Raw genomic sequence first — 55,715 nt, 5'->3', positions numbered from 1 at the left:
CCCCCGCCCCGGCATTCGCCGCGGGCGATCGGCAACGCTACCGCGGCTGGCGCAACCTGGGGCACATCCGCTCCACCAGCGATCACCTGGCCCTGTTTGTGACGGTCTGAACAAGGAGAAGACAGATGGCCAACAGCCCCCTGAGCAACCTCGCCGCAGCCCTGACCGGCGATGCCGGCGCGCCGATCGTCCTCACCCGCGACTACCTGATCACCGGCCTGGCGGACGCCACGGTCAGTGTCTCCGCTACCCTGGACAGCGACCTCAAGGCCGCCTTCCAGTCGCCCGTCGCCGGGCTCACGGTCAACCTCACCGCGCAGAGCGTGCAGCCGCTGAACCCCGCCACCCAGACCTTCAAGGTCACCGGGGTCAGCGCGCGCTTCCTGCAACAGGACATCCAGCAGGGGCTGGTACTGACCTTCGGCCTCAAGGGCGCTGTCGGGGCCCAGAGCCTGAGCCTGGAAATCGTCACCACCCCGGCCAGCTGGACCTGGGCCGACCTGTCGAGCTTCGCCACCGGCATTCCCTTCAAATGGGCCGGAATCAGCAACGCGGTCTTCACCTTCAATGCCAGCAAGGGCCCGCGGCAGGGCTTCGCCGCCCGGCTGACACCGCCGGCACAGCTCAGCACCGCGGTCGCGGTGGTACAGAACCTGGGATTCCCGACCCTGGCCCTGCCCTTCACCGGCAGCATGGACTTCGCCAAGGTCGACGGGGTCGAGGTGTTCATGCCCACCACCACCTTGCAGGCGCCGTTCCTCAACGTCAGCGACGGCTTGAAGCTGCTGTACCTGAATGTCGATACCCCGGTGTTCGGCCTGATCATCGGCCCGCCGGAACTGCAGGACGGCGAAGACCCGGCCGAAGCCTTCTACGACCAGCAGGTCAGCCTGTATTTCGGCCTCAACCTGAGCCTGACCGACCAGAACGGCAAGTCCGTCGCCTACCAGATGCGCGCCCTGGCCCAGATCAACAACGGCAGCGCCTTCAATTTCTACCTCGGCCACAGCGACGACGGCAGCGCCCTGCTGACCCCGGCGACCATCATCGGCCTGCTGGACAACAACGGCAGCTTCTTCAATGGCACGCCAGCGGTGCTGCAACAGTTTCTCTCCGGGATCGGCCTGCGCAGCCTCGCCCTGAGTGGCGTTACCAACCCGAAACTGACGCTGAGCACCGCCAGCGTGACCCTGGGCGCCGACCCCACGGTGATCAATGTCGAGCATCCCTGGGTGCCACTGCAGGACCCGACCAACCAGCTGGTGTTCGGCGTCACCGATTTCGAACTGGTGTGGGGAATCAACTTCCTGCCTGACAACAAGACCCAGAGTTTTCTGTTCCAGACCCGCTTCTTGTTACTGCCCGAAGTGTTCAAGGGCAAGACCGCCGGCGAGAACGGCCTGTTCTTCGTCCAGTTCAATTCCGACCTGCAACTGCTGGCACGCTTCGACGGCACGGCCAACCTCAACGACCTGATCGCCACCCTGACCGCTCAGTTGATCCGCATCCCCAAGAGTTTCGTCGACGCCTCGCTGTCCGATGTCGGCCTGAGCCTGGATGTCGGCGCCAAGAGCTACGCCTTCAACGCCGGCTTCGAGCTCGACCTGAACCTGTTCACCTTCGGTGGCCAGCCGATTCTCTCGGTCACCGACGGCCAGCTGTACATCAAGGCCACCACACCCACCAGCGCCAGCGGCAGCAATGCCCCGGCGGTGACCACCTACCAGGCGGGGATCGGTGGCCTGGTCGGCATCGGTCCGTATTTCGCCAATGCCAGCCTCGACTACGACGGCAGCAAGACCCCGGCCACCTGGCAAGTCGCCGCGCAACTGGCGCAGCCGGTGGATGTGCAACAGCTGGTCAGCCAGTTCCTCAGCTTCGGTGGGACTTTCACCTTTCCGGATTTCCTGCCCGGCAAACTGCTGGTCAACACCCTGGAGGTAGACGCCAGCCTGAGCACCGGCAACACCCCGCTCGACAGCTACACGGTGGCCGGCAGCCTGCGCTGGACCTTCAATCTGGGCGAAGCCTTCCATGTCGACACCCTGGCCACCCTGAGCCTGAGCTACGACGCCAGCAAGCCGGCGAACCAGCAGTACAGCGGCAGCGCCACCACCCTATGGGATTTCAGCTTTCTCAACGACAGCGTGCTGCTGGGCTACAGCTTCGCCCCCGACAACCAGGGCAGCAACGCCCAACTGACCCTGTCCTGGGAAGGCCTGACGGCGATCTATCAGGTCGACAAAAAGGCCCTGACCTTCACCCTGAAGAACTGGAGCCTGGGCCGGCTGATCCAGAAACTCATGCAATCGCTGAGCGACCCGTATTTCACCCTGAGCTCGCCCTGGGACGTGCTCAACCAGATTTCCCTCGACGGCCTGTCGCTGATCATCAACCTGGAAAACAGCAGCGGTAGCAGCGTGCCGAGCATCAGCGCCAAGTACACCCTGGCGAGCAAGATCGACCTGGGGTTCATGAGCATCGACGGCCTGGTGTTCGAGCGCAAAAAGGTCAATGGCGTGGACAAGATCACCCTGGGCATCGACGGATCCTCGGTGTTCAAGGGCAACAACTCCCAGGAGCAGCAGGACTGGAGCAACCTGCTGGACCCGAACAAGGGCCAGCCGGTGGACAAGCTGCCGACGGTGCCGGGCCAGGGCACGGACTACTTCAGCCTGCCACTGCTGGTACTCGGCCAGCGGGTCGCCATCAGCGGCTACGACAGCTTCGCCAACACCAAGGCGGTGATCGACGCCCTGAAGAACGTGCCGTCGACCACCGGTTCCAGCAACCCGATGAACCCCAGCGACAGCGGCAGCAAGGGCGTGCCCTACTACAACCGCAACAGCGACTGGCTGATCGCCGGGCAACTGTTGCTGCTCAAGACCGGCAAAGACTGGACCGTCGACCTGATGCTGGTGTTCAACGACCCCAACCTCTATGGCCTGCGCCTGGCCCTGGCCGGGGAGAAAGCCAAGGCCCTGGGCAACCTGGTACTGGACATCCTGTACAAGAAGATCACCGACGATGTCGGCGTGTACCAGATCGAATGGACCTTCCCCGACAGCATCCGCAACCTCAACTTCGGCGCGGTGTCCATCGTGCTGCCGGAGATCGGGGTGAAGATCTACACCAACGGCGACTTCTTCATCGACATCGGCTTTCCCTACAACCTGGACTTCACCCGTTCGTTCTCGATTTCCGCGATCGTCTACGGCGTGCCGGTGCTCGGTGCCGGCGGTTTCTACCTGGGCAAACTGTCGTCGGTGACCGCCACCCAGGTGCCGAAAACCACCCAGGGCACCTTCGACCCGGTGATCGTCTTCGGCCTCGGCCTGCAGCTGGGCCTGGGCTACAACTTCGTCAAGGGGCCGCTCAAGGCCGGCTTCGCCCTGACCGTGTTCGGCATCCTGGAAGGCACCATCGCCGCCTTCCACGCCTATCATCCGTCCACTGCCCTGGTGCCGGCCGGCAATAGCGTGCAGGACGACTACTACTTCAAGATCCAGGGCACGGTCGGGGTCATCGGCCTGCTCTACGGTAGCATCGACTTCGCCATCATCTCGGCCGCGGTCAACGTGCGCATCCCCCTGTCGCTGTCCCTGACCTATGAGAGCTACAAGCCGATTCCGATTGCCGCCCGGGCCACGGTGGAGGTCAGCGTCAAGGTCAAGATCGACCTCGGCCTGTTCAGTTTCAGCATCAGTTTTTCCTTCCACGCCGAGGTTTCGGCGCGTTTCGAGATCAACGCGATCCAGAGCGGCCCGGCACCCTGGGCCGAACCTGGCCTGCTGCTGGCACGCCAGGCCCGCCATGTGCGCCTGGCCAATGCACGGCGGGCCGCCGCGCCGCAACCGATGACGCTGCTGCGCGCCGCCGGCAAACCGCTGCTGAACCTCTACGCCACGCCGCAATTCACCGTGCTGTGCAACGAGGGCGCCAGCCACTACACCGACCAGCAGGGGGCCTTCGTGTTCCTGCTGACCATGGATGCGCCCTCGCCGACCCGAGACTCGGCCACAACGGCTGGCAACAGCAGCTTCGAACGCCTGTGCGCCGACTACCTGCCCTGGCTGGTGGGCACCTTGGGCTCGGCCAGCAGCGACCAGGACACCCTGGCCGACATCCTCGGCAGCCTGGTGGACAAGGCCATGCTCGAGGTGGATATCGAACGCCTTGCCGACCTGGCCAATCCGCCGTTCGGCATCAGCGAGTTGCTGACCTTCCTGTCGTCCTTCGAGGTCAGCATCACCCTGCCCGACGCCGCCAACCAGACGCAGATCCAGCAGGTACTGCAAGCCGGCTCGGTGCTGTTCCCGGTTTTCGACGGCCTGTCCCTGAACGTCCCCCTGGCCAATGCCGGCAGCGCGAGCGTGGATTTCGCCCACTACGTAGGCACCAACAGCACCTACCGCAGCAATGTCGCGCAGCTGTTCAAGGAGCTGGCAGCGCTGGTAACGAGCAAGGAGCCACCACCGGCGCCCGCATTGCGGGCCGCGGCGGACGACAGCGAATCCATGGCAACGGTGATCTTCACCGATGCCTTCATGGTCATCGGCCGGCAACTGTTGCAGGTCGCATTGAATGCCTTTGACGACTACGCCTACGCCACGGCCAATGGCAACTCCATCAGCGCAATCCTGAACTGGACCAACGACGCCCGCGGCAACAGCCTGACCCTGGACGACATCGTCCGACCGAACGCCGAAGTTGCCTTGAGCGACGGCCTTACCCTGAACATCCCGCTGCCAGCCTACACCCTGCAGAGCAGCGACACCCTGGCCAAGGTCGCCGCGGCCTGGTCCGACAGCAGCGTACCGGCGCGCTGGAGCACCAGCGCCTCGGGGCTGATCCTGGCCAATGGCAACTCGTTGGTGATCGCCGCCAATCAGGTGATCAGCCTGCCGGTGGGCAAAGACATCCATCAGCACACCACCGGTCCCGGGGAAACCTTCAACAGCCTGGCCCAGGCCCTGGACGTCACGCTGGCGCAACTGGCCCAGGACAGTGCGCTCTACGCCATGCCCGGGCTGCTGCTGGCCGGGCAGCCGTTGCTGCTGCCGAACCTCGCGTACCGCACCGCCGGCGACAGCCTGAACAGTGCCGGGGCGCGCTTCGGCGTCAGTGCCATGGTCCTGTTCAGCGACCCGGCATCGGCCAACTTCGGGGTGGCGCCACTGTTCGCCAAGCCGCAGATCACCCTGACGTCGCTCAACAGCCTGTATACGCAGGACCTGTGGAACCTGCTGGTGGCCACCGACCAGCTGTCGCAACTGGCGGGCATGCTCTCGCGCTTTCTGGCCTATGGCCTGCGCCTGCCGGCCAACCCAGCGGGCATGGGCGGCCTGAGCCTGAGCCCGGCGTTTCTCTACCCCGCCCAGCAGAACGCCTATGGCCTGTACCAGTTGACCGGGCAGCAGTTCCCGACCCCGGTCGGTCTCTTGCCCGGCAGCGACTTGCCCATCAGCCTGAGCCGGGCCGCCACCAGCCATGGGGTCGATCTGTCGTTCGTGCGCATTGCCGGGGCCAGCAGTGGTTCGATGAACCTGAATCAGGCCTACAGCAACCTCTGCGGGGTACTGGCCTACGCCCAGCAAGGCAAGTTCCAGCCGGCGCCGCACATCGAGCTGCTGCCCACCGTGGCCCGCAGCCCGAAAGACTACGCGGTGAAAAGCGTGTCCCTGTGGTCGAGTGCCGACCTGCAACAATTGCGCAACCTCTGCCAGCCGGGGCTGCGGGCCAACAGCGAGGGCAGCGCCAGCGTGCAGCCCATGCTCTGGTCCCTGCCCGACGGCCTGATCCAGCTGATCAACCAACGGGTCGGCAACCTCGCCCGGCAGTTGCCGAGGCTGGCGCAGCAGATCCCCTACCTGCCGGCGTTCACCCCGTGCGAGGTGTCCACCGACCCGGCGACCCTGGAAACCACCCGCCGCGAAATCCCGGCCTACAGCTACGCGACCCGGGTCGACTTCACCATCAAGCGCCTGCCCCAGGCCGAACCTGGGGCCATCGCCGGCAGCGGCAGCAACCTGTCCTACACCTATGAGCTGCTCGGCCCGTCGGCCACCGATGCGCAGTTGCTGGAGCGTCTGCTGATCGCGGTCAGCGAGCTGGGCAGCGCGATCATCAGCGGCCAGTTCCTGCTGATGCCCCAGGGCAACGCCAAGGCCAGCAACCTGCTGAGCCAGGCCGCCAGCGACTTCCTGGCCTTCCTCACCCAGACCAACCTGTCCACCGAAACCAACCCGCCGCCGGCCCTGATGGCCATGCGCCTGGCCGAAGAAGCCGGGCCGCGGGGCATCCTCAATCCGCCCGAGGAAGTGGTCAAGCTGCTCTGGGAACTGTCCACCGTGCGCTCCGGCGGCTACTACCTGAGCTACTACGATGCGATCGCCGCCGCCGGCCTGCCCGACAGCATCTTCGACGACAGCGGCACGGCCACCCTGACCCTGGTGGTGACCTACCCCCGCGACGCGCTCGACGGCCGCCTGTGCAACTTCGTCAACGCCTTCGTCAGCACCGACACGGTGATCCAGCAAGGCAGCCACATGACCCTGCGTTCGGCCGCTACCGCCGACAGCAGCCAACCGACCAGCGCCGGCGACAGCCTCGACAGCCTCGCGGCTTTCTACGGCATCGGCACTGGACGCATCGCCGAGCTCAATGCCGCCGTCACGCTGCGCAAGGCGGCGCAGGTGCCGGTGGACGGCATCATTCACCTGGTGACCCCGGCCGAGGCCAGCGCCGGCAACGGCCAGAGCGCGAGCATTCTCGACAACCTGGCACGCTACTACTCGGTGGGCGCACTGCAACCGATCAGCGCCACGCAGATCGCCAACCTCAACCCCGGGGTCAGCGCCGCCGGCGGCGTGGCGCTGTTCATCCCAGCCCTGACCTATGTCGTTGACGCCAGCCTGGCGCCGGGCAACAGCCTGCAGTCTCTGGCCACCTACTACGGCCTTGACCTGGACGCCCTGGCGGTGGGCGCCGCGCAGGTTTCCGGGCTGTTCAGCGTCGGCAGCAGCCTGAGCATCGACACCCAGACCTTCGATCTGCAAGCGGTGTTCAAGCAGGGCAACGCGGCCTTCAGTGTGCTGCGCAGCAATCCGCCGCCGGTGGACTCTCCCAGCCTGGACCCGGACGGCTACGCCAGCGCCTACCTGTACAACCTGTACTCGGTGCTGTCCGCCGGGCTCGACGGTTCGCCCTGGTTCAGCGCCAGCGAGCTGGCCCTGCCCTTCGGCCCGCAGCGGCCGGACAGTGGCGTCGACTCGCCCGAGGCCCAAGCCCACCGGCAGGCCATGCGCGATCCGCAAAGCCGCGCCCGGGCCCTCGATGCCCTGGCCGAAGACGACCAGTACAGCTACCAGCAGACCCTCGGTCTGGCCCGGCGCGCCACCAGCAATGCCGCGCCAGTACCAGCCCGGCCCGGGCTGCCGAGCGCCGCGGATAACCCCTACCGTGGCGTGGGCAGCTTCGCCCAGGTCAACCTGACCTGGCTGGACATCTTCGGCAACATCACCGTCACTCCCTTCCAGGCACCCACGCCCGGTTATCCCGGCAGCCTCAATCACCCACCGCTGCCGCTGCGTTACTGCGACCGGCTGATCGGCTTGTCGGCCTGGCCCAATACCCGCAGTTTCTATACCTACGAAGCCGTTGCCGGTGGCGCGCAACTGGTGATCAGTCTGAGCCTCGACACCTCCAGCTATGACCCGGCCGGCGGTGGCGACGTCAAGGTCCAGGCTGCCAAGGATCTGGAGATGTTCAGCCTGATCTACTACCAGCTGAACCAGTCCTACAAGGATCTGCAGTTGCCCTGGTGCCAGGGCCGCGCGGTCAGCGTGGAACTGGTCAACAGCCTGTTCGCCCAGCCCCTGAGCCGGCTCGACGACAGCCAGGCGCAGCCGCTGCTGGACTACGTCAACGGGGTGATCCTGTACCTCGCCCAAGTGGCCCAGGGCACCCGCCCCCCCGCACCGGCCACGGTGCAGCTGAAGCTGGCGGTGGACATCGACGCCCTGGCCCCGGGCTCGATCCTGCCCCTGAGCCTGACCCTCAGCCTGCGCCGGGTGGCGGCGCTGGTGGAGCCGGATGTCGCCGGCCTGGAAGGTGGCGTGGCGGTGACCAGCACCCTGCTGCCGGTCCCCGACGCGCTGAGCGCCAGCACCAGTGGTTACAGCCAGTTCGCTCGGGCCTTCGAGGCGCTGTTCCAGCGGGCCGGGGCCTGGATGACCCGGGTCGGCAGCGGCACCGCGGACCCGGGCAGCACCCCGGACGGCCGCAGCCAGACCCTGTGGGCCGCGCGTTTTGCCTTGAGCGACGGCGCCGACGGCATCCGTTACCGCATCGATCCGGCCCCGGGCTACTTCGCCGCCCAGCCGATCGCCCGCAGCCTGACCTCGGACAGCGTGCAGATCTACCCCAACTACCAGCCGGACCAGCCATTCCCGAGCGGCGATCCTGTGACCCTGACCCTGACCGGGGTCGATCAGAACCTGTGGTTCGAAACCGCCCTCAAGGCCATCGACGGCTTCCTCGCGCCGACCTACGCACCCTCGGTGTTTCTGCTCGACACCCTGCTGGGCAGCAAGGACCCGCTCAAGGACGGCAACCTGGGGAAAATCCTCAGCGCCAAGCAGACCCTGGCCGACGCTATTGCATCGACCATCAAGCCGGTGCTCTCGGCGGGCCCGCAGGACGGCCCGGCGCGGGCCGCGGCGGGCGAGAAGCTGCGCCAGAGCCTGCTCAACCAGTTGTATTCGGCCTACAGCACCACCGCCATCGTCGGCTTCTCGGTGCAAGGCAGCGCCACCGGCGAGCCGCTGTCGCTGTACGGCCAGCCGACGGTGGGGAGCGCCGCCAACGCGGCGGGCAACAGCGAAGCGCCGGAGGCCAGCAACGACAACTATGCCTTTGGCAGCGGTCGCATCGGCCTGCCCGACGCCCCAGGGGAAAGCGCCCTGGCGTTTGTCTTCAATTCGCGCAACGAGGCGGCAAGAAGCTACGTGCCGCTGGACCTGGAGCTGCAGATCAGCCACCTGGAGCATGACGTGCGCAACGTGCCGGGCATCAGCGGCTACACCCAGTCGAACTGGATTTCGCTGATCTCCGGCCCCTTGCGGGTGCCCCTGGCCGACGGCCAGACCCTGAACCTGCCAGTGCTGCTGCGGGCCCTGCCCGAGCCGCCGACCATCCAAGGGCAGACGGCGACGGCCTGGGCCCAGGTGCCGCAGCAAGTCTCGGACCTGAGCAAATGGACCTACGCCTTCGACTCACTGGTGCGCGGCACGGCCCAGGACAGCCTGAACGTGGCCATCGCCCTCAACACGCCGACCGTCGATGCTGCGCTGCGCAGTGTCGACAAGAGCCTGGTCACCGCCCTGGCGCAATTCGTCAGCGTGTACCCGAGCATTGAAGTGGCCATGCAAGACAATCTCAGCGCGATCAACTTCGGCGAGCCGACTGCGGTGCAGATTGCCGCAGCGCAACAGGCGGTGGAGGCCTTCGTCTACATCGTCCAGCAGGTCACCGAGGCCTACGATTCCTGGGCCCGGCCGCTGTTTCGCAACGCCGCGGCGTTTGTCGCGCCCCAGGCCCTGACCTGCACCTTCAGCCAGGTACTGGCACCGGTGACGGTGGATGGCCAGGAGCGGGCCGAAACCCTGCTGCTGGATGTCAGTATCAATCAGGTGGCGGCCAGCTACGATCCGGCCAGCGGGCAGATCAGCGCCACCCTGCCCCAGCTCGGCAAGGTCAGCCTGCCGGTGCCACTGGTGCAGATCGCCGCGCAACAGTACGAGGCGGTGAGCGTGGTCGATCCGAGCAACCCGGGGCTGATCGCCTATCGCTATCGACTCAAGGGCAGCCAGCCGGCCGTCTGGCTCGACTATGCGGACGCTCTGCTGATCGACGAGCGCCGCACCAGCCTGCCGGCCCTCAACGTGTTCGACCACCAGAATGCCTGGGCCTCGCTGTCGGTGGAGCGCAACCGCATCCTGTTCCCCGCGGCGGATATCGGCACCCTGCAGACCAATGCGCTGTTCCGCTTCTCGACGCCGGTGGTGCGCTTTGTCGACAGCATCAGCCCGCACATCAGCCAAGGCGCCTTCTCCCTGGACAACTTGCCGGTGCCGAACGCCAGCCTGGACGACTACCTCGAGGTGTTTTTCGCCGCCCTGGGCGCCGGCAGCAATGGCACCACGGTGCAGGTCGGGATGGAGGGCCGCTACAGCTACGAGGTCGCCGCCCCGGGCGTGGTCGCGCGCACCGTGCTGCCGGCGGCGCTGCTGTTGCCGGTGGCGACCTCGCTGAACAGCCCGCCGGCCTTCACCAGCGCCTTCAGCCAAGCCATCGACCGCTGGCGGCTGGCCGAACAGGTCACGCTCCAGGGCAACGCCCGGGTCGACCTGACCCTGCGGGCCTTCAGCGCCGACGATCCGGCGCAACTGGCACGGGGCGCGGTGGCCTCGGACAACCAGCCGCCGCTGCTGAGCATCGAGACACTCTGGGTATCCGCAAGCAAGGTTCCACCGGAACAAGGAGGTGCATGAGGCCGACACTACTGCGCACTGTTGATGAAGATGACCGGTTTAAATCAAACATATTGGAGTACACCACATGAACGGACACGCCAATCCCTCCTTTGACGAAGCCATGCCACTGGGGGCGTCTGATGCGCAATTCATCAATGACCTGCATGAGCTACTGGAGCGCCACGGCAACCTGGATCGCTTCGGACTCTGCCTGCTGCACGATCACTTCGCGGTCGCCGAGGACGAGATTCTGCTCGAATGCAACGACCATGAAGCCCGCACCCTGCATCTGGATGTGGTCAAGCGCGGCGCGCTGCCGGAGAGCAAGTTCACCAGCTGGCGCATCGGCGGCCCCCGGGCCGAGGCCCTGACCGCCTGTGCCATGGACAAGTGCAAGGTCGAAGCCCTTACCGCTTGCGCCATGGACAAGTGCAAGGTCGAAGCCCTCACCGCCTGCGCCATGGACAAGTGCAAGGTCGAGGCCCTGACCGCTTGCGCCATGGACAAGTGCAAGGTCGAAGCCCTGACCGCCTGCGCCATGGACAAGTGCAAGGTCGAGGCCCTCACCGCTTGCGCCATGGACAAGTGCAAGTAGTTCCAAATCCTGCCGATGGCCAGTGGCGGGCACGGGAGGCCGATCGGCTGCCGTGCTCGTCCTGGCTCGCGCAGTTCTATCAACGGCGCCACGGCGCCCTGGTCGGTTCCGGCACCGCGGCGCTGGAACTGGCGCTGCGCCAACTGGGGGTCACCGGCACCTGGCGGGTCGCGGTTCCGGCCGCCACCTGTCATCAAGTGGTGGCCGCCGTCCTCAATGTCGGCGCGATACCGGTGATTATCGAAAACGCCGCCGACCTGCTGCTCAGCAGTGAGGCGCTGGCGCCCCATGTCAACGGCCTGGACGCGGTGATCGCGGTCCATCAATACGGCTTGCCCTGCGACATCCCGGCCTTGCGCCAGTTGCTCGGCGCGCATCGGCCGATCATCGAAGACAGCGCCGCGGCCTGGGGACTGCACTGTCCGGGCGCATCGCTGGTGGTCACCTCCCTGGGCCACGGCAAGGCCCTGGACATTGGCGGCGGCGGCGCGCTGTTCGGCGACCTGCCGGTGGATGGCGATATCGACGTCTGGTCGCCGGGCCAGCGTTCCCGCGTCCGCCCGGCCTTGAGCCCGGCCCTGTCGATCCATGCCCTGCCGGCGCTGATGCCCGCCGTCGCCCGGGCCCAGGCCCGTAGCCAGCGCCTGCAACAGCAGATGCCCGGGCTGCTGGCGCGCTTGCGCGATGCCGGCCTTGAGCCCTGGGCCGGAGCGGCGCTGCCCAACGGTCAATACCTTGCGATCCGCACCCGCGAGCCGCCGTTGTTCGAGCGCCTGCGCCACAGCCCCCACGCCGACGCCCTGGGTGTCTGCGCCCCGGCAGCCGGCGCGCTGCGGGAACTGCCGATGCTGCGCGGCCGTGGCGAGGTGGCCCAGGGACCGCAAGCCAGCCTGGAACTGCGCCACAACTGGGTCCTGCTGGACCCGATTGCCGCCCTCGACCACCCCGGGCGCCTGGCCGCCTGGATCGGAGACGCTCGATGAACAGCCCCGCCTGGCAAGACCTGCACGATCTGAACCGGCCTTTCGCCCCCGGCCCGCGAGTGCAACAACTGGCCGACTATGCCCAGAGCGGTCAGACGCTAAGCTCGGAGCAGTTGCTCGGGGTGGCCGGTGCGCGGGTGCTGTTCGCCAACTACCCGGCGCTGCGCGCCGACTTCGACGCCCCCTGGGAACAGGCGCCGGGGGAGCCCCTGCCGGTGGCCATCGACCGCTGGCTGCTGCGCAACGCCGCTTATATATCCACCAGCCAGGCGGCGGCCCAAGGCATCAACACCCCGATTGCCCTGGATAACCGCCGGGTAACGGGCTGGCGTCCGCCGCGCTATGGTCGCGCCGCGGTGCTGTGTGCGCCGGCCAGCGAGCAGGTGCTGTTCGACATCAAGGGCATTGGCGTGCCGCCGGACGAAGCCCCACAGTTGCCCCACTCCAACGGCCTGCTGACCCTGGCCGAGGCGGTGCACGAAGTGCTGATGGAGCACTTGGTCTACGCCGCCATGAGCCACGCCGGAGCGGCGATCACGCCATTGCCGGCCTACGCCCTGATCGACCTGGGCTTCGACGCCTTGTGGCATGACGGGCGTGCCGCGGAACCGGCGGTGCTGCTGTTGCGCCGGGCCTGCACCCGCCCGCGCTGCCAGTGGCAGCGCTACTGGCAGGGCCCCGAACTGGCCGGCGCGCTGATGCAGGCCGAACTCCTGCTGCGGCGTTATGGCTTGACCGCCAGCAGCTGTGGCGCGGTGCGCTTCCATGTGTACCGGGAGAACGGCGAACTGCAGGTCAGGCGCGATGAGCAGGAACTACCGATCAGCGCCCAGGTGGCCGGGACGCTGCAACGCCTGATGAGCGCCAACCGAGAGCAGCCGTTGCTGATCGACGGGGTCAATGTGCAACTGGCCGGGGTGCCCGGTGTGGCGCCATTGCAATTGCAGGTGATGGACTTTGGTCGCTATCGGTTTGCCGAGCGCTTCGAACATCACCTGTACGCCTGGATCGACGCCGATTACCAGAACCTCAATGGCCTGTACCTGGCACCGGACGATCCGCGCTACGTCCAGCCCGATCCGCGCCTGAGCCTGGCCCACAGTACCGAGGGCCGGTGTTTCGCCGAATTGCAGCGCCAGGTCGAGGGGTTTCGCCAGGATGGCGATCCCCAGCGCCTGTGCCAGGCGTTGCGCGCCGCCCTGGCAGAAGCCTGCCGGCCATTGCGCGGCCAGGCTTGAATCCCCTGGCCGGGCGAGGCTCAGTCCCTGGTCATGCCCGGCCCGGGCCGGATCCTGCGATCAGGGTGATCACGCTCGATGAACTGGCGCAGCCCTTCCTGGGTTTGCGGGGTGTGGATCGAACGGTTGAAGCACTGGGCCTCGATCTTCAGGCCCTCGGCCAGGGGCAGTCCGTAACCGCGGATGGCTGCTTCCTTGTCCGAGCGCATCGCCGGTTGCGGCAGCCCGGCCAACACCTGGGCCAGTTCCAGGGCTCGCTTGAGGGAGCGCCCGCTGGGCACTATTTCGTTGACCAGGCCTATGCGGTAAGCCTCCTGGGCATCGATCACCTTGCCCGTGAGGATCAGTTCCATGGCCCGGCCCATGCCGACAATCCGTGGCAGGCGCTGGGTGCCGCCGTCCGCCAGGCCGATGTTCCAGCGGCGGCAGGTGACGCCAAAGGATGCATGCTCCTCGGCGATGCGCAGGTCGGCAAAACAGGCCCACTCCAGGCCCCCGGCATAGGCCACGCCATTGACCGCGGCGATCACCGGCTTGTAGACATCGACCCAGCGACTGGGGCCAATGATGCCGGGGCGCTCGCCACGCTCATGGGCGGCCATTTCCTCGGGACTCGACGGCACCAGTTGTGCGGCGGCCTTGAGGTCGCCGCCGGCACAGAAGGCCCGATCACCGGTGCCGGTAATGATCGCCACCAGGGCCGTGTCGTCGTCGCGAAAACGGCTCCAGGCGTCGATCAATTCAAGGTGGGTCACGGGGCCGATGCAGTTGCGCTGCTCGGGGCGATTGAAGCGGATGACCACTACGGATCCATGTTGCTCGTAAGCGATTTCCTTGAAGTTCATGGCAACTCCTGTTGCTGGTCGTGGCGCGTTGAGCAAAACCCGGACTGCAGTATAGGCAGCCCTGGCTTTTCTCTCGGCGCTCACTGGACCTGACGCCCGAGTTGAGCGCGCATGCAACAAGACGGATTTCGCGCCAGCAGAACGCTTGAGTCAGCGCCCCTGCCCGCCCCAGTCTGTTAGCCTAGCCACCCGCTCGCCCCCACTGCGAAACCGCCATGACTGCTTCAACGCAATTCTGGCGCGATGCGAAGCTGCCCTACGTCGAAAGCCGGCGGGCCTGTGACAGCCGCGCCAACTACAAGGCCCACAGCCATCCGACGATCTCCATCGGCGCCGTAGACCGTGGCGTCAGCCTGTTCAGTGGCGCAGCCCAGGGCCCGACCCTGATTCAGGCAGGCAGCGTGGTGTTTGTCCCGGCCGATTGCGCCCACGCCTGCAACCCTTTACCCGACCAGGCCTGGAGCTACCAGATGCTGCACCTGGACCCGCGCTGGGTCGAAGCGGTGCGCCAGGAAACGCAGCAAAACGCGCCGTACCCGCTGAACCAGGTGCTGTTGAGCCAGGATGAGGATCTGTACCAGCGCTTCTGTCGGCTCAACCACCTGCTGTTCTCTACCTGCAGTTGGCAGGACAAGGAGGCCGCGCTGATTGAGTTCATCGGTGGCTTTGCCGCCCATGAGCAACCGGTGATCGCCCTCGCAGCGGACCCCGCCCGGGCCAGTGCCGGGGTGCGTCGGGTCATGGATTACCTGCAGCGCGACCCGGAACAGAGCAGCGCGCTGGAGCAACTGGCGGAACTGGCCGGCATCAGCCGCTATCAGTTGATCCGTACCTTCCGCAGCGCCACCGGGTTGACGCCCCACGCCTACCAGCTGAACCAGCGGATCATCCAGGCCCGCTCCTCGCTGCAGGCCGGGGAAACCTCGGCGAACCTGGCCCAGCGCCTGGGTTTTGCCGATCAGGCGCACTTCCAGCGGGTGTTCAAGGCCCACGTCGGCGTCACCCCGGGGCTTTACAAGGCCTGAGGCGGCGCAATTTTCTTCAATACCGCTGACCTTGGGGCAGCGCAGACTTCCGGGCTATCAAGTCACTGGAAGTCCTACCGATGCTGCAACAGTTCCTGCTGGTCGCCGCCGCGCACTTTCTCGCCCTGCTCTCCCCCGGTCCGGATTTCTTCCTGGTGGCGCGCATGTCCATGGCCGCCGGTTGGCGCGCGGCCACCGGCGCCTGCCTGGGCATCGCCCTGGCCAATGGCGTGTTCATCGTCCTGGCCTTCGCCGGGGTTTCGGTGTTTCGGGCCGACGGTCCGCTGTTCCTGAGCATCCAACTGGCCGGGTGCGGTTACCTGCTGTACATGGGCTGGCTGTTTATCCGCCATGCCGGGGCCAGTTCCCTGGCTGCGGTAGACAGCAACGGCGAAACCCGGGCGCTGGGCCGCGCCAGCTGGCGACGCGGCCTGGGCATGGGGTTTCTCTCCGGCATTCTCAACCCGAAGAACGCGCTGTTCTATGTCAGCCTGGCTTCCCTGGTGGGCGCGCAGACCAACGCCGGCTGGAAACTGGTCTACGGCCTGTGGATGTTCAGCGCGGTGCTGCTCTGGGACCTGCTGGTGGCCCTGGCGATCGGCAACCGCCGGGTGCGCGAGCGGTTCGCCCGCGCCTTGCCCTGGCTGGAACGAGGCACCGGGGTTGTCTTGATCCTGTTGGCGCTGCTGGTGGTTGGCGCGACGCTGTGGCGCCATTGAAATCGCGCCCGCGGGCCGTGGCCCGGAGCTGTCATTACAAATAAACAACAAAGCAATAATCTGCCGCGATGCCGCTGCCGGTAGTGTCGCAACAGTGATCGGGGCTGCCGGGGGAACTGCGGTGCCAATCCCACTTTTCGAGCGCAAGGAGAACCTGCCATGCAACAACAGCCACGCCTGGGGTGCGGTGTCGCGATTGTCCGTGACGGCCAGTTGCTGCTGGTCAAGCGCCTGGGCGATCCCGAGGCCGGTTGCTGGGGCCTGCCCGGGGGCAAGGTCGACTGGCTGGAGCCGGTGGAGCAAGCCATGCGCCGGGAAATCCACGAAGAGCTGGGGCTGACCCTGCAAGGCGTCAGCCTGCTGTGCGTGGTGGATCAGATCGACCCGCTGCGCCAGGAACACTGGGTTTCGCCGGTCTATCTGGCCTCGGCCCCGGCCATGGCGCCGCGTAATTGCGAGCCGCACAAGCACAGCGAGGTGGCCTGGTTCGAGCTCGATCGGCTGCCTCAGCCCCTGACCCAGGCCACTCGCAGTGCCGTGCGCGCGCTGGTGCAGGTAGCCGCCCTGGAAAGCTAGACGCCGCGCGGCGAGCTTTCCGGTTAGCCCTTGCCCGCCTGCGACCGATGGCCGCAGGCATCGGTCCAATTAGCCCGCCGCGGCTCTCGTCGGTTTGTTACCATGCGCGGGTTTTTGCCTGTCTGGCTGTTCAAAGGGCGTTATTTCATGAGTGTTCTGCTGACTCGCCGCACCCTGCTCACCAGCGCCGGGGTGCTCGGCCTGGGCCTGCTCACCGGTTGCGACAACAGTCCCCGACTGTCCTTCAAGTACGGCAAGGACCTGAGCAATCAGATTCTCGGCCGCACCTTCAAACTCACCGATTCCCAGGGCGAAACCAAGTCGCTGTCCAGCTACCGCGGCCTGATGCCGATGATCTTCTTCGGCTTCACCCAGTGCCCGGCCGTGTGCCCCACGACCCTGGCCCGCGCAGCGCAGGCCAAGAAGCTGATGGGCCGCGACGGCGAGCGCCTGAAGGTGGTGTTCATCACCCTGGACCCGGAGCGCGACACGCCCGAGGTGCTGGACGCCTACGTCAAGGCCTTCGACCCGAGCTTCGAGGCGCTGTACGGCAGCCTGGAAGAAACCGCGGCCACCGCCAAGGAATTCGGCGTGTTCTACGAAAAGATCCCCAGCGGCTCGACCTACACCCTGTCCCATACCGCCACCAGTTTCGTCTACGACTCCCGGGGCACCTTGCGCCTGGGGCTGTCCCAGTCCCTTACCGCCCAAGAGTGCGCGGAAGACCTGCTCACCGTCATGGAGGTTTGTTAATGAATGCCCACCAGCGCCCGTCGCGCCTTAAATCCGCCCTGCTGCTGATCTCTCTGCTGGGCCTGGCCGGCACCGCCAGCGCCGCGACCCAGGTGGACAACGCCTGGGTCCGCGCCACCGTCCCTGGCCAGCACGCCAGCGGCGCCTTCATGGACCTCACCGCCAGCAGCGACAGCAAGTTGGTCGACGTGCAGTCGCCTGTGGCCAAGAACGTGCAGATCCATCAGTCGAGCATGCACAACGACGTGATGAGCATGCAGCAAGTGGACGCCATCGCCCTGCCAGCCGGGAAGAAGGTCAGCCTGGACACCCACGGCTACCACGTGATGCTCATGGAGCTGACCGGCCAGATCAAGGTGGGTGACAAGGTGCCGCTGACCCTGATCGTGGAAAACGCCAAGGGCGAGAAGGAGTCGATCAAGGTTGAAGCCGAGGCCCGGGCACTGGATGCGCCGGACCACAGCATGATGCAGCACTGAGACACCCAGCTTGAAAACCGGCCCCAATGGGCCGGTTTTTTCATGGGTAATCCAGCGCCCGCGCCAGCCACACGGTGAAGCCGCAGCACTGTGGATCTTCACTGACGTGCTGCACCACCTCGAACCCATGGGTGTCGAGCAAGGTGCAGTACTCCCCGGGATCGAGGCTGGCGTGGTACAGCGCCTCCCCCTGGAACTGACCAATGGCTTCCCCCGCCGCCGGACCACTGGTGAATAGCAGGGCACAGCCCGGGGCCGCATGGCGCTCGAACACCGCGAACATGGCGCGCTGATCGTCCGGGCTCAGGTGGAACAGACTGTTCCACGCGAGGATGCCGGCGAAGTCCTGATCCAGGGCCAGCCCGCGCATGTCGGCGTGGAGCCACTGCTGCTCGGGAAAGCGCTGACGGCACTGGTGCAGCAGGGCCGCGGAGCTGTCGACGCCGGTGAGTGCATAGCCATGCTCGCGCAGATAGCCCGCCACCGGCTCGCCGCCGCCACAGCCCAGGTCCAGTACCTCGCGGCCTGCGCCCATGACCTGGCGAAAGCGCTCCAGCCATAGCCGCGCCTGGGCGAAGGCCCCGGTATCGGCCTGGCGCAAGCGGTCCCAGGCCAGGGCATGACGCTGGTACAGATCGACGATGTGACGGGCGGATTCGTGCATCTGGAGGTTTCCCGGTGTTGTGGCGCTGGCCGCGGATTACACCACAAGTGCAGCGCGCCAGGCGAAGGTGCCGGCGTCCTCGGCCACCAACCCATGCCCCTGTTATGCTTGCCCGGTCGCCGCGGCGATCTCCCACTTGCCCTTGGTTCAATGGTCCAGCATGTCTTTGTCGTCCTCCCCCGCCACGCACCGCACCCGCTACGCGCAACCGAGTAGCGGCTCATGATCGCCCCCGTCCTGGCGCGCCTGTTCAAGCGCGGCGCACTGATCGTCGGCGTGGCCGGCCTGACCCTGCTGGCGTGGCGGGCCTACGACAGCGAACGGGGCCCGGCGCTGCAACCCTGGCACCTGCGGGTGCCCCACGAATTGAGCAGCGAGCAGATCGATCGGGCCGACTGGGCAACCTGGCTGCAGGCCGAGGGACGGGTGTTCGCCGAAGTCGAGCGCGAGGTCAGCGACACCCTGGACCCGTCCCAGGTGCCGCCCTTCAACCGTTACCGCAAGGACAGCCGGGTCTACCCACCGCACTTCGCCACCGACTGGAACCGTTCCTACGTGCTGCGCCCGGCGGGTAAGCCGCGAGGCGTGGTGGTGCTGCTGCATGGCTTGACCGATTCACCCTACAGCCTGCGGCATGTCGCCCAGCGCTATGTCGAACACGGCTACCTGGCCATTGGCCTGCGCCTGCCGGGCCACGGTACGGTGCCAGCGGGGCTCACCGATGCAAGGTGGCAGGACTGGCTGGCGGCTACCCGGCTGGCCCTGCGTACCGCCCGGGCCGAGGTGCCGGCGCCGGCGCCACTGCATCTGGTGGGCTATTCCAACGGTGGCGCGCTGGCGGTCAAGTACGCCCTGGATGCCTTGGACGACCCGCAATTGCCCCAGGCCCAGCGCCTGGTGCTGATTTCACCGATGATCGGCGTCGCCGCGTCCGCGCGGTTTGCCGGGCTGGCCGCCCTGCCTGCGGTGCTTCCGGCCTTCAGCAAGGCGGCGTGGCTCAACCTGCGGCCCGAATACAACCCGTTCAAGTACAACTCGTTTCCGGCCAATGCCGCGCGCCAGTCATGGCTGCTGACCGATGCCCTGCAACAGCAGTTGCAGGTTCTGACAGACGATCCACGCCTGGCCCGGCTGCCACCGATCCTCGGCTTCCAGTCGCTGACCGATGCCACGGTCAGTACCCCGGCGGTGGTCAACGGCCTGTATCGGCAACTGCCGGCCAACGGTAGCGAGCTGGTGATCTTCGACCTCAACCGCGACCGCGACTTCGAAGGGCTGCTGGATACGGCCAGCGTCACCTCCCTGGCCAACCTGCTGCCACCGGCGCCACGCAACTACACAACGCGAATCCTCAGCAACGAGGGCTCGGGCAATGCCAAGCTGCAGGAGCTCAGCCAGCTCGCCCTGAGCCTGGAGAGCAGCCGGCGCCCCCTGGAGCTGGCCTACCCGCCTGGGGTGTTTTCCCTGTCCCATGTGGCGCTGCCCTTTCCGATCGACGATGGCCTGTACGGCACCCAGCCCAGCCCCCGTGAAGATTTCGGGGTGCACCTGGGCACCCTGGCGGCCCGGGGCGAACGCGGAGTGCTGGTGGTGCCCATGGACGAGTTGATGCGCCTGACCGCCAACCCGTTCTACCCTTATCTGATACAGCGCATCGAGGCGCAGATAGATAAAGCAACAGTTGAGTAATTGATCGGTCGAAAGCCCGAGTGGTACTTTCGCCGCCCCCTCCCCCCCTTGATTTCCGAGGGGGCGCAACTGCCGTTACGGCAGGGAAAGATGATGACTCTGATGTTTGAAGCCCCGCCCAGCCGCCAGTCCACGCCCAGCCGCCACGCGCTGAAGGCCCTCATAGCGGCCCTGCTGCTCGGCGCTGCCGGGAGTACCCACGCCGATCAGCAGCAGGACTTCTGGTACGTGCAGACCAGCGTCTACACCAACCACTGGCGCAATGACCCCGACCACAACAACCACCAGGACCTGATCGGCCTGGAACGCAACTACGCCGACGGTGAGCTGTGGGGCGTGAGCACCTTCCGCAACTCCTTCTCCCAGCGCTCCTACTACGCCTACGTCGGCAAGGCCTGGGAGAGCGCCGACTGGCCGGTCTACGCCAAGCTCAGCGGCGGCCTGATCCAGGGCTACAAGGGCGACTACAAGGACAAGATCCCGCTGAACCACTTCGGCGTGGCGCCGGTGCTGATTCCGGCAGTCGGCGCGCATTACGGACCGGTGGCCGCGGAACTGGTGGTGCTTGGCACCGCTGCGGTCATGGTCAACGTCGGTTATCGCCTCTGAAAGTAGTTTGCACCCATCCTTATTGGCTGGAGCTTTGATCGAGTATTGCGCTGAGTTTTAGATGTCCCTGAGAATCATTTTTGAATAAAGGCAAAATGATACTATTGCCCGTCGACAGATCCTTCGTTCTGGTCATCGAAACTTCAAGAGTTTTCTCATCAGGCAAGGCTTGGGCCCACAGTAGCAAGGGCCTGGAGTCCACAGTGCTGGTCGGGGGGAACACATGTCGGACATCAAAGATTGGGCAAAGCGCGGCCATACGCTGCGGCGTATCGAGCGTTTTGAAGCCTTTTTCAGCGGTTATGGGTTTGAGCCGCATCGCCATGATACCTACGCGGTAGGCAGGACACTGGCAGGGGTCCACAACTTCAATTACCGCAAGAGCATGCGTCACAACCTGCCGGGGGGAACAATCGTCCTGCACCCCGACGAGTTGCACGATGGTGAGGCCGGCACCGAGGAAGGCTTTCAGTACCGTATCGTCTACATCGAGCCCGCCCTACTGCAGCAGGCCCTGGGTGGCAAACCTCTGCCGTTCGTCGAGGGAGGGCTGTCTCGGGATCCCCGCCTTTATCAGGCAACCCAAGTACTCATGCAGACCATGGACACGCTCATCGACCCCTTGGAAGAGGATGACGCCCTGTATGACCTGGCTCAGGCACTGGCAGCGGTGGCCGGCATGCAGCGCGGACGCAAGGCGCTGGATTTCATTGCCGCCGAAAGAGCCCGTGAATACATCCATAGCGCTCTTGACCGGGTAGTGACCCTGGATGAGTTAGAGGAGGCCAGTGGTCGTGATCGCTGGAGCCTTTCACGGGACTTTCGCGCGTTATATGGCACCAGCCCCTACCGTTACCTGACCATGCGCCGCCTGGATCATGTCCGCGTCCTGATGTGTTCGGGTTTCTCCATCGCCGATGCCGCGATCACGGCAGGATTCAACGATCAAAGTCATATGACCCAGCACTTCACCCGAACCTATGGCCTGCCTCCGGCACGCTGGTTGCGCATGATCCGCCCTTACTGATCTTGCAACTTGCACGATCTTACAAGACGCCCCTTCCTCCCCTTCATAGACTGCGCGGCGGACGACAGCAATGCTCTTCGCGCAGTTAGCTATCAGCTCCAATACATTGATCTGTAAAGCTTTTGTATTGAATGCCCCCCCCTTTAAAGGGAAGCAAAACTGCACGCCGAACATGACCCAACTGTCGCTCATCGTACCTGTCCCACAGTGGGCGCAGGTTGCGCGGAGCGGGGTTTTTCCTGCCGCGCCTAACCATCAAGAGGAAATCAGGATGAACTCCATCATCAACGTCTCGAACGTAACAGTGGTTGGGACAGTGGGCGGAACCCTTAATAGCACTCGCGGCGTCCAGTTCAAGGCACGTCTTTCCAAGTAAGGCTGTCCAGGGAACAAGCACTACTCAGTGCTTGTTCTCTAACGTCGGTTACGTCGGTGAGGGGTAAACAGAGCATGCAGGTCATGACCGTTTTAAGAGAAGAAGCCTACGTTCTTTCCAGTGTTGTCATTCAGACGCAGGTTGGAACACGGCTTGCCGTCTATCAGCGCCATTGCACTGCCTGGTACGAGTTCGATACCGCCAACAGCGATTATCTGCGCCAGGGTTTCTGCCTGATTGACGTGCCCCCCAGGAGCAGGCGTGCCTAGAGCAGGAGTGTGGGTTTTGAGCCCTCATATCCTCATCGACCAAGCCCTCGAAGGCGTTGCCGATCCCAGCAACCAGTCCGATATCGATGTACTGGTGCAAAGCCTGATCACACGCCTCTTCAATGACGGGGCGATCACCGCCGAAGAGTTCACTCACTACTGCAAGCGCCTGATGGAAGCCTGTCACCGGCGCAAGGAGGCAGAATGACCACTTCCCCAATCAAGTCGTTCATCATCGATGATGAGCGCTGCACTCACTATGCCAGCGACATAGAGGCCGAATCCGGCAGTACTGGCTACCGCGATATCTGGGTGATTGAAATCAATCGTTGGGAAACCCGTGCCTATGGCATTACCCATGAACGAGAAGCGTTGAAGAGCTAACCAATGTTCATTAGGACGATCTGTGTCGGGCCAACGGAGGCTAAATGGAAGTCGGTCAGAAACTTGAATTGTTGGACAGTTCGCCCAGCGCCTTGCGCAGAGCCGCCCCCGCGGCGTTGGCGATCATTCCGGTGAGCATGTTGTTTGGCATGCTGGCGCAGCGGGCCGACTGGTCGCTGCTGGAGGTGGCGCTGGTGGGCTTGCTCGGGTTCACTGGCAGCGGTCAATTCGCCGCCCTGCCCCTGGCCCAGTCCGGGGCTGGGTTCTTTACGCTGTTGCTGGTCACCGCGTCGATCAATAGCCGTTACCTGCCCATTGCCTTCACATCGTCGTCGCGCTTGCCTCGGGGCTTTTTGCGCAAGGCCGGAACGGCGCACATGCTGGGTGATGAGGCGTATGCCACCGAGCACGAGCGGGACGCTCCAGGCACGGTGCTGGCGATCCGGGCCACGATCTTTTTGACCTGGGTAGTGGCTGGGGTACTGGGAGCCCTGCTGAGCAAGCTGCTGCCGGCCGAGTGGATCGGCAACGAGGTCAACCTGGGCTACCCCGCCAGCGTGGTGTTGATGTTCCTGTCACTGGTGCAATTGCGCGCCCGCTTGAACGTGATCCGTGAGCGCCAGCTGGGTGTGCTGTTGCTGAGCGCAGTTTGCGTGGTACTGGCGCTGCTGCTGATCAACGTTTTGGGATCGGTGTACTTCTGGATTCCCAGTGTCTTGATTGCCACTGCGGTATTGACCAGGGCCAAGCTATGACTCAATCGACTTGGATCACGATTGCTGCGTTGTTCGCCACCAGTTGCCTGGTGCGGATCATTCCGGCGTTCGTGACGATTCGCCTGCAACCTGCGATGCAACGTTGCCTGGAGCAGGTATTGCCGGTGGCGGTGTTTATCAATTTTGCGGTGTACATCGCCTACAGCGAGATCAGCCGCGAACCCCTGGCGGCATCGATTTCCCTGCTGCTCGTCGGGGTCATCGCCTTGACCAACAGCCTCGGTCTGATCACCTCCGCGGCGCTCGGCGCGGCGGCCTACTTTGCAGTGATGCATCTGGCCACCGGCTGAGGTCTTTGTCGTGCACAACAGCCATCGAGGCACCTGTCGCGAACACTTCCGTGGCATTGCCGAAGGATTGAACGATGGCTGACCCTGCCAACCAAACAGACGACCTCTCGAGGATGCAGGCGGCCCATTGGTGCATGCGCCTGCCGCCAAGCCAATTGCGCTGTCGAAGAGCATCAGGCAGTCAAGTGCTGGCTACAACGCGGTCCAGGCCACCCATTTGAATGCGCGAACCCGGGTTCTCACCAGGCTGCTGGTGCCCAACGTACCGGCGCCACGCTACAGGTAGAAGCGATCGATGGCCCGGCGCCGCTCATTGTCATCGCGCATGTCATAACTGGTGGCGGTCTGGATATTGGTGTGGTGCGCGAGTTTCTGTGCCAGCGACAGGTCATGTTCCTCGATCACCCGGGTGATGAATGAACGACGGAAGTCGTGGGGCATGATCTGCACACCGACCTCGACCCGCGCGGCCGGCCTTCGCCGAGTGATGGGGAGCGGCCAAGCCACCGCGTGCCTCCTGGCACAGAGGCGCCAGGCTTATGGCTGATCCTCGCAGCCCAGGCCCTGACGCTGGGCCTTTTCATCCTCCAGGGTCTTGCCGGTGCGGGCCATCACTCGTCGCTGCAAGGCCCGCAGCGGCGAACCGTCGAGGCGCTTGCAACTGTTGATTTCCCAGGTATCGCCGGTGTTCAGGCTGACCGAGAACAGGCCCCAGTACTCAGTGGCGCCGGCCTTGGGGTCGTTGTAGCCCAGGCTGAAATCGTAGTACCCCGGATGAGGCGGCTGGCCGTTCTCGTCCTGCAGGTCGCCGTCGATGAATACCCCGGGGCGCTGCAACTGATAGTCCTGATGCTTGAGGGCCACCCGCAGTACCTGTTCCGCTTGTTCGCGGGTCAGTCCGCTGGCCTTGATCTGTGCCGGCTGCAAGGCATCGCCGGCAGCGGCTGCCAGGGTGGTGCAGGCCAAGAGCAGGCCCAGCAGCCAGGTAGAAACGTTGAGTTTCAGCACGCCATGCGCCCTCTGACTGCGATGATGATGTCCGCCAGATACTGGGCGAAACCGTCCCGGCCGCCGGTCTTGGCATTGCCGGTGTTATAGCCGCTGCGCACCAGCGCCTGGGCGAATGCCATAGGTTCACGCTGGCCGCGTACCGCTGCGCCAAAGCTGGTGGCGAAGGATTGCGCGGACTTTTGAAAGGAGTCGAACCTGGCCACCTTGATACTGGCATTGCCCTGGGGCGACTCGGCGCCGATCTGCAGCGGTGCCGGTGCGTGCATGGAGAAATAGTTGTTCAGTTCCCGGGCAATCCGCCCGGTGCCGTACTGGCTCTCCTGAGCCGCCAGGCCCAGGAGGTTCTCCACCGGCAGGTCGAGCTGGTCGGCAATGGGTTGGCACACCACCTTGTACTTGCTGACAAAGGTCACGGCACTGATGTTGTTGCAGAGTTTGGCGCTCACGTTGATTCCCTCGATTGACCGTTCAATTCCATTGCTTGTGATTTTCGCGGCGCGATTATAAAGCAACCCGCAGTGCAAGCTGTCGAGCCCGTCACAGACTAAAGGTCGCCGGCTGGCCCGGCTATGCTGAAAGCCTGCGGGCATGACGGGAATTCACCATAAATTTGACGATTTTTTCTCATTTACCGCTCTACATTGCGCGCAGTTTTCATTTGCAAATGATTCCTATTGTTCGACTTGCCGCTAACCTCTACCGGCATACCGGATACCCCGGCTTGATGCATTCACAACACCACCGCAGGAGCTGCCTTGATCATGACTCTACGTATCCCATCGTGCTTTAACGTCTGCCTGCTGGTCGGCGCCTTGCTGGCCGCCGGCCATGCCTACGCGGCCGACGCCGATGGCATCCTGGTGTACAACGCCCAGCACGAAGGCCTGACCAAGGCCTGGGTCGAAGGCTTTACCCGTGACACCGGAATCAAGGTCACCCTGCGCAACGGCGACGACAGCGAGATGGGCAACCAGCTGGTGCAGGAAGGCCAGGCCTCGCCCGCAGACGTGTTCCTCACCGAGAACTCGCCGGCCATGGCCCTGGTGGACAACGCAGGGCTGTTCGCCAAGGTGGCTCCGGTAACGCTGGAGCAGGTGGCTGCCGCCTACCGTCCGACCCACGGCAACTGGGTGGGCATCGCCGCGCGCTCCACGGTATTCGTCTACAACCCGGCCCGCCTGCAACCGGCGAACCTGCCCAAATCCCTGCTGGACCTCGCCAACCCGGCGTGGAAAGGCCGCTGGGCCGCATCACCCGCTGGCGCCGACTTCCAGGCCATTGTCAGCGCGGTACTGGAACTCAAGGGGCAAGCCGCGACCCTGGAATGGCTCAAGGGCATGAAAGCCAATGCCAGCGTCTATCGCGGCAACAGCGCGGTACTCAAGGCGGTCAATGCCGGCCAGGTGGACAGTGGCGTGATCTATCACTATTACAGCTTCGTCGACCAGTCCAAGACTGGCGAGAACAGCAAGAACACCGCCCTGCACTACTTCAAGCATCAGGACCCGGGGGCCTTCGTCAGCCTGTCCGGCGGCGCGGTACTGGCATCCAGCAAGCACCAGGAGCAGGCCCAGGCCTTCCTCAAGTGGATCACCAGCGCCAAGGGCCAGGCTGTGCTGAAGAACGGCAACTCCTTCGAATACGCGGTGGGCCTGGGCGCCCAGTCCAATCCCAAGCTGGTGCCTCTGGCCGAGTTGGAAGCCCCCAAAGTCGACGCCGCCAAGCTCAACAGCAAGCAAGCCGTGGACCTGATGACCCAGGCCGGTCTCCTGTAAACCATGGCCGACAATCTGTCACGCACGCCCGCTGCGCAAATGCCCCGGGGCGCTGTCGCGACCTGCAGCGGTTATCGCCGCCAGGGCCAGGGACGGCGCTCGCCGCCCTGGCTGCTCGGCGCGGCGCTGCTGGTGTCGCTGCTGGCCCTGCTGCCCCTGGGGTTTGTCATCGGCATCTCGATCCAGACCGGCTGGGCGACCATCAGCCAGTTGCTGCTGCGGCCGCGGGTCGCGGAGTTGCTGGGCAATACCCTGTTGCTGCTGGTACTGACGTTGCCGCTGTGCGTGCTGCTGGGGGTGGCGCTGGCGTGGCTGACCGAACGCAGCGACCTGCCCGGGCGGCGGGCCTGGTCGCTGCTGGCGGTGGCACCACTGGCGGGGCCGGCGTTCGTCCACAGCTATGCCTGGGTCAGCCTGGCGCCCTCGCTGCACGGCCTGCCAGCGGCAGTGCTGGTGTCGGTGATCGCCTATTTCCCGTTTATCTACTTGCCGGTGTCAGCCACCCTGCGGCGTCTTGATCCGGCCCTGGAAGATGTCGCCGAATCCATGGGGCTCAGGCCCCGGGCGCTGTTTCTGCGGGTGGTGCTGCCGCAATTGCGCCTGGCGATTGGCGGTGGTGCATTGCTGGTGGGCCTGCACCTGCTGGCCGAGTACGGCTTGTACGCGATGATCCGCTTCGACACCTTCACCACAGCCATCTACGACCAGTTCCAGTCCACCTACAACGGCCCGGCGGCCAACATGCTGGCCAGTGTGCTGGTGCTGTGCTGCCTGGCGCTGCTGGCGACGGAGTCCGCCAGCCGTGGCCAGGCGCGCTACGCCCGGGTCGGCTCCGGCAGCCCGCGCGCGCAACGCCTGCAGACCTTGCGCGGCGCAACACGGCTCGCGGCGCTGTGCCTGCCGGCGCTGACCTGCGCCCTGGCCCTGGGAGTGCCGCTGCTGACCCTGGGCAACTGGCTGCTGGCCGGCGGCCTTGAGGTCTGGCAGGCGCCGGAGCTGCTGCCCAGCCTGCAACAGACCCTGATGCTAGCGAGCCTGGGGGCGTTGCTCACCACCTGCGCGGCGATTCCCGTGGCCTGGCTGTCGATCCGCGCTCCCGGGCGCCTGTTGCGGGTCCTGGAAAGCTGCAACTACGTCACCAGTTCCCTGCCCGGCATCGTCGTCGCCCTGGCCCTGGTAACGGTTACTGTGAAATACGCCCGGCCGATCTACCAGACCAGCATCACCGTGCTGCTGGCGTACCTGCTGATGTTCCTGCCTCGCGCCCTGGTCAGCCTGCGCGCCGGCATCGCCCAGGCGCCGGTGGAGCTGGAAAACATCGCCCGCAGCCTGGGGCGCACGCCGTTTCAGGCGCTGTGGCGCGTGACTCTGCGTCTGGCCGCGCCGGGTGCCGCGGCCGGCGCGGCCCTGGTGTTCCTGGCCATCAGCAATGAACTGACCGCCACCCTGCTGCTGGCGCCCAATGGCACCCGGACCCTGGCTACCGGTTTCTGGGCCAGAACCAGCGAGATCGACTACGCGGCGGCAGCGCCCTACGCCTTGATCATGATCCTGCTGTCCCTGCCGTTGACCGGCCTTCTCTATCACCAATCCAGACGTACGGCGGGCCGATGAACGCTCTCGAACTTCACGCAGTGCACAAATCCTTCGGCGGCGCCCCGGCGGTGCAGAACATCAGCCTCAGCGTGCCGGCGGGCAGCCGCACGGCGATTGTCGGGCCCTCGGGCTCCGGCAAGACCACCTTGCTGCGGATGATCGCCGGCTTTGAATATCCCGACCGCGGGCGCATCACCCTCAATGGCCAGGTGCTGGTGGACGACCAGGGCGCGGTGCCGGCCCATCGGCGCCTGATCGGCTATGTGCCGCAGGACGGCGCGCTGTTTCCGCACCTGAGCGTGGCGGCCAACATCGGCTTTGGCCTGACCGGGCCCCACGGGGACAAGCAGCAGCGCATTGCCGAGTTGCTCGACATGGTGGCCCTGGACCGGAGCATGGTGGCGCGCTGGCCCCATGAACTGTCCGGCGGCCAGCAGCAACGGGTGGCCTTAGCCCGGGCCCTGGCCCAACGCCCGCGGCTGATGCTGCTGGACGAGCCTTTCTCGGCCCTGGACACCGGCCTGCGGGCCTCGATGCGCAAGGCCGTGGCACGACTGCTGGCCGAGGCCGGCGTGACCACCATCCTGGTCACCCATGACCAGGCTGAAGCCCTGTCTTTCGCTGACCAGCTGGCAGTGATGCGTCAGGGCCGGCTGGTCCAGGCCGGCGCGCCGCTGGAGCTGTACCAGCACCCACGGGATGCCCAGACCGCGCTGTTTCTAGGCGATGCCGTGCTGCTGCCGGCGCGGTTGGACCAGGGCCTGGCGGAATGCGACCTGGGCCTGGTGCCGGTCCGCGATGCAACGCTCCAGGGCCCGGCGCAGATCATGCTGCGCCCCGAGCAATTGCAGGTGCTGGTCGATGACGGCGATTGCACAGACAGTTGTCAGGGCGTGGTCAGGGAGTGCGACTTCGCCGGCAACACCTGCACCCTGAGCATCGGCGTGACCAGCGCCGCGGGGCATGAACAGCTGTTGCCGGTACGCAGTTCCGGATTGCAGGCGCCGGCCCCCGGCAGCCGGGTGCGCATTCGCACCCTGGGGCATGCCCATGTCCTGGGCAGCAGCCCCGAGGCTTGAGCCAAGGATGCTGTCGTCGATCATGGTTTCGCGTCGCTATTGCCTCGATACTGGGGCCTCGCCGCTGCCACGCTGGACAAGGAATGAACGATGACTGATGCCACCCATCAAGCAGAGCACGTGCTGATGATGCAGGCCGCGCACTGGTGCGTACGCCTGCGCGAGGCCGATTGCAGCCTGGCCGAGCGCCAGGCCTTCGAGGACTGGTTGCAGAGCGACCCGAGCCATGGGCTCGAATACGCGAAGATAGTGGAAGTCTGGGACCTCTGCGGGCAACTCACGCCAAGCCTGCCCTGAACATGTCGCGCTACAGGTCGAAACGATCAATGGCCCGGCGCCGCTCGTTGTCGTCGCGCATGTCATAGCTGGCGGTGGTCTGGATATTGGTGTGATGAGCCAGCTTCTGGGCAATCGACAGGTCGTGTTCCTCGATCACTCGGGTGATGAATGAACGGCGGAAATCGTGGGGCATGATCCGCACGCCGACCTGGGCGCCGCGCTGCCGGGCGATGTAGTAGATAGCGTGCTTGGTGATGCGCTCGCGGGTGATATGACCACCACGGCGGATCCGGTTGAACAGAAAGCCGTCGTCCTCAAGACCCGCCGGCAAGTCTGCGCGACGCAGGTCCAGCCAGGCCTGGAGTTTGTCGAAGGCCCAGGTCGGCGCGTACTTGATCAACTGCTTGTTGCCCTTGGCCAGCACCTGCAGGCTGCGCTGGGCGAAGTCCACCTGGGCCAGGTCCAGGTTCACCGACTCCGACTTGCGCATGCCCGAGCCGTACAGCACGGCGATGATCGCCGCGTCGCGCACGCCCTGGGGGCGCGGGTCCGCGGCACAGACGGCCATCAGTTCCTGGATCAGCCCGCGCCTGAGGTTGCGCCCCCGGGACAGGCGCGTGCCGCCCATGGCCTTCACCGAGCGCATCTTCAACAGGTGGTCGTAGCTGATCAGGCTGGCGCGCCAGGCTTCGTTGAACACCCCGCGCAGGGCGTTGACGTAGAGCGAGGAAGTACTGGGGGCATAACCGTCGCGGCGCAAGGTCGCCACCAGGGCCGCGACCTGCTCGGGCTGCAACTGGTGCCAGGGAATGTCCTCCAGGTTGAGGTCTTCATAGCCCAGGCGGTCGGCGGCGTCCTGCAGCACGTAGCGCAGGGTCGTCTGGCTGGAGGGGGCCAGGCGGGTCAGGTACAGGTTGAGGGGATTGGCGCTGCAGGCGCCAGGTACGGATGGCATCAGGATCCTCCCCCGAAAACCGGTTGCACTGGGTAGCACCCCGACCCGCAAGAAAAAAGTCTGCGGTTACCCTCTTCAAGATCCGCCGAAAAGCGGCTAAAACAGTGGCCGGAATTCAGTTGACTGCCACCCATGCACATAAACTGAACGCTGGCTGTCTGGCTCGCAGAAAAACGGACTTTTACCTTATTTTTCATATTCGTTTCACATTTTTCCGCTTAATCTCAGCCCCCGACGGCTCGCCCTCCGAGTGCAGTCTTTTCTCAGGTTGCAAAGATAACACCTTGATCCACATTTACTTTTCACAAACATAGTCTTTACTCATGTGCTGCATGGAATGCCCCGCTGGCTCAATCACTGGATGTGCCTTGATGACTGCATGACCTCCCCGCTTTCCATGAACCGTCCGTTCACTCGCAAGACCCCGTATTTCCGGCATTAGCTAAACCCGAGGTAACCATGAACCAGGCTTTCCTTCCCTTCTCGCGTCCGAGTATTGGCGACGAAGAGATAGCTGCAGTGGAGCAGGTTCTGCGCTCCGGCTGGATCACCACCGGCCCGAAAAACCAGGAACTGGAACAACAGTTCGCCGAACGCGTCGGCGCCCGACATGCCGTGGCCCTGTCCTCGGCCACCGGCGCCATGCACATCACCCTGCTGGCACTGGGCATCGGTCCTGGCGACGAGGTGATCACCCCGTCCCAGACCTGGGTTTCCACCGCCAACATGATCTGCCTGCTGGGGGCGACCCCAGTGTTCGTCGATGTCGACCCCGACACCCTGATGAGCGACGCGGCCACCATCGAAGCGGCCATCACCCCACGGACCAAGGCGATCATTCCGGTGCATTACGCCGGCGCCGCCTTCGACCTGGATCCGCTGTACGCCCTGGCGGACAGGCACGGCATCCCGGTGATCGAAGACGCCGCCCATGCCGCCGGCACCACCTACCGCGGCCGGGTCATCGGCGCCCGGGGCACGGCGATCTTCTCCTTCCACGCCATCAAGAACATGACCTGCGCCGAGGGCGCGATGTTCGTCAGCGATGACCAAGCCCTGGCCAACCGGGTGCGCATGCTCAAGTTCCATGGCCTGGGTGTCGACGCCTACGACCGCCTGACCCACGGGCGCAAGCCCCAGGCCCAGGTGATCGAGCCCGGCTTCAAGTACAACCTGGCGGACATGAACGCCGCCATTGCCCTGGTACAGCTGCAGCGCCTGGACGAGATCAACGCCAAGCGCGAAGTCCTGGCCAAGGCTTACCTGGAGCGCCTCCAAGGCCTGCCGGTGCAGCCTCTGCACCTGCCCCAGTACCCACAACAGCACGCCTGGCACCTGTTCATCCTGCGCATCGACGCCGAACGCTGCGGCCTGGACCGCGACGCCTTCATGAAGGGCTTGCAGGAGCAGAACATCGGCACCGGCATCCATTTCATCGCGACGCACCTGCATACCTACTACCGACAGCGCTTCCCCGAAGTGCACCTGCCCCATACCGAATGGAACTCGGCGCGGCTATGCTCGATTCCACTGTTTCCGGACATGACCCTCGACGATGTCGAACGGGTTGCCGGTGCCATTGAAAACCTCCTGGACTGAAGCCTTTGAAACCTTACCCAATTCAGTTCGTGTCGATCGTCATTCCGGTCTACAACGAAGAACAGAGCCTGCCCGAGCTGCTGCGCCGCACCGAAGCGGCCTGCCGCCAGCTCAAGCACGAGTTTGAAATCGTCCTGGTGGACGACGGCAGTCGCGACCAGTCGGCGAATATCCTGCAAGAAGCCGCCGAACGCGAAGGCAGCCCGGTGGTGGCGGTGATTCTCAACCGCAACTACGGCCAGCACGCGGCGATCATGGCCGGCTTCGAGCAATGCCGCGGCGACGTGGTGATCACCCTCGACGCCGACCTGCAGAACCCGCCGGAAGAAATTCCGCGCCTGGTGGCCCAGGCCGAGCTCGGCTACGACGTGGTCGGCACCGTGCGCAACAACCGCCAGGATTCGGCCTTCCGCCGCTGGCCGTCGAAACTGATCAACCTCGCCGTGCAGCGCTCCACCGGTGTGGCCATGAGCGACTACGGCTGCATGCTGCGGGCCTATCGCCGGACCATCATCGACGCAATGCTCGCCTGCACCGAGCGCAGCACCTTCATCCCGATCCTGGCCAACAGCTTTGCCCGGCATACCACCGAGGTGCTGGTAGAGCACGCCGAGCGCGAGCACGGCGACTCCAAGTACAGCCCGATGCGCCTGATCAACCTGATGTTCGACCTGGTCACCTGCATGACCACCACGCCGCTGCGGCTGCTGAGCATCATCGGTTTCGGCATGGCCGGGGTCGGCGCCCTGTTCGCCCTGATGCTGATCATCCTGCGGCTGATGTTCGGCGCTACCTGGGCCGGCGACGGCACCTTCGTGCTGTTCGCGGTGCTGTTCGTGTTCACCGGTGGCCAGTTCATCGGCATGGGTCTTCTGGGTGAATACCTGGGACGCATGTACAGCGACGTGCGGGCCCGCCCGCGCTTCTTCATCGAAAAAGTCTTGCGCAGCCAGCCCGCGGCCCCGGCCCCTGCTGTGACTGTCGACGGTTTAACTTCCACTCATACAGATCAGGTTTCGCCATGAGCAATAAAGCTGTTGTCTTCGCCTACCACGATATTGGCTGTGCTGGCATCGAAGCCCTGCTCAACGCAGGTTACGAGATTGCCGCGGTGTTCACCCACGCCGACGATCCCAAGGAAAACACCTTCTACGGCTCGGTAGCCCAGCTCTGCGCCCGCAAAGGCATTGCCGTGCACGCCCCGGAAGATGCCAACCACCCGCTGTGGATCGAGCGCATCGCCAAGCTCAACCCCGACTACCTGTTCTCCTTCTATTACCGCAACCTGCTGAGCGAGCCGCTGCTGGCCACTGCCAGCAAGGGCGCGTTCAACCTGCACGGTTCCCTGCTGCCGCGCTACCGTGGTCGCGCACCGGCCAACTGGGTGCTGGTCAAGGGCGAAACCGAAACCGGCGTGACCCTGCACCGCATGGTCAAGCGCGCCGACGCCGGCGCCATCATTGCCCAGGAACGCGTGGCCATCGAGCGCAGCGACACCGCCCTGACCCTGCACCACAAACTGCGTGACGCCGCCGCCAGCCTGCTGCGCGACACCCTGCCGGCACTGGCCCAGGGCAAGATCACCGAGACTGCCCAGGACGAGTCCAAGGCTACCTACTTCGGTCGTCGTACCGCCGCGGACGGCAAGCTGGAGTGGAAACGCCCCGCCGAAGAACTGTTCAACCTGGTACGCGCGGTGACCCAACCGTACCCGGGCGCCTTCTGCGCCGTTGGCGAGCACAAACTGATCGTCTGGAGCGCCGAAGTGGTCAAGGGCAACGAAGGCCAGGCCCCGGGCCGGGTCATCAGCGTCGACCCGCTGCGCATCGCCTGTGGCGAAGACTCGCTGGTGATCACCTCCGGCCAGCGCAACGCCAACGGCCTGTTCCTGGGTGGCCCGCAACTGGCCAATGAGCTGGGCCTGGTGGACGGTTCCCTGCTGCGCGGCGCGGAATCCGGGCGCAAGCCACGCCGCACCCGCGTGCTGATCCTGGGCGTCAACGGCTTTATCGGCAACCACCTGTCCGAGCGCCTGCTGCGTGACGACAAGTACGACGTCTACGGCCTGGACATCGGCTCCGACGCCATCGAGCGCCTGCGCAGCCATCCGAACTTCCACTTCGTCGAAGGCGATATCAGCATTCACTCCGAGTGGATCGAATATCACATCAAGAAGTGCGACGTGGTCCTGCCGCTGGTGGCCATCGCTACCCCAATCGAATACACCCGCAACCCGCTGCGCGTGTTCGAACTGGACTTCGAAGAGAACCTGAAACTGGTTCGCTACTGCGTCAAGTACAACAAGCGCGTGATCTTCCCGTCGACTTCGGAAGTCTATGGCATGTGCCAGGACAAGAACTTCGACGAAGACACTTCCAACCTGATCGTCGGTCCGATCAACAAGCAGCGCTGGATCTACTCGGTATCCAAGCAACTGCTGGACCGGGTGATCTGGGCCTACGGCGCCAAGGGCCTGAACTTCACCCTGTTCCGTCCGTTCAACTGGATGGGCCCGCGCCTGGACCGTCTGGACTCGGCCCGTATCGGCAGCTCCCGCGCCATCACCCAGCTGATCCTCAACCTGGTGGAAGGCACGCCGATCCGTCTGTTCGACGGTGGCGAGCAGAAGCGCTGCTTCACTGACATCGCCGACGGCATCGAAGCCCTGGCACGCATCGTCGACAACGAAAACGACTGCTGCAACGGCCAGATCATCAACATCGGCAACCCGGACAACGAAGCCAGCATCCGTCAGCTGGGCGAAGAACTGCTGCGTCAATTCGAAGCTCACCCGCTGCGCGGCAACTTCCCGCCGTTCGCCGGTTTCCGCGACGTCGAAAGCAAGGCCTTCTACGGCGCTGGCTACCAGGACGTGGAACACCGCAAGCCAAGCATCGAAAACGCCAAGCGCCTGCTGAACTGGGAGCCAACCGTGGAGATGAGCGAAACCATCGGCAACACCCTGGACTTCTTCCTGCGTGAAGCCATGCTGGAAATCGCCGACCGCTCGAAAGAAGAAGCTCGCTGATGCAGGCAGGTCTGCGCATTGATGTCGATACCTACCGCGGCACCCGGGAGGGGGTGCCACGGCTGCTCGAATCGCTGGACGAAGCCGGGGTCAAGGCCACCTTCTTCTTCAGCGTCGGGCCGGACAACATGGGGCGCCACCTGTGGCGCCTGATCCGTCCGCAGTTCCTCTGGAAAATGCTGCGGTCCAATGCCGCGGGCCTGTACGGCTGGGACATTCTCCTGGCCGGTACTGCCTGGCCGGGTAAACCCATTGGCCGGGACCTGGGGCACTTGATGCGCCAGACCCTGGCCGCCGGCCACGAAGTCGGCCTGCACGCCTGGGATCACCACGGCTGGCAGGCCAACACCGGGCGCTGGAGTCAGGCACAGCTGATCGAACAGATCCGCCGTGGCGTCGACAGCCTCAACGATATTCTCGGGCAAGCGGTGAGCTGCTCGGCGTCCGCCGGTTGGCGCGCCGATGAACGCGTCATCGAAGCCAAGCAACAATTCGGCTTTCGCTACAACAGCGATTGCCGCGGCCAGAGCCTGTTCCAGCCACGTCTGGCGGACGGCAGCCTGGGCGCCCCACAGATTCCGGTGGACCTGCCGACCTTCGACGAAGTAGTCGGGCCGGTGGTGGCCGCCAAGGACTTCAACAACTACATCCTCGACCGGTTCAGCCCGGACAAGCTCAACGTCTATACCGTGCATGCCGAAGTAGAAGGGATTCTCATGGCCAATGATTTCCGCCAACTGCTGGCCAGTGCCAAGCAGCGTGACATCCACTTCCAGCCTTTGGGCGACATGCTCCCGAGCGACCTTTCCAGCCTGCCCGCGGGCAAGGTCGTGCGCGGCGCGCTGGAAGGCCGCGAAGGCTGGCTGGGAGTGCAAGGCGCATGATCAGACGTTGGGCCCTGCCGCTGCTGTTGATCGCTTTCGGTCTGTTCTACCTGTTGCCCATGGCCACCCACGGCCTGTGGATTCCCGATGAAACCCGCTACGCCCAGATCAGCCAGGAAATGCTCCTGACCGGCAAATGGGCGTCGCCGCATTTCATGGGCATCCGCTATTTCGAAAAACCGGTGGCCGGCTACTGGATGATCGCCATCGGCCAGGCACTGTTTGGCGACAACCTGTTCGGCGTGCGCGTGGCCTCGGCCCTGAGCACCGGCCTCAGCGTGGTCCTGGCCTATCTGCTGGCCCGGCGCCTGTGGAACGATCCACGCAAGAGCCTGGCCAGCGCCCTGCTCTACATGAGCTTTACCGTGGTCGCGCTGCAAGCCGGCTACGCCAACCTCGATCCGCAGTTCACCTTCTGGGTCAACCTGAGCCTGGTGGCGCTGTGGTTCACCTTCGACTGCCGCAGCGTGCGCGGCCAGGTGAGCGCCTGGGTGGTGCTGGGCCTGGCCTGCGGCATGGGCTTCATGACCAAGGGTTTTCTCGCCTGGCTGCTGCCGGTGCTGGTGGCCCTGCCCTACGCCATCTGGCAAAAACGCCTGCGCTCGCTGCTGATCTATGGCGGCCTCGGCGTGCTGGTGGCGATCCTCATCAGCCTGCCCTGGGCGCTGATGGTGCATGCCCAGGAACCGGACTACTGGCGCTTCTTCTTCTGGCACGAGCACATCCGGCGCTTTGCTGGTGAAGACGCCCAGCACGCCTCGCCCTGGTGGTATTACCTGCCGTTGCTGGTGGGCTTCTCGGTGCCTTGGGTGCTGCTGCTGCCGGCCAGCCTGAAACAGGCCTGGGAACAACGGCGCCTGAACAGCAGCGGCTTCCTGCTGCTGTGGCTGGTGCTGCCCCTGGCGTTCTTCAGCCTGAGCAAGGGCAAGCTGCCGGCCTATATCCTGCCGTGCCTGCTGCCCCTGGCCTTGCTGATGGGCCACACCCTGGTGGAGCGCCTGGCCGCCGGCAAGACCCGGCTGCTGGCCTTCAACGGCGTGCTCAACCTGGTGGCCGGCCTGCTGGGGCTGCTGGCCCTGGTGTATTTCCAGATGAAGAAGCCGGTGTATGTGGACGAGCCGCAACACCTGGTGCTGGTCTATGTACTGCTGCTGGGCTGGATCCTCAGCAACCTGCTGCAAGCCATGCGCCCGCTGAGCCTGTGGGCCGCGCCGGCCCTGGGCAGCTTCCTGCTGGTGGCGCTGGCCCCGGCGGCGCTGCCCAATTCGGTGGTCTACAACAAGATTCCCGACCAGTTCATCATCGATCACGTGGCCGAGTTGGGTCAGGCCAAGGCCCTGCTGAGCAACGATCTGGGCGCGGCCTCGGCGCTGGCCTGGCGCCTGGGCCGCCCTGACGTGACCCTGTACAACACCGAAGGCGAAGTGAAGTACGGCCTGGGCTACGAAGACAGCGCCGCGCGCAAGGTCGACCTGAACCAGGTCCAGCCGTGGATCGCCGAGGCCCGCAAGCAAGGCTCGATTGGCGTGGTGATGCGGGTCAAGAGCAGCGACGAGGTACATGAAGTCGAACTGCTGCCCAAGGACGCCAAGCGCTATGAGCAAGGCAACATCGTGATTTTCATCATTCCCCAGAGTCAGCCATGAGCCTGCTGTTGCTATTGCTGGCCTGCGGGCTGACCTGCCTGGGTCAGGTGGCGCAGAAGTTCGCCGTGGAAAGCTGGCGTGACCAGCCTTCCGGCGCGCTGCAAAAGCTGCGCTCGGGCTGGTTGTGGCTGGCCCTGTTCAGCCTCGGCCTGGGCCTGCTGGTGTGGCTCCTGGTGCTGCAGCGCATGGAGGTCGGCGTGGCCTACCCGATGCTCAGCCTGAACTTCGTGTTCATTACCCTGATCGCCCGTTTCGTCTTTCACGAGCCCATCGACCGTCGCCACTGGCTCGGCGTGGCCCTGGTGATCGGCGGCGTGCTGCTGTTGAGTCGCCACGCATGAGCCGGGCCAAGGGATTTGCCTTCGCCCTGGGCAGCGTCGCCCTGGTCAGCGGCGCCCAGTTGGGCATGCGCTGGAGCATGACCCGCCTGCCCGCCCCGGATCAGTGGCTGTCGGCCCTGAGCACCGGCAACGTCGACCTGGCCGCCCTGGCGGTAGTGATCGCGGCCATCGGCGCCTACGCGCTGTCGATGCTCTGCTGGCTCCTGGCGCTGCGCGACCTGCCGCTGGGCCGGGCCTATTCGCTGCTCAGCATCAGCTACGCGCTGGTCTACCTGCTGGCCGCCAGCCTGCCGCTGTTCAACGAACCGTTCACGCTTTCCAAAAGCCTCGGGGTGGCCTTGGTCATCCTTGGGGTCATTACCATCAACTCTCGATCTGCACCCGCGACAAGTCCCAGGAATACCCCATGAAAATCAGTGTATTTGGAAGTGGTTACGTCGGCCTCGTACAAGCCGCCGTATTGGCTGAAGTCGGCCACGATGTCATCTGCATGGACATCGACGAGCAAAAGGTCAAGCAGCTGCAACAAGGACACGTGAGCATCTTCGAGCCCGGGCTGGCCAGCCTGGTCAAGGAAAACCTCGAAGCCAAGCGCCTGCACTTCACCAGCGACGAAAAACTCGCGGTGCAACACGGCCAGGTGCTGTTCATCGCCGTGGGCACGCCCTCCAGCGAAGACGGCTCGGCGGACCTGCGCTACGTGCTGTCGGTGGGCGATGCGGTGGCACGCCACCGTGAGCAACCGGTGATCCTGGTGGAAAAATCCACCGTACCGGTGGGCACCGGCGACACCTTGAAGGCGCACATCGAAAAGGTCCTCAATGGCCGCCCGCTGCAATTCGATATCGTCTCCAACCCGGAATTCCTCAAGGAAGGCTCGGCGGTCACCGACTGCCGCCGTCCGGACCGGATCATCATCGGCTGCGAGCGCGAAGAAGTGCGCGATGTGATGCGCGACCTGTACGCGCCGTTCAACCGCAACCATGACCGCATCATGTTCATGGACCTGCGCAGTGCCGAGCTGACCAAGTACGCCGCCAACTGCATGCTGGCGACCAAGATCAGCTTCATCAACCAGATCGCCGAGCTGGCCGAGCACCTGGGTGCCGACATCGAATCGGTCCGCCTGGGAATCGGTGCCGACACCCGCATCGGCTATCACTTCATCTACCCGGGCTGCGGCTACGGCGGTTCGTGCTTCCCCAAGGACATGCGCGCGCTGATCCACAGTGCCCAGGAAGCCCATTGCTCCAGCGACCTTTTGCAAGCGGTGGAAGCCATCAACGAACGCCAGAAGCACAAGCTGTTCGAGCGCATCAAGGCGTTCTACAAAGGCGACCTGAAGGGCAAGACCTTTGCCTTGTGGGGCCTGGCGTTCAAACCCAACACCGACGACATGCGCGACGCCCCGAGCCGGGTGCTGCTGGATGCACTGTTCGCCGCCGGTGCGCAAGTGCGCGCCTATGACCCGGAAGCGATGCAGGAAACCCAGCGTCTGTACCCGGATGAATCGCGCCTGATGCTCATGGGCACCCCGGAATCGGTGCTCACCGGCGCCGACGCGCTGATCATCTGCACCGAGTGGCAGCAGTTCAAGGCGCCGGATTTCGACCTGATCCAGCAACGCCTGCAGGCGCCGGTGATCTTCGACGGGCGCAACCTGTACGACGCCGAACGCCTGGCCCGCAATGGCTTCACCTACTTCCCGATCGGCCGCGGTGAATCGCGCAACCTGCCGATTCCTCATCAGCAGTGGTCCACCGAGGCTTGAATGAACCCGCACTCCAGTTCCCCTTCGAACACACTTCTCTGGCAATCGTTGGGGCTGGGGCTGCTGGCCTTGCTGCTGTTCTGCGCCGGCACCGAGCACCAGTCGGCGATCGGCTTCGATTCGCGCTTCGTGCTGTTTGCCAAGGAAATGCTGCGCCATGGGCCGGGGTTCTTCCCCACCACCTATGGCCAGCCCTACGCCGACTACTCCAGCGCTTCGACCCTGCTGGTCTGGCTGTTCTCGCTGCCTTCCGGACAGGTCAGCAGTTTCACCGCCTGGTTGCCCACGGCCATCGCCTCGGCGCTGATCGTCAGCCTGATCTATCGCCTGTTGGCGCCCTATTCCCGGACCTGGGCCTTGCTCAGCGTCGCCCTGCTGTTGCTCAGCAACACCTTTATCAGCGAAACCCGCGCCGTGTCCCTGGATCAGATGCTCGCCGCGGTGTCCCTGGCGGTGTTCTACCTGGGTTATGCCCATGACCACTTCGGCGCCCGCCGGCACCTGGGCTGGATCTTCCTGCTGCTGGTGCTGGGCTTTGCCATTCGCGGGCCTATCGGCCTGGTGATTCCAACCGGCATGCTGTGCAGCTACTACCTGCTGGGTGGTCAATGGCGCCGCTTGTTCGGCTTCGGTTTCAGCGCCTTGTTGCTGCTGGTGGCCTGTATCGGCCTGCTGCTGTGGCTGGCCAAGCTCAGCGGTGGTCAGGCCTTTGTCGACGATGTGATCCGCATGCAATTCATGGGACGCATGGACGGCAGCGAAGGCTCCAGCGACGTCTTCTATTACTTCACCAGTTCCCTGGGCAACTACGCCCTGGCCTACCCCCTGGCGATCCTGGCCTGGATCGCGGTGCTGCTCAGTCGCCCCGCGGATCAGGCTCCGGCCCTGAAACTGCTGCGTCTGTGCACCGCGGCCGGGCTGATCGTGATGATCGGCCTGTCGATTCCCCAGGCGAAAAAGGCCCGCTACCTGCTGCCGATGCTGCCCATGGCGGCGATCATTGCCGCCTATCCGTTCCAGGCCGGCCAAGGCCGGCTGATGGGCTGGCTGCGCGGGGCGATCCAGGGCATCTGGCTGCTGCTGCCGGGGCTGCTGATCGTCGGCTTGCTGGTGCTGCGGCGCAAATTTCCCGAGCAGCTCGACTCGTTGACGCCGATGCTGCTGATCCTTGGCCTGCTGCAGCTGCTGTCCCTGGGGCTCTTGTTCAAGCGCCAGTGGCGCGCCGTGGGCCTGGCCTACAGCGCGGTGCTGGCGGTCTGGGCCTGCTACATCGGGGTCTTCGAGCCGGTGGAGCACCGCCTGTATGACACTCGCGCCTTCAGCCTGGGCGCCATGCAACTGATCGAGGCCGACCCGGCGCCGGTGGTCCTGCACCGCATGGGCAAGGACGCCAAGGCGATCAAGTTCATGGTCAACCTGGACCGGGACCTGCAGCCGCAGTTCAGCGAAACCCCCGAGGCCCTGGCGCAGATACCCGGCCCGGCCTGGGTGATCCTCGACCAGGGCGACCTGGCCAGCCTGCAGGGCACGCCCCTGGCCGGACTGACTCCGGTACTGAGCGGGCGTTTCGACAAGAACGACTTCGTCCTGCTGCACCTGCCCAAGAGCGCCGCCACGCAACCCTGAAAGCGTTGCATGGCACCCCGCCGGCTCCTTACACTCGCGCCCATGACCATTCTGATCCGCCGGGCGCGGGTGGCCGACGCCGCCTTCCTCCCCGCCATTGAAACCTCGGCTGCCGACCTTTTTCGCAGTGATCCGCAACTGGCCTGGCTGGCCGACGCCGAAGTCGCCGATGCCCAGAGCCAGCGCGACCCCATCCGCCAGCACCCGGTGTGGGTCGCGGTGACCGCCGACGGCACCCGCTGCGCCTTTCTCAACGCCCAGATCTGCGAGCGCGAGCTGCATGTGTGGGAAATCTCCGTTGCCACTGGCCACCAGGGCCAGGGCATTGGCAAGCGCCTGTTACAGGCGGCGCGGGAGTTCGCCCTGGAGCAGCAGCTCACGGCCCTGACCCTCAGCACCTTCCGCGAACTGCCCTGGAACGAACCTTTCTATCAGCGCCAGGGCTTTGTCACCCTGCAGCCGGCCCAGCTGAGCCCGCGCCTGCGTCAGGTCCTGGCCGAAGAAGCGCAACACGGCCTGCCCGCGGCGCGCCGCTGCGCCATGCGCCTGCCCCTGTAGAACCCAGCTGGCGGTAGGAGCTGGCTTGCCAGCGAAAGGCGATTTCCTGGCCGGTGCAAGGCTTGCACGCCTGTTCGCCGGCAAGCCGGCTCTTACAGGTGTAAAGCAGCAAAATAAATGCACTAAACCAGCATTATTATGAATTTGTCAGCTGCATGAAGGCTCGGCACACTGTGCCCGTTCCTCCCCCAAATGTTGGAACGTTCAAGGGCTTTCTGGTGATCCAGACAAGCCCTTCTTTTTGCCCGTCGTTTAGCCGTGGACCCCGTTGCCGATGCTTGCCCGCTGGAAACCCGCCGCCATCAATACCCGCCCCTTGGAATGGAGCCGCGCCGCCATCGGCATGGGCCTGGGCACCCTGCTCAGTGTCTGGCTCTGCGCCCAGGTGTTCGGCATGCCGGTGGCGCTGCACCTGATCGGTCCGTTGGGGGCCTCGGCGGTGCTGCTGTTTGCCGTGTCTTCCGGCGCTCTTGCCCAGCCCTGGTCGATCCTGGGCGGTTACCTGTGCGCCGGGGTCGTGGCCTTGCTGGTGGCCCATGTGCTGGGGCGTACCCTGGGCAGCGCCTGCCTGGCGGCGGGCATGGCCCTGGTGCTGATGTGCTGGTTGCGCTGCCTGCATCCGCCGGCCGGCGCCCTGGCCCTGACCCTGGTGCTGGCCGATCCAGCCAGCGTGGCGCTGGACTGGCGTGAACTGGGCCCGGTGATGCTAGCGGCGGCCAGTCTCCTGGGCAGTGCCCTGGTCTACAACAACCTGACGCGGATTCGCTACCCCAAGGGCCCGAGCGATGCCCCGACGATCCTGCCGTCGGCCACCCCGAGCGACAGCCTGGCGATCAGCGCCGAAGACCTGAAGCAGGCCCTGGCCGAGATGGAGGAGTTTTTCGATGTCACCCCCGAAGACCTCGAACAACTGATCCACGCCAGCCAAGCCCACGCCCGCCGCCGCAGCATCGGCCAGGTCCTGTCCTCGCGCCCGTGACGCCCCAGCCGCCCATCCCCCTTCGTAGGAGCTGGCTTGCCAGCGAAGGCGTCCTCAGGACCCTTGCCTGACTGGCGGGCCCATTCGCCCCGCAAGGGGCGCCGGAGTTCAGATCATCGGTGACCAGCGCTGGGACCAGTCGTGGTCTTGTTCGATGACCTCGCGCAACACCGCGAAAGCCTGCTGCAACTGCGCCGAGTCACGCTCCCGGGCATACAGCAGGTAAGTGGGGAAGTTGAATTCCGGGGCCTTTTCCACCCGTTCCAGCACGCCGCTGTCCAGGTAGCTCTGCACCACGCGAGTGCGAAAATAGCCGCTGCCGCCGGCATCGAGGATGAACTGCAGGGCCAGTGGCCCCAGGTTGAAGCCCACTGCGGCCCTGGCCTGCTCCGGCAAGGCGGCGTCATGCTGGCGACGGAAGTCCTCGCCCCAATCGATGTAGACATAGGGCTCCGGCCGCCCCGCCAAACGCACCTGGATCAGTTTTTCCTCCAGCAATTGCTCCACCTGCAAACCCGGGGAATACAGCGGCTGGAACACCAGCGCCGCATCCAGCACCCCCAGCTCCAGTTGCCGCTGCAGGCTGGCGCCGTCGCCGATCTGAGTGCGCAAGGCATGATTGGGCAGCGCCTGGCGCAGGCGCCGCACCCAGCTGAGCATCAGCGGGTTGCACAGGCTCGGCTCACCGCCGATGTGCAACACGTTGTGGTAGCCGTCGAGCAGCGGCAGGTCGCGCTGGGCCGCCTCCCAGGTCTGCACCAGCTGGTTGGCGTAGGCGATGAAGGCCTCGCCGTCGGCGGTGGGTCGGGCGCCGGCGCGGTTGCGCACCAGCAGTTTGCAGTTGAGCTGGCCTTCCAGGTTCTGTACCCGGGCGCTGATGGCGGTCTGGGTCAGGTGCAGGCGCTCGGCAGCGGCGATCAGGCTGCCGCTGCGGACGATTTCCAGGAAGGTGCGCGCCAGATCGATGTCCATGGTGCCTCGCCGGCAAAAATTCGAGCGCCATTGTAGCGGCGCTCGCCGCACCGCGCCGCTAGGCCGCGGACATTTGCCGGGCCGGCACCGCCAGGCTCACCGCCCGCACTGACGCCCCGGCCGAAAGCCCCAGGGCCTTGGCGCTCTGCGCGCTGACAATCAGGCTGCCGGCCGCCACCCGCGCCGGTGCGGCGCCGATCCGGCAGTCGGCGAACTGGCGATTGTGAATCAGGTAGGGCTCGGCCTGCTCCCCCGGCGTGCCGATGCTCAGGTGCAGCACCTGGCTGTCGCGTACCGCGCGGATCTCGCCGGTGGCGCATTCGATCAAGGGCCCGCCGTCGAAGATGTCGATGTAGTCCTTGAAGGCAAAACCCTCGGCCTTGAGCATGCCCAGGGCTGGCTCGGTATTGGGATGCACGCGGCCGATCGCCGCCCGCGCCGCTTCCGGCAACAGGCAGGTGGGCAAGGGAAACTTGGGCATCAGTTCGGCGATGAAGGTCTTGTTGCCCAACCCCGTGAGGTAGTCGGCATCGGCGAAATCCATCTTGAAGAAGTGCCGGCCCAGGCCCTCCCAGAACGGCGATACGCCCTGTTCGTCGGAGTAACCGCGCATCTCGGCGATCACCTTGTCGCCGAAAAGTTCGCGGAACTCGGCCAGGAACAGGAAGCGCGCCTTGGACAGCAAGCGCCCGTTGAGTCCCTGGCGATGATCGGCATGCAGAAACAGCGAGCACAGCTCCGATTGGCCGGTCATGTCATTGCCCAGGAACAGGGTCGGCAATTGCTGGTTGATACCGAGGTTCTTCGATGCGGCGACAAACAACCCAAGACGATAGTTGTACCAGGGCTCGCGCAGGCCCACGGCCCCGGCCAGGGCGCAGATGCCCACCACTTCGCCCTGCCCGCTCTGCAGCACGAACAGGTAGTCGGCGTCGGCCCGGGAGGCCTGGCCGGCAAAGGTCTGTTCGGCCCACTGCAGGCGCGAGCGCAAGCGCCCGGCGTCGGCCGGCAAGGTGGTCAGGCCGGCTCCGGCGCTGTGGGCCAGGGCCAGCAGGGCCGGCAGGTCGGCTTGGGTGGCGGGACGGACGATCATCGCGAGTGCTCCAGTTGAGGTTGACGTTCGGGCAGGTAGATTTCCGCCAGCATGCAGCGGGCGCTGCCGCCACCGATGCGTTCAATGGTGTCGATGTTCACCGGCAGGGGCTGCACGTGCTGCTCGATCAGGCGCCGTTGCTCGGCGTCCAGGGAGCGCCAGGCGCTGCGGGACATCACCAAAAGTGGCTCGCCGGCACTGTTGTGCACTTCGAGCATATTGCCGGCGAAGGACTCCAGCTGGGCCCAGGTCAAGGGCAGCAGCTGTTTGCCGCTGCTCTCCAGGCGCTGGCGCAAGGCGGCGCGTTCGTCAACATCGTCCAGGGCCAGCAGGCAAGCGAGGGCCAGCCGGCGACCGACGCTCATCATCACGTTGGTGTGATAGATCGGCGCGCCGTGGCGATCCCGGGCATGAAAGGCGCACAGCTCATAACCCAGGTGCTGCACCAGTTGGTCCAGGGCCCGGGCGTGGGTGCGGGTCGAGTAGCCCGCGTAGCAGATCCGCTGCTGGCGATCCAGGACCATGCTCCCAGTGCCTTCGAGAAACGACTCCTGCTGCTCCAGCGGCGTCAGGTCCAGGGTGCGGGTCACCTGATACTGCGCGTGCAGGTGCGCCAGCACGCCCTTGTAGCGTTCCAGTCGGCGGTTGCGCCCCTGCATCGGGTACAGCACCAGCGTGCCATCCGGGTGGCTGCTCCAGCAGTTGTTGGGAAAGATCGAATCCGGGGTATGGGGCGCCGCGCTGTCCTCGTGGACCAGCACCCGGACCCCGTGCTCGCGCAGCGTCGCGACGTAGCCGTCGAACTCCTGCAGGGCCTTGGCCTGCACGTCTTCGGCGGCACCCGGAGGGCGTTGGAAATGATTGTTGTCGGCGGTGTCCTGGTTGAAGGCGAAACGCGTGGGGCGAATCATCAAAACGCTGTCAGTGGTCTGCATGGGGCACACAATCAATGAGTTTTCAGAGGCGCTCATTGTGATTTTTTGCAGGGGCAAAACCCGGCTGAACGACGGGTTTGCACAGCAGGAAATGGCTGAAAGCACAGGTGGCCCCAGCCGATTTCGCCCCCCCTGAACGCAGCGGCATGCTGGCCGTAGCAGCTGGCTTGCCAGCGACGGCGTCTAATGGACGGCGCCAGGCTTGCGGAGCGCTTAGCCGGCAAGCCGGCTTCTACGCAAGGCGGTGACCGGGGTTATTCCATGCCGGTCTTGACCATGGCCAGCTCGGGGTGGCTGACCAGTTTGTCGATGTGCAGGTCCGGATCGTCGAACCAGACTTCCGTCAGCACCCGGTAATGCTCCATGTCGCGGCAGCGCATGCGCAGGCTGTAGTCGAAGGCGCCGCTGATCAGCCGGCACTCCAGCACCTGGGGACAGCCGCGGACCTTGGCCTCGAAGGCCTTCTGCGCCGCACGCCCGCTCTGGTTGGACAAGGCCACCAGCACCAGCAGCGACAGCCCCGGGGTCAGTTTCTTTTCATCGAGGATCGCCCCGTAGCCACGGATGACCCCAAGCTGCTCCAGCTTGCGCACCCGTTCCAGGCAAGGCCTGGGGGTCAGGTGCACGCGCTCGGAGAGTTTCTGGTAGGTGATGCGCCCTTCGTGACGCAAAACCTCGATGATCGCCTGGTCGATTCGATCAAGCACGATCGACAATTCGCGGATGTCCGCCATGGATGCCTTCCCTCACTTCAAACGGCCGGATAGAAACTGCTGCAAACGTTCACTCTGTGGCTGGTCGAGAATGGCCGCGCTCCCCTGCTCCTCGACCCGCCCTTGATGCAAGAACAACACCTGGCTCGACACTTGCCGGGCAAAGCCCATTTCATGGGTGACCATGAGCATGGTCCGCCCTTCTTCCGCCAGGGCCTGGATCACCTTCAGCACTTCCCCCACCAGCTCCGGGTCCAGGGCCGAGGTCGGCTCGTCGAACAGCAGGATCTGCGGCTCCACCGCCAGGGCCCGGGCAATTGCCACCCGCTGCTGCTGGCCCCCGGAAAGAAACGCCGGGTACTGCTCGGCCACCCGCTGCGGCAAACCCACCTTGTCCAGGTAGGCCCGGGCACTGGCTTCGGCCTCCTTGCGGCCAATGCCCAGCACTCGGCATGGCGCCAGCATGATGTTTTCCAGCACGCTCAGGTGGCTCCACAGGTTGAAGTGCTGGAACACCATGGCTAGGCGCGTGCGCAGGCGCTGCAACTGGGCCGGGCTGGCCACCTGCATGCCGCCTGGGGCATCGCGGGTAACAATCGCCTCGCCGTCCAGGGCAATGGCCCCGGCATCGGCCCGCTCCAGGAAGTTGATGCAGCGCAGCATGGTGCTCTTGCCCGAGCCACTGGCGCCGATCATGCTCACCACGTCTCCGGCCCGGGCTTTCAACGAGACGCCCTTGAGCACTTCGTTGTCACCAAAACGCTTGTAGAGATTTTCAACCGTCAATTTGTACATCGCAGACTCCTGGAACCCCGCCGCTGACAGCAAGGTTCCGGATAGAAAAAGGAGGAAAGGAGCGTCAGTGAGCCGGGCCGAGGAAGCTCAGCCAGCGCCGCTCCGCCAGGCGGAAGGCCGCCACCAGGCCAAAAGACAGGCCCAGGTACAGAAGACCGGCGATGCCGAAGGCCTGGAAGGTCATGAAAGTTGCGGCGTTGGCGTCCCGGGCCACCTTGAGGATGTCCGGGATGGTGGCGGTGAAGGCCACCGAGGTCGCGTGCAGCATCAGGATCACTTCGTTGCTGTAGTACGGCAGTGCCCGGCGCAGCGCCGAGGGCAGGATCAGCCGTCGGTACAGGCGCCAGCCACTGAGGCCATAGGCGTGGGCCGCCTCGATCTCGCCGTAGGGAATGCTGCGGATGGCGCCGGCGAAGATCTCCACGGTGTAGGCGCAGGTGTTCAGGGTGAAGGCCAGCAAGGTGCAGTTCATGGCGTCGCGGAAGAAGGCTTCCAGCAACGGTTGCTCGCGTACCGCGGCGATCCCGTACAGGCCGCTGTAGCAGATCAGCAGCTGGATATACAAAGGCGTGCCGCGAAACACATAGGTGAACAGCTGCACCGGCCAGCGCAACAGGGCCCAGTGGGAGGCGCGCATGATCGCCAGGGGCAGCGACAGCACGAAGCCCATGGCCAGGCTGGCCACCAGCAGCCACAGGGTCATGGCCAGGCCGGTCAGGGTTTCGCCGTCGCTGAACAGAAACGGCCGCCAGTATTCCTGGATCAGTTCGATCATCGCGACAGCCCTCGCACGCCTTGGTTGTAGCGCCGTTCCAGCAGGCGCAGCAGCTGGTTCGAGGCGCTGGTGATCAGCAGGTACAGGGCTGCCGCCAGGAGCAGGAAGTCCAGCATGTTGAAGGTGCTCTTGCCGGCTTCCTGGGCCACCTTGACCAGATCCGACAGACCGATGATCGACACCAGGGCCGTGGCCTTGAGCAGCACCAGCCAGTTATTGCCCAGGCTGGGCAAGGCGTAGCGCATCATTTGCGGGAACACCACGAAACGAAAGCGCTGCCAGCGACCGAGGCCGAAGGCGGCGGCCGCTTCCTGCTGGCCCCGGGGCACGCTGAGCAGCGCCCCGCGAAAGGTTTCGGTGAAGTAGGCGCCATAGATGAAGCCCAGGGTGATGATCCCGGCCACGAAGGGGTCGATTTCCATGTAGGGCCAGTCCAGCAGCTCGGTCAGGGCCGTGAGCCAGCCTTGCAGGCTGTAGAAGATCAGCAGCATCAGCACCAGGTCCGGCACCCCGCGAATCAGGGTGGTGTAGCAGGTTGCCGGCAGGTTCAGCAGGCGCAGGGGCGAAAGCTTGGCGGCTGCGCCCAACAGGCCCAGGGCCATGCTCACCAGCAGCGCCAGGGCGGAGAGTTTCAGGGTCATCCAGGCACCGTGCAGCAACAGCGGGCCGTAGCCTTGCAGGACCGACAGGTCGAGGCCGAAAAGAGTCGTCGAGGTATTCACGCCAATCACCTTGCAGTCGCCACGGCCGAGCCCGGGACGGATCGCGCCTGTCCCGGGGCCGGCCAGGGGCGATCAGTTGTTGTAGAGGTCGAGGTCGCCGAAGTACTTGCGCTGGATCTGGGCGTAGATGCCCTTCTCGTGCAGGGCCTTGATCGCGCCATTGAGCATGGCCTTGAGTTCGTCCTGGTCCTTGCGCAGGCCGATGGCGATCTCCGCCGGCACCAGTGGGTCGCTGATCCCGGCGCTGTTCTCGAAGTCGGCGCCCTGGGGCGAGGCCAGGAAGCTCATCTGCGCCTGCAGCTTGTCCTGGATCGAAGCGTCCAGGCGGCCGTAGACCAGGTCAGCGTAGACCTGGTCCTGGTTCTGGTAGGCCCGCAGCTTGACCCCCGCCGGCCCCAGCTTGGCCCTGGCGTAGGTTTCCTGGATGGTGCCCTGCATGTAGCCCAGGGTCTTGCCCTTGAGGGATTCGCCGGTGGGCTCAAGGCCCGAGCCCTTGCGGGTGACGATGGCCGTCGGCCCGGCGTACAGCCGGTCGCTGAAGTCGATCTGTTTGCGCCGTGCATCGGTGACGGTCATCGACGATTCGATGGCGTCGAACTTGCCGGCCTTGAGCGCCGGGATCAGGCCGTCGAAGTCGTTGCTGATCCATACGCACTTGAGCTTGAGTTCGGCGCAGATGGCATTGCCCAGGTCGACACCGAAGCCTTGTACGCCGCCGTCGGCGGTACTGGATTCAAAGGGCGGATAGCTTGGATTGACACCAAAGCGCAGTTCCTTCCATTCCTTGGCGCTGGCGCCCAGGGAAACGCACGCGATTGCCAGAAGCGGCACGGCCAGCCATTTTTTAGTCATCTTCAGAGTCCCGGATTATTTGGATTTATAGCGGTCCGGCGCTGACGTCGGACCCCACTTGTGACAGGGGCAGAGAGTGGGTGCGGGGTCGCCGCAGTCGAGTTCTTGTTGTGAGTGGGCAGGCCCGGCGGTCAATGCCCGAGCTGCCTCCGATTGCCGCGGTCTAAGCTGCAACGGAACGCCAGAATGCCAACAGCCGGAGCGTCCCAGGTGTCGTAAGGGGCGTCTGAAACAGCCCGGATCGGCTGATAACGGCTATTTCACAGCCGATTCTGTCGTCACGGCTCTAGACCTTGGCCCAGAGCCGTTGTGCAAGGCCCGGAAAGTATTTTTCGCCATGCAAAAATGCACAGTCGACCTGCATCTTTCGGGGTTGTAATCGGCAAATTTGCACTGTTACGATCCGCCGACGCTCGCGCGCGAGCCTCAAACAAAAAACAATAAAAGCAGGGAGTTAGTGATGACTGCTCAGGTTTCATCCCAGACGACACGGGACCTCGACGCCACCTCGGACGAGGTGCTGGTCGAGGTGCGCAACCACATCGGTCACCTGACCCTCAACCGCCCCGCCGGACTCAACGCCATCACCCTGTCGATGGTGCGCACCTTGCAACGCCAGCTGAACGCCTGGGCCCAGGACCCGCTGATCCATGCGGTGGTCCTGCGCGGCGCCGGTGAAAAGGCCTTCTGCGCCGGTGGCGACATCCGCTCGCTGTACGACAGCTATCAAGGCGGCGATACCCTGCATCAGGACTTCTTCGTCGAGGAATACGCCCTCGATCTGACCATCCACCATTACCGCAAGCCGGTGCTGGCGCTGATGGACGGCTTTGTACTCGGCGGCGGCATGGGCCTGGTGCAAGGCGCCGACCTGCGGGTGGTCACCGAACGCAGCCGCCTGGCGATGCCGGAAGTGGCCATCGGCTATTTCCCGGATGTGGGCGGCAGTTACTTCCTTTCGCGGATACCCGGCGAGCTGGGCATCTACCTGGGCGTCAGCGGCGTGCAGATCCGCGCCGCCGATGCCCTGTACTGCGGCCTGGCCGACTGGCACCTGGACAGCGGCAAGCTGGAACTGCTGAACCAGCGCCTGGATCGCCTGCACTGGAGCGACTCGCCACTCAAGGACCTGCAAGGCCTGCTGGCCAAGCTGGCGGTGCAGAGCCTGCCCGCCGCGCCGCTGCAAGCCCTGCGCCCGGCCATCGATCACTTCTTCGCCCTGCCGGACGTGCCGAGCATCGTCGAGCAACTGCGCAGCGTCACGGTTGCCGACAGCCAGGAGTGGGCCAAGAGCACCGCCGACCTGCTGGAAACCCGCTCGCCCCTGGCCATGGCCGTGACCCTGGAGATGCTGCGCCGCGGCCGTCACTTGAGCCTGGAGCAATGCTTCGCCCTGGAGCTGCACCTGGACCGCCAGTGGTTCGAGCGCGGCGACCTGATGGAGGGCGTGCGCGCCCTGATCATCGACAAAGACAAGACCCCCCGCTGGAACCCACCGACCCTGGCGGCCCTCGACGCCGGCCGGGTGGCGAGCTTCTTCAGCGGTTTTGACGGCAGCGGGAGCTGAACTCATGCACGACATCGAACTGAGCGAAGAACAAGTGATGATCCGCGACATGGCTCGGGACTTCGCCCGTGGCGAGATCGCGCCCCACGCCCAGGCCTGGGAAAAGGCCGGTTGGATCGACGACGCCCTAGTGCGCAAGATGGGCGAGCTGGGCCTGTTGGGCATGGTGGTCCCCGAGGAATGGGGCGGCAGCTACCTGGACTACGTGGCCTACGCCCTGGCGGTGGAGGAAATCTCCGCCGGCGACGGTGCCACCGGCGCCTTGATGAGCATCCACAACTCGGTGGGCTGCGGGCCGATTCTCAACTACGGCAGCCAGGAGCAGAAACAGCAATGGCTGCCGCGCCTGGCCGCCGGCGAGGCCATCGGCTGCTTCTGCCTGACCGAACCCCAGGCCGGTTCCGAAGCCCACAACCTGCGCACCCGCGCCGAACTGCGCGATGGCCAGTGGGTGATCAACGGCGCCAAGCAGTTCGTCAGCAACGGCAAGCGCGCCCAACTGGCCATCGTCTTCGCGGTGACCGACCCGGAACTGGGCAAGAAAGGCCTGTCGGCGTTCCTGGTGCCCACCGACACCCCCGGATTCATCGTCGACCGCACCGAACACAAGATGGGCATCCGCGCCTCCGACACCTGCGCGGTCACCCTCAACCAGTGCACCATCCCCGAAGCCAACCTGCTGGGCGAACGGGGCAAGGGCCTGGCCATCGCCCTGTCCAACCTTGAAGGTGGCCGCATCGGCATCGCCGCCCAGGCCCTGGGCATCGCCCGCGCCGCGTTCGAGGCGGCCCTGGCCTACGCCCGGGAACGGGTGCAGTTCGACAAGCCGATCATCGAGCACCAGAGCATCGCCAACCTGCTGGCCGACATGCACACCCGGCTCAATGCCGCGCGCCTGCTGATCCTCCACGCCGCGCGCCTGCGCAGCGCCGGCCAGCCGTGCCTGTCGGAAGCCTCCCAGGCCAAGCTGTTCGCCTCGGAAATGGCCGAGAAGGTCTGCTCCTCGGCGATGCAGATCCATGGTGGTTACGGCTATCTGGAGGACTACCCGGTGGAGCGCTACTACCGCGATGCGCGGATCACCCAGATCTACGAAGGCGCAAGCGAGATCCAGCGCCTGCTGATCGCCCGCGAGCTGAAGCATTACCAGCTGTAGAAAGCAGCGTCGCCAACCAAAAATCGCAGCCCTGGCTGCGATTTTTGGTTGGGCTCCTTAGGAGCCGGCTGGCTGGCGAAGAGGCCCTTGAACCAGGTCCCGCGCCAGCGCCTGTGAGTCGGCCATTACAAGAGCCGCATAACTCGACCCGTACTCTAAGGTTGCTGCCAATCAGAATGACGTCATTGGATACCCGGTTCTTTTACCGAACATACTGATCCTGGGTTCTGATAAAAGTGTCAAATTCCTGGGAGTTGTACACGTCCAGGCATCCATAGAACACCATCTTGCGGGGGGAGTTCTTACTCAAGGCCGAGGTATGCTGGTAGGCATTCAGGATGAACTTTTCCGTTACTGCATAAGGGTCATGCAGAGTCTCTAGAGTGTCTTCGTTCTGGACTATCGAGTGCATTCCCTTTCCCATGAAATGGTAGGCACCAATGGCCAGCGAAATATCCTCCTTGATTGCCGACTGCTCCTTGAACTGACTATCGATGCAATTAGCCAGCCCGTAATTCTTGAGCATTTGACGAGCTTTGGGCAGATCAGCAGCACTGACGGCAACAGAGCACAGTAGATACAAAAAGAAAGCCGAAACAGAACGCATCATCCTTTTAGCCCCCAAAAATAAATAACCACGAGTTTTACCTTGGGATTTTTGTATGCAGCGCCATCCAGTCGATGGTAGTCGCTGCCATCCCCTGTAGTTTTCCCATCCCATAAAGTTGCGTGCCCTGTTGCATCACTCCAACCAGATATCAACATAACCAAAATACCTTGTTTTCCGTTGATATAGCCAAGATTGTTTGGCTTGACTTCATGATCGGGCTTCTTCCAGTTATGTTTCAAGAACTCAAAAAAACCTCGACCGTCATGATGTAGGGGAGTTCATCTGCCCCGCGCAGTCTGTAAATTGGGATTCCTTTGACAATGTCACCTTTGGGTATTTTATACCCTCCATAATTGAATGCCCTGCTCAGTCTCAATGCACAGGCATTCACATAGTCAGCGGGCTTTTCGGCCCTGTGCGCTTCCACTTGCCCACCAACCAATTGGTATACGCTCTCAGAATCCTTGTGACCGACTTCCGCATAGGCTTTCCATAACGTACTAAAGCGCGGGCGCCTTGCATCCACGATCAAAGAAGCGCCGCGGCCAGTTATAGCTATCCTGCTCATTAGCACTTTCCTTCCATGTCAATCACTATCCCGTCAAACGCATTCATGATATTGGCTACACCATCTGCAGCAACAACACCAGACAAGCTCTGTCCGACAGGTTCGCTTAACGTGACCGAAACCCTTTCACCCGGAAGATATCCCGTGGTTTTTACATGAACATTCAGATCTACATAAAACCGAGAAACAGATTCAATGGGGGTTTGTTCCGCCCCATACGAGAGGAAGATACTGTGTATGGTTTTAGGTCCGAGCAGAACCGGCAAAACAGTTGCGCTGGCATGCTCGGCTCCACCATAGACTGAAGACTGGCCAGCAATCACAGTATTGGCCCCAGCTGGGCAACCACAGGCTACATAGTCTCCTTCTAGAGCAACCGGCCCCGCCGGAAAAATTATAGTTCTTGGCCCAACAGCGACTATAGGCCCTTGACCTTTAATGCATACTGGGCAACTTGCCAAGTGCCCTACGGATGAGGTTTCAACCGCACTATCGATACTGATACCTGTATTTCCCTCAAGTACCTGCCCTCCCGTTGAAGTCGGTGATCCTATCCCGATCATTTTTCGTCCCATTTGAGTCTCCCTCTCATGGATATAAGTCAGAAAGGTTCGCTAATCGCTTCTTTCAGGGTGAATTCAACAGCTTCGAACTCCACCCGCGCTTACGTAACGGAAAACGTGAACTGCAAGTGCCTTTGACGCACTGGCATCCCTTCTTGAGCGAGCGGCAACCTAACAAAAGAATTCAGGCGAAACCTATAGGACTTATCGCAAAGCTCCGGGCGGTGTTTTCTCGTGATCAGGACCGGGGCAGCACTGTGAGATGCCAGTTGAAACAAAAAATCGCAGCCCTGGCTGCGATTTTTTTTGCTCCCATGGCCGCCCTCTTTGCCAAGCGCGATCTGCCGTGCAAGGGCTCCCCCAAGCCATGTTGTTCGCGATCGAACAGGTGGGCAGGCGGTAGTTGGCGCGGTGCGTTCAAAAAGATTTTCAACGCAAGATCCGGAGTTCAGCGCCGCTCGCAGCGGCCTATGGTTGGCTCAACGCTCATGCAAAGGAGGTCGATCATGAAACAACTGCAAGACAAGGTCGCGATTGTCACGGGGGCCACGTCGGGAATCGGTCAGGCTGCCGCCCGGCTGTTCGCCCAAGAGGGTGCGCGCCTGATAGTGACTGGCCGTCGCGGCGACGCACTGGATGCGTTGGTCGCCCAGATCCAGCAAGCCGGTGGCGAGGCACTCGGGGTTGCGGGTGACATTCGCAGCGAGGCACTGGCCGAACGTCTTGTAGCGCTGGCGCTGGAGTGTTTCGGTGGATTGGATATAGCGTTCAATAACGCCGGAATGACCGGTGAAAGCCGCTCCGTCTCCGAGTTGACCCTGGGCCAGTGGCAGGCCGTGCTCGACTGCAACTTGACCAGTGCCTTTCTGGGGGCCAAGTACCAGTTGCCTGTTCTGCGCAGCCGGGGCGCAGGCTCGATCATTTTCACTTCCAGCTTTGTCGGGCACCGCGTCGGTTTTCCCGGTATGGCGGCGTATGCCGCGAGCAAGGCCGCGCTGATCGGCTTGACCCAGGTCATCGCCGCTGAAGAAGGCCCCCATGGCATTCGTGCCAACGCGCTGCTGCCCGGGGGCACCGACACGCCAATGGGCCGAGCAGCCACCAACACGCCTGAGAAACGAGCCTTTGTCGAAAACCTGCATGCCCTCAAGCGCCTCGCCCGTCCCGAGGAAATTGCCCGGGCAGCGCTGTTCCTCGCGTCGGACGCCGCCAGTTTCGTCAGCGGGACGGCGATGCTGGTTGAGGGGGGTGTCTCAATCAACCGCAGCTAAGCGCTGCGGTTGAGGGTGCGGGGACGCTGCGGTTATCGATCCTTGAACTGCGGATCACGCTTGGCGATGAAGGCGGCCATGCCTTCTTTCTGGTCCTGGGTGGCGAAGGCGGCGTGGAATACCCGGCGCTCGAAGCGCACGCCTTCGGACAGGCTGACTTCGAA

52 protein-coding genes and 2 pseudogenes are annotated in these 55,715 nt (G+C 64.4%); 35 read left to right on the top strand and 19 right to left on the bottom strand.

What is annotated here, in order from left to right; all coding sequences use genetic code 11:
* Positions 1 to 125: 125 nt before the first annotated feature.
* From DNK59_RS31375 to DNK59_RS31360, 4 genes are all read left to right on the top strand, one after another.
* On the top strand, positions 126 to 10,553 hold the full coding sequence (locus tag DNK59_RS31375; protein ID WP_110725840.1) for a peptidoglycan-binding protein: 10,428 nt from the start codon (positions 126 to 128) through the stop codon (positions 10,551 to 10,553).
* A gap of 67 nt (positions 10,554 to 10,620) precedes the next feature.
* Positions 10,621 to 11,130, top strand: a complete 510-nt coding sequence (locus tag DNK59_RS31370) for a hypothetical protein (protein WP_110725839.1) — start codon at positions 10,621 to 10,623, stop codon at positions 11,128 to 11,130.
* Positions 11,121 to 12,113, top strand: a complete 993-nt coding sequence (locus DNK59_RS31365; RefSeq protein ID WP_256596751.1) for a DegT/DnrJ/EryC1/StrS family aminotransferase — start codon at positions 11,121 to 11,123, stop codon at positions 12,111 to 12,113. Before DNK59_RS31370 ends, DNK59_RS31365 begins: the two co-directional genes overlap by 10 nt.
* On the top strand, positions 12,110 to 13,351 hold the full coding sequence (locus DNK59_RS31360) for a hypothetical protein (RefSeq protein WP_110725837.1): 1,242 nt from the start codon (positions 12,110 to 12,112) through the stop codon (positions 13,349 to 13,351). Before DNK59_RS31365 ends, DNK59_RS31360 begins: the two co-directional genes overlap by 4 nt.
* Before the next feature lie 20 nt (positions 13,352 to 13,371).
* Here the strand turns inward: DNK59_RS31360 and DNK59_RS31355 are convergent, their stop codons facing one another.
* A complete protein-coding gene (locus DNK59_RS31355; protein ID WP_110725836.1) occupies positions 13,372 to 14,196 on the bottom strand; it encodes an enoyl-CoA hydratase/isomerase family protein in 825 nt (274 codons plus the stop codon).
* Positions 14,197 to 14,411: 215 nt separating this feature from the next.
* On the opposite strand from DNK59_RS31355, the gene DNK59_RS31350 reads away from it, so the two are divergent.
* From DNK59_RS31350 to DNK59_RS31330, 5 genes are all read left to right on the top strand, one after another.
* On the top strand, positions 14,412 to 15,221 hold the full coding sequence (locus DNK59_RS31350; RefSeq protein ID WP_110725835.1) for an AraC family transcriptional regulator: 810 nt from the start codon (positions 14,412 to 14,414) through the stop codon (positions 15,219 to 15,221).
* Between the two features lie 80 nt (positions 15,222 to 15,301).
* Entirely contained in the window at positions 15,302 to 15,940 is a 639-nt protein-coding gene (locus DNK59_RS31345; protein WP_110725834.1) for a LysE family translocator, read from the top strand.
* Between the two features lie 159 nt (positions 15,941 to 16,099).
* Positions 16,100 to 16,516, top strand: a complete 417-nt coding sequence (locus DNK59_RS31340) for an NUDIX domain-containing protein (RefSeq protein ID WP_092314871.1) — start codon at positions 16,100 to 16,102, stop codon at positions 16,514 to 16,516.
* Positions 16,517 to 16,663: 147 nt separating this feature from the next.
* Complete coding sequence (locus DNK59_RS31335) at positions 16,664 to 17,269, top strand: SCO family protein (protein ID WP_110725844.1); 606 nt, start codon at positions 16,664 to 16,666, stop codon at positions 17,267 to 17,269.
* The gene (locus DNK59_RS31330) at positions 17,269 to 17,748 is read left to right on the top strand and encodes a copper chaperone PCu(A)C (RefSeq protein ID WP_110725833.1); all 480 of its coding nucleotides are present in this window, start codon (positions 17,269 to 17,271) and stop codon (positions 17,746 to 17,748) included. Before DNK59_RS31335 ends, DNK59_RS31330 begins: the two co-directional genes overlap by 1 nt.
* Positions 17,749 to 17,788: 40 nt before the next feature.
* On the opposite strand, the gene DNK59_RS31325 is transcribed toward DNK59_RS31330, so the two are convergent.
* Positions 17,789 to 18,412: a trans-aconitate 2-methyltransferase gene (locus DNK59_RS31325; RefSeq protein WP_110725832.1), complete on the bottom strand. Its 624-nt coding sequence runs from the start codon at positions 18,410 to 18,412 to the stop codon at positions 17,789 to 17,791.
* Positions 18,413 to 18,634: 222 nt separating this feature from the next.
* Here DNK59_RS31325 and DNK59_RS31320 point away from each other — a divergent pair, with 222 nt between their 5' ends.
* The 8 genes from DNK59_RS31320 to DNK59_RS31285 all read left to right on the top strand — a co-directional run bounded on the left by DNK59_RS31320 (position 18,635) and on the right by DNK59_RS31285 (position 23,832).
* Complete coding sequence (locus DNK59_RS31320; protein WP_110725831.1) at positions 18,635 to 20,101, top strand: carboxylesterase; 1,467 nt, start codon at positions 18,635 to 18,637, stop codon at positions 20,099 to 20,101.
* Positions 20,102 to 20,203: 102 nt separating this feature from the next.
* The gene (locus tag DNK59_RS31315) at positions 20,204 to 20,710 is read left to right on the top strand and encodes a sn-glycerol-3-phosphate transporter (protein ID WP_110725843.1); all 507 of its coding nucleotides are present in this window, start codon (positions 20,204 to 20,206) and stop codon (positions 20,708 to 20,710) included.
* 223 nt (positions 20,711 to 20,933) lie between these two features.
* Positions 20,934 to 21,737 carry an AraC family transcriptional regulator gene (locus DNK59_RS31310; protein WP_110725830.1) on the top strand — a complete coding sequence of 268 codons (804 nt, stop codon included), beginning with the start codon at positions 20,934 to 20,936 and terminating at the stop codon, positions 21,735 to 21,737.
* Between the two features lie 450 nt (positions 21,738 to 22,187).
* Positions 22,188 to 22,382, top strand: a complete 195-nt coding sequence (locus DNK59_RS31770; protein WP_146249953.1) for a hypothetical protein — start codon at positions 22,188 to 22,190, stop codon at positions 22,380 to 22,382.
* A 16-nt stretch (positions 22,383 to 22,398) separates the two neighbouring features.
* Positions 22,399 to 22,590 carry a hypothetical protein gene (locus tag DNK59_RS31300; RefSeq protein ID WP_110725828.1) on the top strand — a complete coding sequence of 64 codons (192 nt, stop codon included), beginning with the start codon at positions 22,399 to 22,401 and terminating at the stop codon, positions 22,588 to 22,590.
* Positions 22,587 to 22,766 (top strand): 2OG-Fe dioxygenase family protein, encoded by a 180-nt coding sequence (locus DNK59_RS31295; RefSeq protein WP_110725827.1) that lies wholly within the window; start codon positions 22,587 to 22,589, stop codon positions 22,764 to 22,766. The genes DNK59_RS31300 and DNK59_RS31295 overlap by 4 nt, the downstream gene beginning before the upstream one ends.
* 44 nt (positions 22,767 to 22,810) lie before the next feature.
* Positions 22,811 to 23,521 carry an AzlC family ABC transporter permease gene (locus DNK59_RS31290; RefSeq protein ID WP_110725826.1) on the top strand — a complete coding sequence of 237 codons (711 nt, stop codon included), beginning with the start codon at positions 22,811 to 22,813 and terminating at the stop codon, positions 23,519 to 23,521.
* Positions 23,518 to 23,832, top strand: coding sequence for a hypothetical protein (locus DNK59_RS31285; protein ID WP_110725825.1), 315 nt, complete (start codon positions 23,518 to 23,520; stop codon positions 23,830 to 23,832). Before DNK59_RS31290 ends, DNK59_RS31285 begins: the two co-directional genes overlap by 4 nt.
* A 276-nt stretch (positions 23,833 to 24,108) precedes the next feature.
* Here DNK59_RS31285 and DNK59_RS31280 read toward each other — a convergent pair.
* From DNK59_RS31280 to DNK59_RS31270, 3 genes and pseudogenes are all read right to left on the bottom strand, one after another.
* A pseudogene (locus DNK59_RS31280) lies at positions 24,109 to 24,291 on the bottom strand (tyrosine-type recombinase/integrase); the annotation flags it as partial.
* Between the two features lie 78 nt (positions 24,292 to 24,369).
* Positions 24,370 to 24,840 carry a hypothetical protein gene (locus DNK59_RS31275; protein ID WP_110725824.1) on the bottom strand — a complete coding sequence of 157 codons (471 nt, stop codon included), beginning with the start codon at positions 24,838 to 24,840 and terminating at the stop codon, positions 24,370 to 24,372.
* On the bottom strand, positions 24,834 to 25,289 hold the full coding sequence (locus tag DNK59_RS31270; protein ID WP_256596750.1) for a glucosaminidase domain-containing protein: 456 nt from the start codon (positions 25,287 to 25,289) through the stop codon (positions 24,834 to 24,836). Before DNK59_RS31270 ends, DNK59_RS31275 begins: the two co-directional genes overlap by 7 nt.
* Before the next feature lie 315 nt (positions 25,290 to 25,604).
* On the opposite strand from DNK59_RS31270, the gene DNK59_RS31265 reads away from it, so the two are divergent.
* The 4 genes from DNK59_RS31265 (at position 25,605) to DNK59_RS31250 (ending at position 29,590) form a co-directional block, all read left to right on the top strand.
* The gene (locus tag DNK59_RS31265) at positions 25,605 to 26,618 is read left to right on the top strand and encodes an iron ABC transporter substrate-binding protein (RefSeq protein ID WP_110725841.1); all 1,014 of its coding nucleotides are present in this window, start codon (positions 25,605 to 25,607) and stop codon (positions 26,616 to 26,618) included.
* Between the two features lie 3 nt (positions 26,619 to 26,621).
* The gene (locus DNK59_RS31260) at positions 26,622 to 28,232 is read left to right on the top strand and encodes an iron ABC transporter permease (protein ID WP_110725823.1); all 1,611 of its coding nucleotides are present in this window, start codon (positions 26,622 to 26,624) and stop codon (positions 28,230 to 28,232) included.
* Positions 28,229 to 29,293 (top strand): ABC transporter ATP-binding protein, encoded by a 1,065-nt coding sequence (locus tag DNK59_RS31255; RefSeq protein WP_110725822.1) that lies wholly within the window; start codon positions 28,229 to 28,231, stop codon positions 29,291 to 29,293. The genes DNK59_RS31260 and DNK59_RS31255 overlap by 4 nt, the downstream gene beginning before the upstream one ends.
* Positions 29,294 to 29,383: 90 nt before the next feature.
* The gene (locus DNK59_RS31250; protein ID WP_110725821.1) at positions 29,384 to 29,590 is read left to right on the top strand and encodes a DUF4880 domain-containing protein; all 207 of its coding nucleotides are present in this window, start codon (positions 29,384 to 29,386) and stop codon (positions 29,588 to 29,590) included.
* 10 nt (positions 29,591 to 29,600) lie between these two features.
* On the opposite strand, the gene xerC is transcribed toward DNK59_RS31250, so the two are convergent.
* The gene (gene xerC / locus DNK59_RS31245) at positions 29,601 to 30,527 is read right to left on the bottom strand and encodes a tyrosine recombinase XerC (RefSeq protein WP_110725820.1); all 927 of its coding nucleotides are present in this window, start codon (positions 30,525 to 30,527) and stop codon (positions 29,601 to 29,603) included.
* Positions 30,528 to 30,986: 459 nt separating this feature from the next.
* On the opposite strand from xerC, the gene arnB reads away from it, so the two are divergent.
* From arnB to DNK59_RS31190, 11 genes are all read left to right on the top strand, one after another.
* A complete protein-coding gene (gene arnB, locus DNK59_RS31240; RefSeq protein WP_110725819.1) occupies positions 30,987 to 32,126 on the top strand; it encodes a UDP-4-amino-4-deoxy-L-arabinose aminotransferase in 1,140 nt (379 codons plus the stop codon).
* A gap of 5 nt (positions 32,127 to 32,131) precedes the next feature.
* A complete protein-coding gene (arnC, locus tag DNK59_RS31235) occupies positions 32,132 to 33,151 on the top strand; it encodes an undecaprenyl-phosphate 4-deoxy-4-formamido-L-arabinose transferase (protein WP_092314844.1) in 1,020 nt (339 codons plus the stop codon).
* Positions 33,148 to 35,154 carry a bifunctional UDP-4-amino-4-deoxy-L-arabinose formyltransferase/UDP-glucuronic acid oxidase ArnA gene (arnA, locus tag DNK59_RS31230; RefSeq protein WP_092314842.1) on the top strand — a complete coding sequence of 669 codons (2,007 nt, stop codon included), beginning with the start codon at positions 33,148 to 33,150 and terminating at the stop codon, positions 35,152 to 35,154. Before arnC ends, arnA begins: the two co-directional genes overlap by 4 nt.
* On the top strand, positions 35,154 to 36,038 hold the full coding sequence (gene arnD, locus DNK59_RS31225) for a 4-deoxy-4-formamido-L-arabinose-phosphoundecaprenol deformylase (protein ID WP_110725818.1): 885 nt from the start codon (positions 35,154 to 35,156) through the stop codon (positions 36,036 to 36,038). Before arnA ends, arnD begins: the two co-directional genes overlap by 1 nt.
* Entirely contained in the window at positions 36,035 to 37,684 is a 1,650-nt protein-coding gene (gene arnT / locus DNK59_RS31220) for a lipid IV(A) 4-amino-4-deoxy-L-arabinosyltransferase (protein ID WP_110725817.1), read from the top strand. The genes arnD and arnT overlap by 4 nt, the downstream gene beginning before the upstream one ends.
* Positions 37,681 to 38,025 carry a 4-amino-4-deoxy-L-arabinose-phosphoundecaprenol flippase subunit ArnE gene (gene arnE / locus DNK59_RS31215; RefSeq protein WP_092314836.1) on the top strand — a complete coding sequence of 115 codons (345 nt, stop codon included), beginning with the start codon at positions 37,681 to 37,683 and terminating at the stop codon, positions 38,023 to 38,025. Before arnT ends, arnE begins: the two co-directional genes overlap by 4 nt.
* A complete protein-coding gene (gene arnF / locus DNK59_RS31210; protein WP_110725816.1) occupies positions 38,022 to 38,435 on the top strand; it encodes a 4-amino-4-deoxy-L-arabinose-phosphoundecaprenol flippase subunit ArnF in 414 nt (137 codons plus the stop codon). Before arnE ends, arnF begins: the two co-directional genes overlap by 4 nt.
* Positions 38,432 to 39,796, top strand: a complete 1,365-nt coding sequence (locus DNK59_RS31205) for a UDP-glucose/GDP-mannose dehydrogenase family protein (protein ID WP_110725815.1) — start codon at positions 38,432 to 38,434, stop codon at positions 39,794 to 39,796. Before arnF ends, DNK59_RS31205 begins: the two co-directional genes overlap by 4 nt.
* A complete protein-coding gene (locus DNK59_RS31200; RefSeq protein ID WP_110725814.1) occupies positions 39,797 to 41,422 on the top strand; it encodes a glycosyltransferase family 39 protein in 1,626 nt (541 codons plus the stop codon).
* 42 nt (positions 41,423 to 41,464) lie between these two features.
* Positions 41,465 to 41,980, top strand: a complete 516-nt coding sequence (locus DNK59_RS31195; RefSeq protein WP_110725813.1) for a GNAT family N-acetyltransferase — start codon at positions 41,465 to 41,467, stop codon at positions 41,978 to 41,980.
* Positions 41,981 to 42,254: 274 nt separating this feature from the next.
* Complete coding sequence (locus DNK59_RS31190) at positions 42,255 to 42,959, top strand: HPP family protein (protein WP_110725812.1); 705 nt, start codon at positions 42,255 to 42,257, stop codon at positions 42,957 to 42,959.
* Positions 42,960 to 43,067: 108 nt separating this feature from the next.
* Here DNK59_RS31190 and DNK59_RS31185 read toward each other — a convergent pair whose 3' ends face one another.
* The 8 genes from DNK59_RS31185 to DNK59_RS31150 all read right to left on the bottom strand — a co-directional run bounded on the left by DNK59_RS31185 (position 43,068) and on the right by DNK59_RS31150 (position 49,816).
* Positions 43,068 to 43,931 carry a LysR family transcriptional regulator gene (locus tag DNK59_RS31185; protein ID WP_092314823.1) on the bottom strand — a complete coding sequence of 288 codons (864 nt, stop codon included), beginning with the start codon at positions 43,929 to 43,931 and terminating at the stop codon, positions 43,068 to 43,070.
* 58 nt (positions 43,932 to 43,989) lie between these two features.
* Positions 43,990 to 45,024 (bottom strand): arginine N-succinyltransferase, encoded by a 1,035-nt coding sequence (gene astA / locus DNK59_RS31180; protein ID WP_092314821.1) that lies wholly within the window; start codon positions 45,022 to 45,024, stop codon positions 43,990 to 43,992.
* Positions 45,021 to 45,959: a citrulline utilization hydrolase CtlX gene (gene ctlX / locus DNK59_RS31175; RefSeq protein WP_110725811.1), complete on the bottom strand. Its 939-nt coding sequence runs from the start codon at positions 45,957 to 45,959 to the stop codon at positions 45,021 to 45,023. The genes astA and ctlX overlap by 4 nt, the downstream gene beginning before the upstream one ends.
* Before the next feature lie 254 nt (positions 45,960 to 46,213).
* Entirely contained in the window at positions 46,214 to 46,693 is a 480-nt protein-coding gene (locus DNK59_RS31170) for an Lrp/AsnC family transcriptional regulator (RefSeq protein ID WP_092314817.1), read from the bottom strand.
* A 12-nt stretch (positions 46,694 to 46,705) separates the two neighbouring features.
* A complete protein-coding gene (locus tag DNK59_RS31165; RefSeq protein WP_092314815.1) occupies positions 46,706 to 47,467 on the bottom strand; it encodes an ABC transporter ATP-binding protein in 762 nt (253 codons plus the stop codon).
* A gap of 64 nt (positions 47,468 to 47,531) precedes the next feature.
* Positions 47,532 to 48,242 carry an ABC transporter permease gene (locus tag DNK59_RS31160; RefSeq protein WP_092314813.1) on the bottom strand — a complete coding sequence of 237 codons (711 nt, stop codon included), beginning with the start codon at positions 48,240 to 48,242 and terminating at the stop codon, positions 47,532 to 47,534.
* Complete coding sequence (locus tag DNK59_RS31155) at positions 48,239 to 48,964, bottom strand: ABC transporter permease (RefSeq protein ID WP_092314811.1); 726 nt, start codon at positions 48,962 to 48,964, stop codon at positions 48,239 to 48,241. The genes DNK59_RS31160 and DNK59_RS31155 overlap by 4 nt, the downstream gene beginning before the upstream one ends.
* Positions 48,965 to 49,036: 72 nt before the next feature.
* Entirely contained in the window at positions 49,037 to 49,816 is a 780-nt protein-coding gene (locus DNK59_RS31150; protein WP_092314809.1) for a transporter substrate-binding domain-containing protein, read from the bottom strand.
* 460 nt (positions 49,817 to 50,276) lie between these two features.
* Between DNK59_RS31150 and DNK59_RS31145 the strand changes: the two genes are divergently transcribed.
* Both DNK59_RS31145 and DNK59_RS31140 read left to right on the top strand, forming a co-directional pair.
* On the top strand, positions 50,277 to 51,383 hold the full coding sequence (locus DNK59_RS31145; protein ID WP_110725810.1) for an enoyl-CoA hydratase/isomerase family protein: 1,107 nt from the start codon (positions 50,277 to 50,279) through the stop codon (positions 51,381 to 51,383).
* A 4-nt stretch (positions 51,384 to 51,387) separates the two neighbouring features.
* Positions 51,388 to 52,539: an acyl-CoA dehydrogenase family protein gene (locus DNK59_RS31140; protein WP_110725809.1), complete on the top strand. Its 1,152-nt coding sequence runs from the start codon at positions 51,388 to 51,390 to the stop codon at positions 52,537 to 52,539.
* A 202-nt stretch (positions 52,540 to 52,741) separates the two neighbouring features.
* Here DNK59_RS31140 and DNK59_RS31135 read toward each other — a convergent pair whose 3' ends face one another.
* From DNK59_RS31135 to DNK59_RS31125, 4 genes are read right to left on the bottom strand one after another with little or no spacing between them, the layout of a single operon-like run.
* Positions 52,742 to 53,146, bottom strand: coding sequence for a hypothetical protein (locus DNK59_RS31135; protein ID WP_371920330.1), 405 nt, complete (start codon positions 53,144 to 53,146; stop codon positions 52,742 to 52,744).
* Positions 53,146 to 53,388, bottom strand: a complete 243-nt coding sequence (locus DNK59_RS32230; RefSeq protein ID WP_256596742.1) for a T6SS effector amidase Tae4 family protein — start codon at positions 53,386 to 53,388, stop codon at positions 53,146 to 53,148. The genes DNK59_RS31135 and DNK59_RS32230 overlap by 1 nt, the downstream gene beginning before the upstream one ends.
* The gene (locus DNK59_RS32225; RefSeq protein WP_256596741.1) at positions 53,385 to 53,717 is read right to left on the bottom strand and encodes a type VI secretion system amidase effector protein Tae4; all 333 of its coding nucleotides are present in this window, start codon (positions 53,715 to 53,717) and stop codon (positions 53,385 to 53,387) included. The genes DNK59_RS32230 and DNK59_RS32225 overlap by 4 nt, the downstream gene beginning before the upstream one ends.
* Positions 53,717 to 54,292 (bottom strand): PAAR domain-containing protein, encoded by a 576-nt coding sequence (locus tag DNK59_RS31125; RefSeq protein WP_110725807.1) that lies wholly within the window; start codon positions 54,290 to 54,292, stop codon positions 53,717 to 53,719. Before DNK59_RS31125 ends, DNK59_RS32225 begins: the two co-directional genes overlap by 1 nt.
* A 494-nt stretch (positions 54,293 to 54,786) precedes the next feature.
* On the opposite strand from DNK59_RS31125, the gene DNK59_RS31120 reads away from it, so the two are divergent.
* Positions 54,787 to 55,551, top strand: coding sequence for an SDR family oxidoreductase (locus DNK59_RS31120; RefSeq protein ID WP_110725806.1), 765 nt, complete (start codon positions 54,787 to 54,789; stop codon positions 55,549 to 55,551).
* Positions 55,552 to 55,583: 32 nt separating this feature from the next.
* Here DNK59_RS31120 and DNK59_RS31115 read toward each other — a convergent pair.
* A pseudogene (locus DNK59_RS31115) lies at positions 55,584 to 55,715 on the bottom strand (enoyl-CoA hydratase); the annotation flags it as partial.

The organism is Pseudomonas sp. TKO26 (genome assembly GCF_003225665.1).
Taxonomy (GTDB): domain Bacteria; phylum Pseudomonadota; class Gammaproteobacteria; order Pseudomonadales; family Pseudomonadaceae; genus Aquipseudomonas; species Aquipseudomonas saponiphila.
This window is presented reverse-complemented; position numbering and strand designations above follow the sequence as displayed.

Bases quoted from the DNA above. Each gene is read 5' to 3' on its own strand.
- DNK59_RS31375 (WP_110725840.1), top strand. From the start codon at position 126: ATGGCCAACAGCCCCCTGAGCAACCTCGCCGCAGCCCTGACCGGCGAT.
- DNK59_RS31370 (WP_110725839.1), top strand. From the start codon at position 10,621: ATGAACGGACACGCCAATCCCTCCTTTGACGAAGCCATGCCACTGGGG.
- DNK59_RS31360 (WP_110725837.1), top strand. From the start codon at position 12,110: ATGAACAGCCCCGCCTGGCAAGACCTGCACGATCTGAACCGGCCTTTC.
- DNK59_RS31355 (WP_110725836.1), bottom strand. From the start codon at position 14,196: ATGAACTTCAAGGAAATCGCTTACGAGCAACATGGATCCGTAGTGGTC.
- DNK59_RS31350 (WP_110725835.1), top strand. From the start codon at position 14,412: ATGACTGCTTCAACGCAATTCTGGCGCGATGCGAAGCTGCCCTACGTC.
- DNK59_RS31345 (WP_110725834.1), top strand. From the start codon at position 15,302: ATGCTGCAACAGTTCCTGCTGGTCGCCGCCGCGCACTTTCTCGCCCTG.
- DNK59_RS31340 (WP_092314871.1), top strand. From the start codon at position 16,100: ATGCAACAACAGCCACGCCTGGGGTGCGGTGTCGCGATTGTCCGTGAC.
- DNK59_RS31335 (WP_110725844.1), top strand. From the start codon at position 16,664: ATGAGTGTTCTGCTGACTCGCCGCACCCTGCTCACCAGCGCCGGGGTG.
- DNK59_RS31330 (WP_110725833.1), top strand. From the start codon at position 17,269: ATGAATGCCCACCAGCGCCCGTCGCGCCTTAAATCCGCCCTGCTGCTG.
- DNK59_RS31325 (WP_110725832.1), bottom strand. From the start codon at position 18,412: ATGCACGAATCCGCCCGTCACATCGTCGATCTGTACCAGCGTCATGCC.
- DNK59_RS31320 (WP_110725831.1), top strand. From the start codon at position 18,635: ATGATCGCCCCCGTCCTGGCGCGCCTGTTCAAGCGCGGCGCACTGATC.
- DNK59_RS31315 (WP_110725843.1), top strand. From the start codon at position 20,204: ATGTTTGAAGCCCCGCCCAGCCGCCAGTCCACGCCCAGCCGCCACGCG.
- DNK59_RS31310 (WP_110725830.1), top strand. From the start codon at position 20,934: ATGTCGGACATCAAAGATTGGGCAAAGCGCGGCCATACGCTGCGGCGT.
- DNK59_RS31770 (WP_146249953.1), top strand. From the start codon at position 22,188: ATGCAGGTCATGACCGTTTTAAGAGAAGAAGCCTACGTTCTTTCCAGT.
- DNK59_RS31295 (WP_110725827.1), top strand. From the start codon at position 22,587: ATGACCACTTCCCCAATCAAGTCGTTCATCATCGATGATGAGCGCTGC.
- DNK59_RS31290 (WP_110725826.1), top strand. From the start codon at position 22,811: ATGGAAGTCGGTCAGAAACTTGAATTGTTGGACAGTTCGCCCAGCGCC.
- DNK59_RS31285 (WP_110725825.1), top strand. From the start codon at position 23,518: ATGACTCAATCGACTTGGATCACGATTGCTGCGTTGTTCGCCACCAGT.
- DNK59_RS31265 (WP_110725841.1), top strand. From the start codon at position 25,605: ATGACTCTACGTATCCCATCGTGCTTTAACGTCTGCCTGCTGGTCGGC.
- DNK59_RS31260 (WP_110725823.1), top strand. From the start codon at position 26,622: ATGGCCGACAATCTGTCACGCACGCCCGCTGCGCAAATGCCCCGGGGC.
- DNK59_RS31255 (WP_110725822.1), top strand. From the start codon at position 28,229: ATGAACGCTCTCGAACTTCACGCAGTGCACAAATCCTTCGGCGGCGCC.
- DNK59_RS31250 (WP_110725821.1), top strand. From the start codon at position 29,384: ATGACTGATGCCACCCATCAAGCAGAGCACGTGCTGATGATGCAGGCC.
- xerC (WP_110725820.1), bottom strand. From the start codon at position 30,527: ATGCCATCCGTACCTGGCGCCTGCAGCGCCAATCCCCTCAACCTGTAC.
- arnB (WP_110725819.1), top strand. From the start codon at position 30,987: ATGAACCAGGCTTTCCTTCCCTTCTCGCGTCCGAGTATTGGCGACGAA.
- arnA (WP_092314842.1), top strand. From the start codon at position 33,148: ATGAGCAATAAAGCTGTTGTCTTCGCCTACCACGATATTGGCTGTGCT.
- arnD (WP_110725818.1), top strand. From the start codon at position 35,154: ATGCAGGCAGGTCTGCGCATTGATGTCGATACCTACCGCGGCACCCGG.
- arnT (WP_110725817.1), top strand. From the start codon at position 36,035: ATGATCAGACGTTGGGCCCTGCCGCTGCTGTTGATCGCTTTCGGTCTG.
- arnE (WP_092314836.1), top strand. From the start codon at position 37,681: ATGAGCCTGCTGTTGCTATTGCTGGCCTGCGGGCTGACCTGCCTGGGT.
- arnF (WP_110725816.1), top strand. From the start codon at position 38,022: ATGAGCCGGGCCAAGGGATTTGCCTTCGCCCTGGGCAGCGTCGCCCTG.
- DNK59_RS31205 (WP_110725815.1), top strand. From the start codon at position 38,432: ATGAAAATCAGTGTATTTGGAAGTGGTTACGTCGGCCTCGTACAAGCC.
- DNK59_RS31200 (WP_110725814.1), top strand. From the start codon at position 39,797: ATGAACCCGCACTCCAGTTCCCCTTCGAACACACTTCTCTGGCAATCG.
- DNK59_RS31195 (WP_110725813.1), top strand. From the start codon at position 41,465: ATGACCATTCTGATCCGCCGGGCGCGGGTGGCCGACGCCGCCTTCCTC.
- DNK59_RS31190 (WP_110725812.1), top strand. From the start codon at position 42,255: ATGCTTGCCCGCTGGAAACCCGCCGCCATCAATACCCGCCCCTTGGAA.
- DNK59_RS31185 (WP_092314823.1), bottom strand. From the start codon at position 43,931: ATGGACATCGATCTGGCGCGCACCTTCCTGGAAATCGTCCGCAGCGGC.
- astA (WP_092314821.1), bottom strand. From the start codon at position 45,024: ATGATCGTCCGTCCCGCCACCCAAGCCGACCTGCCGGCCCTGCTGGCC.
- ctlX (WP_110725811.1), bottom strand. From the start codon at position 45,959: ATGCAGACCACTGACAGCGTTTTGATGATTCGCCCCACGCGTTTCGCC.
- DNK59_RS31170 (WP_092314817.1), bottom strand. From the start codon at position 46,693: ATGGCGGACATCCGCGAATTGTCGATCGTGCTTGATCGAATCGACCAG.
- DNK59_RS31165 (WP_092314815.1), bottom strand. From the start codon at position 47,467: ATGTACAAATTGACGGTTGAAAATCTCTACAAGCGTTTTGGTGACAAC.
- DNK59_RS31160 (WP_092314813.1), bottom strand. From the start codon at position 48,242: ATGATCGAACTGATCCAGGAATACTGGCGGCCGTTTCTGTTCAGCGAC.
- DNK59_RS31150 (WP_092314809.1), bottom strand. From the start codon at position 49,816: ATGACTAAAAAATGGCTGGCCGTGCCGCTTCTGGCAATCGCGTGCGTT.
- DNK59_RS31145 (WP_110725810.1), top strand. From the start codon at position 50,277: ATGACTGCTCAGGTTTCATCCCAGACGACACGGGACCTCGACGCCACC.
- DNK59_RS31140 (WP_110725809.1), top strand. From the start codon at position 51,388: ATGCACGACATCGAACTGAGCGAAGAACAAGTGATGATCCGCGACATG.
- DNK59_RS31135 (WP_371920330.1), bottom strand. From the start codon at position 53,146: ATGCGTTCTGTTTCGGCTTTCTTTTTGTATCTACTGTGCTCTGTTGCC.
- DNK59_RS32225 (WP_256596741.1), bottom strand. From the start codon at position 53,717: ATGAGCAGGATAGCTATAACTGGCCGCGGCGCTTCTTTGATCGTGGAT.
- DNK59_RS31125 (WP_110725807.1), bottom strand. From the start codon at position 54,292: ATGGGACGAAAAATGATCGGGATAGGATCACCGACTTCAACGGGAGGG.
- DNK59_RS31120 (WP_110725806.1), top strand. From the start codon at position 54,787: ATGAAACAACTGCAAGACAAGGTCGCGATTGTCACGGGGGCCACGTCG.